General features: G+C 34.5%; 51 protein-coding genes and 1 pseudogene (1 of these 52 running past the window's edge). 28 read left to right on the top strand and 24 right to left on the bottom strand.

Features of this window, described 5'->3' with window-relative positions; all coding sequences use genetic code 11:
- On the top strand, positions 1 to 406 hold the 3' portion of the coding sequence (locus tag RMO83_RS09200) for a septal ring lytic transglycosylase RlpA family protein (RefSeq protein WP_310559386.1). It extends 176 nt beyond the left edge of the window; the window shows 406 of its 582 coding nt (coding positions 177-582); its start codon lies off the left edge, out of view; the stop codon is at positions 404 to 406.
- 3 nt (positions 407 to 409) lie between these two features.
- On the opposite strand, the gene RMO83_RS09195 is transcribed toward RMO83_RS09200, so the two are convergent.
- Complete coding sequence (locus RMO83_RS09195) at positions 410 to 877, bottom strand: CYTH domain-containing protein (RefSeq protein WP_310559385.1); 468 nt, start codon at positions 875 to 877, stop codon at positions 410 to 412.
- Positions 878 to 1,023: 146 nt separating this feature from the next.
- Between RMO83_RS09195 and dinB the strand changes: the two genes are divergently transcribed.
- Entirely contained in the window at positions 1,024 to 2,106 is a 1,083-nt protein-coding gene (dinB, locus tag RMO83_RS09190) for a DNA polymerase IV (RefSeq protein ID WP_310559384.1), read from the top strand.
- 53 nt (positions 2,107 to 2,159) lie between these two features.
- Here dinB and RMO83_RS09185 read toward each other — a convergent pair whose 3' ends face one another.
- From RMO83_RS09185 to RMO83_RS09160, 6 genes are all read right to left on the bottom strand, one after another.
- Positions 2,160 to 2,930, bottom strand: a complete 771-nt coding sequence (locus tag RMO83_RS09185) for a Bax inhibitor-1/YccA family protein (protein WP_310559383.1) — start codon at positions 2,928 to 2,930, stop codon at positions 2,160 to 2,162.
- Between the two features lie 115 nt (positions 2,931 to 3,045).
- A complete protein-coding gene (gene pyk / locus RMO83_RS09180) occupies positions 3,046 to 4,476 on the bottom strand; it encodes a pyruvate kinase (RefSeq protein ID WP_310559382.1) in 1,431 nt (476 codons plus the stop codon).
- A 5-nt stretch (positions 4,477 to 4,481) separates the two neighbouring features.
- The gene (locus RMO83_RS09175; protein ID WP_310559381.1) at positions 4,482 to 4,970 is read right to left on the bottom strand and encodes an IPExxxVDY family protein; all 489 of its coding nucleotides are present in this window, start codon (positions 4,968 to 4,970) and stop codon (positions 4,482 to 4,484) included.
- A gap of 113 nt (positions 4,971 to 5,083) precedes the next feature.
- Positions 5,084 to 5,824: a ribonuclease III gene (rnc, locus tag RMO83_RS09170; RefSeq protein WP_310559380.1), complete on the bottom strand. Its 741-nt coding sequence runs from the start codon at positions 5,822 to 5,824 to the stop codon at positions 5,084 to 5,086.
- Positions 5,825 to 5,832: 8 nt separating this feature from the next.
- Positions 5,833 to 7,086, bottom strand: coding sequence for a beta-ketoacyl-ACP synthase II (gene fabF, locus RMO83_RS09165; RefSeq protein ID WP_310559379.1), 1,254 nt, complete (start codon positions 7,084 to 7,086; stop codon positions 5,833 to 5,835).
- A gap of 241 nt (positions 7,087 to 7,327) precedes the next feature.
- Positions 7,328 to 7,564, bottom strand: a complete 237-nt coding sequence (locus tag RMO83_RS09160) for an acyl carrier protein (RefSeq protein ID WP_007137004.1) — start codon at positions 7,562 to 7,564, stop codon at positions 7,328 to 7,330.
- 175 nt (positions 7,565 to 7,739) lie between these two features.
- On the opposite strand from RMO83_RS09160, the gene purN reads away from it, so the two are divergent.
- From purN to RMO83_RS09135, 5 genes are read left to right on the top strand one after another with little or no spacing between them, the layout of a single operon-like run.
- Positions 7,740 to 8,306 carry a phosphoribosylglycinamide formyltransferase gene (gene purN, locus RMO83_RS09155; RefSeq protein WP_310559378.1) on the top strand — a complete coding sequence of 189 codons (567 nt, stop codon included), beginning with the start codon at positions 7,740 to 7,742 and terminating at the stop codon, positions 8,304 to 8,306.
- A gap of 8 nt (positions 8,307 to 8,314) precedes the next feature.
- On the top strand, positions 8,315 to 8,953 hold the full coding sequence (locus RMO83_RS09150) for a ribonuclease H family protein (protein ID WP_310559377.1): 639 nt from the start codon (positions 8,315 to 8,317) through the stop codon (positions 8,951 to 8,953).
- Positions 8,940 to 9,062, top strand: a complete 123-nt coding sequence (locus tag RMO83_RS09145) for a hypothetical protein (RefSeq protein WP_310559376.1) — start codon at positions 8,940 to 8,942, stop codon at positions 9,060 to 9,062. The genes RMO83_RS09150 and RMO83_RS09145 overlap by 14 nt, the downstream gene beginning before the upstream one ends.
- A 32-nt stretch (positions 9,063 to 9,094) precedes the next feature.
- A complete protein-coding gene (locus RMO83_RS09140; protein ID WP_310559375.1) occupies positions 9,095 to 9,343 on the top strand; it encodes a hypothetical protein in 249 nt (82 codons plus the stop codon).
- Positions 9,301 to 9,642 carry a type II toxin-antitoxin system RelE/ParE family toxin gene (locus RMO83_RS09135; RefSeq protein WP_310559374.1) on the top strand — a complete coding sequence of 114 codons (342 nt, stop codon included), beginning with the start codon at positions 9,301 to 9,303 and terminating at the stop codon, positions 9,640 to 9,642. The genes RMO83_RS09140 and RMO83_RS09135 overlap by 43 nt, the downstream gene beginning before the upstream one ends.
- An 84-nt stretch (positions 9,643 to 9,726) precedes the next feature.
- Here RMO83_RS09135 and RMO83_RS09130 read toward each other — a convergent pair whose 3' ends face one another.
- From RMO83_RS09130 to RMO83_RS09105, 6 genes are all read right to left on the bottom strand, one after another.
- The gene (locus RMO83_RS09130) at positions 9,727 to 10,290 is read right to left on the bottom strand and encodes a hypothetical protein (protein WP_310559373.1); all 564 of its coding nucleotides are present in this window, start codon (positions 10,288 to 10,290) and stop codon (positions 9,727 to 9,729) included.
- A gap of 52 nt (positions 10,291 to 10,342) precedes the next feature.
- A complete protein-coding gene (locus RMO83_RS09125) occupies positions 10,343 to 11,248 on the bottom strand; it encodes a WYL domain-containing protein (RefSeq protein WP_310559372.1) in 906 nt (301 codons plus the stop codon).
- A gap of 21 nt (positions 11,249 to 11,269) precedes the next feature.
- Positions 11,270 to 11,617, bottom strand: coding sequence for a hypothetical protein (locus RMO83_RS09120; RefSeq protein WP_310559371.1), 348 nt, complete (start codon positions 11,615 to 11,617; stop codon positions 11,270 to 11,272).
- A gap of 26 nt (positions 11,618 to 11,643) precedes the next feature.
- Positions 11,644 to 12,942 carry an MBL fold metallo-hydrolase gene (locus RMO83_RS09115; protein ID WP_310559370.1) on the bottom strand — a complete coding sequence of 433 codons (1,299 nt, stop codon included), beginning with the start codon at positions 12,940 to 12,942 and terminating at the stop codon, positions 11,644 to 11,646.
- A 3-nt stretch (positions 12,943 to 12,945) separates the two neighbouring features.
- Positions 12,946 to 13,932: a hypothetical protein gene (locus tag RMO83_RS09110; protein WP_310559369.1), complete on the bottom strand. Its 987-nt coding sequence runs from the start codon at positions 13,930 to 13,932 to the stop codon at positions 12,946 to 12,948.
- Positions 13,933 to 14,422: 490 nt separating this feature from the next.
- Positions 14,423 to 14,617, bottom strand: a complete 195-nt coding sequence (locus tag RMO83_RS09105) for a hypothetical protein (protein ID WP_310559368.1) — start codon at positions 14,615 to 14,617, stop codon at positions 14,423 to 14,425.
- Between the two features lie 351 nt (positions 14,618 to 14,968).
- On the opposite strand from RMO83_RS09105, the gene RMO83_RS09100 reads away from it, so the two are divergent.
- The gene (locus RMO83_RS09100) at positions 14,969 to 15,892 is read left to right on the top strand and encodes a PfkB family carbohydrate kinase (protein WP_310559367.1); all 924 of its coding nucleotides are present in this window, start codon (positions 14,969 to 14,971) and stop codon (positions 15,890 to 15,892) included.
- A 132-nt stretch (positions 15,893 to 16,024) separates the two neighbouring features.
- Positions 16,025 to 17,923 carry an amidophosphoribosyltransferase gene (locus RMO83_RS09095; protein ID WP_310559366.1) on the top strand — a complete coding sequence of 633 codons (1,899 nt, stop codon included), beginning with the start codon at positions 16,025 to 16,027 and terminating at the stop codon, positions 17,921 to 17,923.
- A 288-nt stretch (positions 17,924 to 18,211) separates the two neighbouring features.
- On the opposite strand, the gene nadD is transcribed toward RMO83_RS09095, so the two are convergent.
- The 5 genes from nadD to RMO83_RS09070 form a co-directional block, all read right to left on the bottom strand.
- Entirely contained in the window at positions 18,212 to 18,802 is a 591-nt protein-coding gene (nadD, locus tag RMO83_RS09090; protein ID WP_310559365.1) for a nicotinate (nicotinamide) nucleotide adenylyltransferase, read from the bottom strand.
- A 79-nt stretch (positions 18,803 to 18,881) separates the two neighbouring features.
- The gene (gene gmk, locus RMO83_RS09085; RefSeq protein ID WP_310559364.1) at positions 18,882 to 19,460 is read right to left on the bottom strand and encodes a guanylate kinase; all 579 of its coding nucleotides are present in this window, start codon (positions 19,458 to 19,460) and stop codon (positions 18,882 to 18,884) included.
- 96 nt (positions 19,461 to 19,556) lie between these two features.
- Complete coding sequence (locus RMO83_RS09080; protein ID WP_310559363.1) at positions 19,557 to 20,417, bottom strand: YicC/YloC family endoribonuclease; 861 nt, start codon at positions 20,415 to 20,417, stop codon at positions 19,557 to 19,559.
- 69 nt (positions 20,418 to 20,486) lie between these two features.
- A complete protein-coding gene (locus RMO83_RS09075; protein ID WP_310559362.1) occupies positions 20,487 to 21,407 on the bottom strand; it encodes a DMT family transporter in 921 nt (306 codons plus the stop codon).
- The gene (locus RMO83_RS09070) at positions 21,400 to 21,756 is read right to left on the bottom strand and encodes an ArsC/Spx/MgsR family protein (RefSeq protein WP_310559361.1); all 357 of its coding nucleotides are present in this window, start codon (positions 21,754 to 21,756) and stop codon (positions 21,400 to 21,402) included. The genes RMO83_RS09075 and RMO83_RS09070 overlap by 8 nt, the downstream gene beginning before the upstream one ends.
- 81 nt (positions 21,757 to 21,837) lie before the next feature.
- On the opposite strand from RMO83_RS09070, the gene RMO83_RS09065 reads away from it, so the two are divergent.
- A complete protein-coding gene (locus RMO83_RS09065) occupies positions 21,838 to 22,293 on the top strand; it encodes a DinB family protein (RefSeq protein ID WP_310559360.1) in 456 nt (151 codons plus the stop codon).
- Positions 22,294 to 22,357: 64 nt separating this feature from the next.
- On the opposite strand, the gene RMO83_RS09060 is transcribed toward RMO83_RS09065, so the two are convergent.
- Positions 22,358 to 23,164, bottom strand: coding sequence for a THC0290_0291 family protein (locus tag RMO83_RS09060; protein ID WP_310559359.1), 807 nt, complete (start codon positions 23,162 to 23,164; stop codon positions 22,358 to 22,360).
- Between the two features lie 287 nt (positions 23,165 to 23,451).
- Between RMO83_RS09060 and gdhA the strand changes: the two genes are divergently transcribed.
- From gdhA to RMO83_RS09030, 6 genes are all read left to right on the top strand, one after another.
- Entirely contained in the window at positions 23,452 to 24,795 is a 1,344-nt protein-coding gene (gdhA, locus tag RMO83_RS09055; protein WP_310559358.1) for an NADP-specific glutamate dehydrogenase, read from the top strand.
- A gap of 176 nt (positions 24,796 to 24,971) precedes the next feature.
- Positions 24,972 to 27,212 (top strand): T9SS type A sorting domain-containing protein, encoded by a 2,241-nt coding sequence (locus tag RMO83_RS09050; RefSeq protein ID WP_310559357.1) that lies wholly within the window; start codon positions 24,972 to 24,974, stop codon positions 27,210 to 27,212.
- A 69-nt stretch (positions 27,213 to 27,281) separates the two neighbouring features.
- Entirely contained in the window at positions 27,282 to 27,995 is a 714-nt protein-coding gene (recO, locus tag RMO83_RS09045; protein WP_310559356.1) for a DNA repair protein RecO, read from the top strand.
- Positions 27,996 to 28,267: 272 nt separating this feature from the next.
- Positions 28,268 to 31,741 carry an isoleucine--tRNA ligase gene (gene ileS, locus RMO83_RS09040; protein ID WP_310559355.1) on the top strand — a complete coding sequence of 1,158 codons (3,474 nt, stop codon included), beginning with the start codon at positions 28,268 to 28,270 and terminating at the stop codon, positions 31,739 to 31,741.
- A gap of 7 nt (positions 31,742 to 31,748) precedes the next feature.
- A complete protein-coding gene (locus tag RMO83_RS09035; RefSeq protein ID WP_310559354.1) occupies positions 31,749 to 32,129 on the top strand; it encodes a TraR/DksA C4-type zinc finger protein in 381 nt (126 codons plus the stop codon).
- 138 nt (positions 32,130 to 32,267) lie between these two features.
- On the top strand, positions 32,268 to 32,879 hold the full coding sequence (locus RMO83_RS09030) for a lipoprotein signal peptidase (protein WP_310559353.1): 612 nt from the start codon (positions 32,268 to 32,270) through the stop codon (positions 32,877 to 32,879).
- A 100-nt stretch (positions 32,880 to 32,979) separates the two neighbouring features.
- On the opposite strand, the gene RMO83_RS09025 is transcribed toward RMO83_RS09030, so the two are convergent.
- Positions 32,980 to 33,585, bottom strand: a complete 606-nt coding sequence (locus tag RMO83_RS09025) for a superoxide dismutase (RefSeq protein ID WP_310559352.1) — start codon at positions 33,583 to 33,585, stop codon at positions 32,980 to 32,982.
- 604 nt (positions 33,586 to 34,189) lie between these two features.
- Positions 34,190 to 34,408 (bottom strand): helix-turn-helix transcriptional regulator, encoded by a 219-nt coding sequence (locus tag RMO83_RS09020; RefSeq protein ID WP_310559351.1) that lies wholly within the window; start codon positions 34,406 to 34,408, stop codon positions 34,190 to 34,192.
- A 191-nt stretch (positions 34,409 to 34,599) separates the two neighbouring features.
- Between RMO83_RS09020 and RMO83_RS09015 the strand changes: the two genes are divergently transcribed.
- The 8 genes and pseudogenes from RMO83_RS09015 to RMO83_RS08980 all read left to right on the top strand — a co-directional run bounded on the left by RMO83_RS09015 (position 34,600) and on the right by RMO83_RS08980 (position 49,512).
- Positions 34,600 to 35,667, top strand: coding sequence for a type I restriction endonuclease (locus RMO83_RS09015; RefSeq protein ID WP_310559350.1), 1,068 nt, complete (start codon positions 34,600 to 34,602; stop codon positions 35,665 to 35,667).
- 155 nt (positions 35,668 to 35,822) lie between these two features.
- A pseudogene (locus tag RMO83_RS09010) lies at positions 35,823 to 36,005 on the top strand (UvrD-helicase domain-containing protein); the annotation flags it as partial.
- A gap of 76 nt (positions 36,006 to 36,081) precedes the next feature.
- Positions 36,082 to 38,796 (top strand): family 78 glycoside hydrolase catalytic domain, encoded by a 2,715-nt coding sequence (locus RMO83_RS09005; protein WP_310559348.1) that lies wholly within the window; start codon positions 36,082 to 36,084, stop codon positions 38,794 to 38,796.
- A gap of 99 nt (positions 38,797 to 38,895) precedes the next feature.
- Complete coding sequence (locus tag RMO83_RS09000; RefSeq protein WP_310559347.1) at positions 38,896 to 42,060, top strand: UvrD-helicase domain-containing protein; 3,165 nt, start codon at positions 38,896 to 38,898, stop codon at positions 42,058 to 42,060.
- A 32-nt stretch (positions 42,061 to 42,092) separates the two neighbouring features.
- A complete protein-coding gene (gene kbl / locus RMO83_RS08995; RefSeq protein ID WP_310559346.1) occupies positions 42,093 to 43,283 on the top strand; it encodes a glycine C-acetyltransferase in 1,191 nt (396 codons plus the stop codon).
- A gap of 103 nt (positions 43,284 to 43,386) precedes the next feature.
- Entirely contained in the window at positions 43,387 to 44,862 is a 1,476-nt protein-coding gene (locus RMO83_RS08990; protein WP_310559345.1) for an OmpA family protein, read from the top strand.
- Between the two features lie 349 nt (positions 44,863 to 45,211).
- Positions 45,212 to 46,666 carry an OmpA family protein gene (locus tag RMO83_RS08985; protein WP_310559344.1) on the top strand — a complete coding sequence of 485 codons (1,455 nt, stop codon included), beginning with the start codon at positions 45,212 to 45,214 and terminating at the stop codon, positions 46,664 to 46,666.
- Between the two features lie 83 nt (positions 46,667 to 46,749).
- Positions 46,750 to 49,512, top strand: coding sequence for a PD-(D/E)XK nuclease family protein (locus tag RMO83_RS08980; RefSeq protein ID WP_310559343.1), 2,763 nt, complete (start codon positions 46,750 to 46,752; stop codon positions 49,510 to 49,512).
- Between the two features lie 41 nt (positions 49,513 to 49,553).
- On the opposite strand, the gene RMO83_RS08975 is transcribed toward RMO83_RS08980, so the two are convergent.
- The 3 genes from RMO83_RS08975 to RMO83_RS08965 form a co-directional block, all read right to left on the bottom strand.
- Complete coding sequence (locus RMO83_RS08975; RefSeq protein ID WP_310559342.1) at positions 49,554 to 50,336, bottom strand: alpha/beta hydrolase; 783 nt, start codon at positions 50,334 to 50,336, stop codon at positions 49,554 to 49,556.
- Positions 50,337 to 50,472: 136 nt separating this feature from the next.
- Positions 50,473 to 51,273: a TIGR00266 family protein gene (locus tag RMO83_RS08970; RefSeq protein WP_310559341.1), complete on the bottom strand. Its 801-nt coding sequence runs from the start codon at positions 51,271 to 51,273 to the stop codon at positions 50,473 to 50,475.
- Positions 51,274 to 51,463: 190 nt separating this feature from the next.
- Positions 51,464 to 52,756 carry an aminopeptidase P family protein gene (locus RMO83_RS08965; protein WP_310559340.1) on the bottom strand — a complete coding sequence of 431 codons (1,293 nt, stop codon included), beginning with the start codon at positions 52,754 to 52,756 and terminating at the stop codon, positions 51,464 to 51,466.
- A 301-nt stretch (positions 52,757 to 53,057) separates the two neighbouring features.
- Here RMO83_RS08965 and RMO83_RS08960 point away from each other — a divergent pair, with 301 nt between their 5' ends.
- From RMO83_RS08960 to RMO83_RS08945, 4 genes are all read left to right on the top strand, one after another.
- Positions 53,058 to 53,726 carry a succinate dehydrogenase cytochrome b subunit gene (locus tag RMO83_RS08960; protein WP_310559339.1) on the top strand — a complete coding sequence of 223 codons (669 nt, stop codon included), beginning with the start codon at positions 53,058 to 53,060 and terminating at the stop codon, positions 53,724 to 53,726.
- 12 nt (positions 53,727 to 53,738) lie between these two features.
- The gene (locus tag RMO83_RS08955) at positions 53,739 to 55,739 is read left to right on the top strand and encodes a fumarate reductase/succinate dehydrogenase flavoprotein subunit (protein ID WP_310559338.1); all 2,001 of its coding nucleotides are present in this window, start codon (positions 53,739 to 53,741) and stop codon (positions 55,737 to 55,739) included.
- A gap of 52 nt (positions 55,740 to 55,791) precedes the next feature.
- Positions 55,792 to 56,538, top strand: coding sequence for a succinate dehydrogenase/fumarate reductase iron-sulfur subunit (locus tag RMO83_RS08950; RefSeq protein ID WP_310559337.1), 747 nt, complete (start codon positions 55,792 to 55,794; stop codon positions 56,536 to 56,538).
- A gap of 129 nt (positions 56,539 to 56,667) precedes the next feature.
- On the top strand, positions 56,668 to 57,435 hold the full coding sequence (locus tag RMO83_RS08945) for an amidohydrolase (RefSeq protein WP_310559336.1): 768 nt from the start codon (positions 56,668 to 56,670) through the stop codon (positions 57,433 to 57,435).
- Positions 57,436 to 57,671 lie beyond the last annotated feature (236 nt).

Here is a 57,671-nt window from a genome sequence, read left to right as displayed (position 1 = left end):
AACAGAAAAATTGCTGGCAATAGATACTGTCAAAAAAACAAAACCTTTATTTGATCAACAAGAAGTTATAGTAGACAGTTTGTTTATTGGAGCAGGAAAGTTTAAACTCTATAAAAAATCAGCTCACGCTTCCTATTATGCCGATAAATTCCACAATCATAAAACGGCAAGCGGAAAAAAATATGATAAAAATAAATTTTCTGCAGCACATAAAAAACTACCTTTTGGAACTATTGTAAAAGTCACCAATGAATCTAATGGGAAATCAGTAATTGTAGAAGTTAATGATAGAGGTCCATTCGTGAGATCAAGAGAGATTGATCTTTCGAGGCGAGCTTTTATGGAAATTACTGGAAATAAATCGTCTGGAAATATGACAGTAACTATGGAAGTACTTCAAAAATAAGCATCACCATTGTTTATAAGGATTCTGGCTCAAATACGAATTATAATACCGATTATCATTGGTCACTTCTGCACCAAGCCAGTTTGGTTTTTCGAAAGTTTCGGTTTCAGATTTCAATTCAATTTCGGCCATAATTAAGCCTTCATTTTCGCCATAAAATTCGTCAATTTCAAAAATGTGATTCCCCATTTTTACCTCAAATCTGGTTTTGTCGATTACCCCTTTTTCACATAATTTCAATAACACGTTAGCTTCATCAACAGGAATTTCTTTCTCCCATTCAAAACGAGATAAGCCCGACTCATTAGAGGCTCCTTTTATAGTCAAGAATCCCTTATTTCCTTTTATTCGAACACGAACCGTCCTTTCGGGAACAGAGCTCAAATAACCCTGCGAAATGCGATTTTGAGTAAATGCCTCAGTTTTGAAGGCATTCGAGGTGACGAGAAATTTTCTTTCTATTTCTAACATTTTGTCATTGCAAGGCACGAAGCAATCTTTTGAAGCTTCCGCCAGTTTTCATTTATTAATTTAATCCATTTCAAATTTACAAATTCTCTGCGAATCTCTGTTGTCTCTTTGTGAATCTCTGTGTAATAAATTTATAAATTTGCTTTATGCCAGAAACATTTCCAAATAGAAAAATCATACACATCGATATGGATGCTTTTTTTGCTTCGGTAGAGCAAATGGACAATCCCGAATTGCGCGGAAAACCCATTGCGGTTGGTGGTGCCGAAAATCGGGGAGTTGTTGCAGCAGCAAGTTATGAAGCTCGAAAATTTGGAGTCCGGAGTGCAATTAGTGGAGTTTTGGCCAAAAAAAATTGTCCCGATTTAATTTTTGTTCGACCAAGATTTGAACGCTACAAGGAAATATCTAATAAAATTCAAAAAATATTTTACGAATACACCGATTTGGTCGAGCCACTGTCACTTGACGAAGCCTATCTTGACGTTACAATAAACAAAAAAGGAAATCCAAGCGCCACTTTGTTGGCACAAGAAATACGATTACGCATTCTTAATGAAGTAGGTTTGACAGCTTCCGCTGGGATTTCAGTCAATAAATTTGTGGCCAAAATTGCTAGTGATTACAACAAACCCAACGGGCAAAAAACCGTTAATCCTGATGAGGTTATTTCTTTTTTAGAGGTATTGCCCATCCGAAAATTCTACGGTGTTGGAAAAGTGACCACCGAAAAAATGTATCAATTGGGCATTTTCACAGGCTTAGAATTAAAAAGCAAATCGTTGGAATTCCTTAAAAAAAATTTCGGGAAATCTGGAAGTTTTTACTATTATGTCGTGCGAGGCATTCATAATAGTGAGGTGAAATCAGATCGGATTACAAAATCTGTTGCTGCGGAACACACTTTTGATGTGAATTTATCCTCCGAAATTTTTATGATAGAACAGTTGGAAAACATTGCCAACTCATTAGAAAATAGATTAAAAAAACATCGAATTGCGGGAAAAACAGTTACACTTAAAATTAAATACAGTGATTTTACCCAACAAACTCGAAGTAAAACTTTGCCGTATTTTATCTCTGATAAAGGATTGATTTTGGAAGCGGTCAAAGAGCTTTTATATCAAGAAAGAATGAAAGATTCCGTTCGATTGCTTGGAATATCCTTAAGTAATTTGAATACCGAAGAAAAAAAGACAGTTGTAGTGCAGTTGAAATTTGATTTTTAACAAAAAAACCATCCGCGTTGGCAGATGGTTCTATATTTTGAAAAAAATAATTTTTATTTTCGATTCAGTTTAGAAAGTAATCTTAAGAACTCAATATACAACCACACCAAAGTGATAATTAAGCCCATTGCGGCAAACCATTCCATAAATTTTGGCATTTTTTGTTCTACTCCGTTTTCCATACGGTCAAAGTCTAAAAACAAATTCAATGCTGCAACGACAATAACAAAAACGCTAATGCCTATACTCATCATCGAGTTGCCGTAATGAATAGGGACAAAGCTAGTAAACATTGAAAACAACCACGAAATCAAATAATAAGTAGCGATAGCAAGTGTTCCAGCCACAACAACCGATTTGAATTGTTCGGTAACTTTTACAATTTTGAATTTGTACAATCCCAAACATGCTGCAAAAGTGACGAAAGTAGCACCTACGGCTTGTATCACAATTCCTGGATATCTAGCTTCAAAAATAGCTGAAACTCCACCAATAAACAAACCTTCAAATAAGGCATAACCAGGAGCTAAAACTGGCGAATACTGAGGTTTAAATGCGGCAATTACAACTAAAATTAATCCTATAATCGCACCACCAATAGTAGGTAACATTGGGTTCATCCCGTTAAAAGCCATCCACCAAACTACTATTGCGGATGCGGTAAGCAATAAAAACAGGATTAATGTTTTATTGATTGTTCCAGCCAAAGTCATATCTTGATTGTAATCAATAAGTGTAGCGTTATGCACTTTGCTATCAGATGATGCTGATGTCGCTGAAAATGATTTATTATTTAAAAACGGATTTTTCGATTCGAATGCCATACTATTTTAGTTTAATTTTTATCAAAGGTAACTTAAAAAATAAATTCAATCAAAAAATAATCCGCCTTCTTTATTGCTAAAACAGGCGGATTTGTTTGAATGTGAATTTTTGGAATTATAAAATTTCAGAAACTCTCAATGTATTAACCATTCCTTTATCTTTTAAAGGCATTGCGGCTAAATTGATAAGATATTCGCCTTTATTTACATAGCCTTTTTCTCTTGCTATTTCGTTTACATCTGCAATTGTATCGTCCGTACTTTTCATTTTGTCATAAAAGAAAGATTTTACACCCCACAACAAATTGAGTTGTGTTAGGATTCGTTTATTAGACGTAAAAACTAGAATATGAGCTGATGGTCTCCAAGCCGAAATTTGGAAAGCAGTATAACCACTATTTGTCAAGGTACAAATGGCTTTTGCCTCAATAATATTAGCGGTAAGTGCTGCGTGATGACAGATTGTTTTAGTAATAAAACGGTTGGTTCTTACTTGTGGCGTATTTTGTGGTACTTTGATAAGTGGAGAATCTTCAACGGCTTCGATAATTTGGGTCATTTTTTCGATTACCTGAACAGGATAAAGACCTGTTGCTGTTTCTCCTGAGAGCATAACTGCGTCAGCTCCATCCATAACGGAGTTAGCTACATCATTCACTTCGGCACGAGTTGGTGTCAAGCTGTTAATCATAGTTTCCATCATTTGGGTAGCCACAATGACAGGAATACGAGCGGTTTTGGCTCTGAGGATTAATTGCTTTTGTACCAATGGCACTTCTTGTGCTGGAAGTTCAACGCCTAAATCACCACGAGCTACCATCAATGCATCACAATAAGCAACGATTTTATCGATATTGACAAGCGCTTCGGGCATTTCTATTTTAGCAATAATAGGAATTTTTTCATCAGAATATTTTGCAATCAATTCTTGTAAGTCCTGAAGATCTCGAGGTGTTTTTACAAAGGATAGCGCAATCCAATCTACTTTTTGTTCAATAGCAAATATGGCATCGGCTATATCTTTTTCAGTTAATGCAGGAAGTGATATTTTTGTGTTTGGTAGATTTACCCCTTTTTTAGATTTCAGTTCTCCGCCTTGAATTACTTTGGCTATTACTTCCGTTTTTTTGTCGGTTTCAATAATTTCAAAAATAAGTTTACCATCATCAAGTAAAATACGTTCTCCAGGATTCACATCATTTGGAAAATTTTGGTACTTCATGAATACTTTTTTAGCAGTTCCAATAATATCTTCGGCAGTTGTAAACGTAATTAAATCGCCATCATTTACAACCACACCTTCTTCCATAATTCCTACGCGAAGCTTTGGCCCTTGTAAATCTCCTAAAATTGCTGTGGTGTAGCCAAACTCTTCGTTAAGCCCTCTAATTAGTGCAATCCTTTCCTTTACATCACTATAATCAGCATGCGAAAAATTAATTCTAAACACGTTTACACCTGCGTCAATCATATCCTTAATGATTTCTCTTGTACTACATGCAGGTCCAAGAGTGGCTACAATTTTTGTTTTTTTGTTTGTTGACATTGATATTAAAAAATTAAATTATTTTTTGATTTTATTTTAAGTGTATCAACTGAATAAGCTGTCGATATGTTTTCAATTGTATTTAATAGAAGCTGAATTGCTGCACTATCCATTACTTCTTCCGTGTTATCTATTTTTAAAAAATAATCTACTTTTTTAAACTCAGGAAGTAAAAACACTTTTGTTGACACTTCCATATTCAAATTTGAAAATAGATTTTGATTGTTATCCTTTTTGTTTTGAATTACTTCATTTTTGTTTTGAATCAAATTCCAAGAAATCTCCTTTTCCTTTTCATAATAATAAAATCTTGAGAATTTTGTCTCTCCCTCTTTGATATTGATATGAATTTCATTCTTGTTACTACTTAAATTTATCGTCAGTTTTTGATTAATAAAATAGGCTAATCTATAATCTTCTAATGAAGTATGTATAGCAACTAGTTGATAATTAATTTCATCAAAATCATCAAAATGTAATTTATGAACAGCCATTTGATTGAAAAAATAAGGTGTAAATATAGTATTTCTATTGCAGCATTGTCTTCAAAAAAAGCAAGTATTTTGTAATTCAAAAGCGAAAACGTTATAAATTAAAGAAATTTCGGCTATTTGGCATCAATTTTTTTTTGAAACGCAAAATAAGCTCTTTGCGATGCTTTTTCCTCTGCTTTCTTTTTTGAAGTAGCTCTAGCTTTTGCAATAACTTTATCATCTATGCTTAATTTTACACCAAAAAAACGTTGTCCATCAATTCCGTTATCGTCAAAAATATCATAGTGAAATTGTTTTTTTTCTTTCTGACACCATTCAATTAACAAGCTTTTATAACTAATTACTTTGCCTTCTAATCTTGCAATATCTACATAAGGAGTAACAACACTTTTTTGAATAAACTTTTCGCAATATTCATATCCTCGATCCAAATAAATGGCACCAACCAAAGATTCAAAAATATTACCGTGAATATTTTCTCCAAAATGGTGCACAGGAACTTTACTGTCTATAAAGCGAACAAGATTTAAGTCTTTCCCTAGTTCGTTTAAGTGTTCTCTACTCACAATTTTCGAACGCATTTTCGTTAAATAGCCTTCATCGCCAGCAGGTACTTTATTGAATAAGTGAGCGGCAATTACAGAACTTAACATGGCGTCTCCAAGAAATTCTAATCGTTCGTAACTAAAAGCATTTCCTGCTTCATCTTGTTTATTAGAGGAACGATGTGTGAATGCTTTTTTAAAATACTCCAAATTAATGGGTACAAATCCTAGAATTTCGCTTATAGAATCAAAAAAAATCCCGTCTTCAGGAGAACGGGATTTGGAAAATATTTTTCTAATAAGTTTCATTCTAAGAATTAGATGTCTAATTTTTTTACTAGAACGCAAGCATTGTGACCTCCAAAACCAAAAGTATTGCTCATTAAGACTTTTACATCCCTTTTTTGGGCTACATTAAAAGTAAAGTTCAATTTAGAATCAATACTTTCGTCATCGGTAAAATGATTTATGGTAGGTGGAACAATTCCGTGTTTTATGGAAAGGATAGAAGAAATCGTCTCTATTACGCCAGCCGCTCCAAGTAAATGACCTGTCATTGATTTTGTAGAATTCAAATTCATGGTATAAGCGTGTTCTCCAAAAACGTGCAAAATAGCTTTAGATTCGGCCATATCTCCCAGCGGGGTTGATGTTCCATGCATATTTACACCATCAACATCTGTAGGAGTTAAACCAGCATCTCTCAAACAATTTAACATTACATTTTTTGCGCCCAACCCTTCAGGATGTGGAGCTGTAATATGATACGCATCGGCAGACATTCCTCCTCCGCCAATTTCGCAATATATTTTAGCGCCACGAGCAACGGCGTGTTCGTATTCTTCAAGAATTAAAGTTCCTGCTCCTTCTCCAAGAACAAAACCATCGCGATCTTTGTCCATTGGTCTGGAAGCTGTTTTGGGATCGTCATTTCTGGTTGATAAAGCGTGCATGGCATTAAATCCTCCCATTCCAGCGATGGTTACTGCGGCTTCTGAACCGCCAGTTATCATTGCATCTGCCTGACCTAATCGAATGTAATTGAATGCGTCAATAATAGCATTTGTAGAGGAAGCGCAAGCCGAAACAGTTGTGAAATTCGGACCTCTGAATCCGTATTTTATAGAAATATGACCGCCAGCGATATCGGCAATCATTTTGGGTATGAAGAAGGGATTGAATCGGGGAGTTCCGTCTCCTTTGGCAAAATCAAGCATTTCATTTTGAAAAGTTTCCAATCCACCAATTCCTGAACCCCATATAACACCTACTCTGTCTTTGTCTAATTTTTCAAGATCGAAACCAGCATCTTTTACAGCTTCTTCAGCAGTAACGATAGCATATTGCGCATATCGATCCATCTTTCGAGCTTCTTTTCGGTCTATAAAATCTTCAACATTGAAGTTTTTTACTTCGCAAGCAAATTGGGTTTTGTGCTTTGAAGCATCATAATGAGTTATTGTTGCGGCTCCACTAACGCCATTAATAAGGCCATTCCAATACTCTTGTATATTATTCCCTATAGGAGTTAGCGCGCCTAGGCCAGTAACTACAACTCTTTTCAATACCATAACTTACGGTTTTTATCTATTTTCAACAAATAAAACCCACGCTTTCTTCTCTGTAATATTAGTACAAAAGAGACATGGGTAGTTTTATTTTAAATATTGTTTTGATTGAAATTCAATCGAAATTTAGTTTTAAAATAATAACACCCAATTTCTAGAAATTCCAAATTTTAAAATTCCAAATTTCAATATTTGAAATTTGTTTTTTGTTAATTGAAATTTATTAAAATTTGGGTGTTTTTTATTATTTCTTAGCTTCTTCGATATAAGAAATCGCTTGACCTACGGTAGCAATGTTTTCAGCTTGGTCGTCTGGAATTTGAATGTCAAATTCTTTTTCGAATTCCATGATAAGTTCTACTGTGTCTAATGAATCAGCTCCTAAATCATTAGTGAAGCTAGCTTCTGTTACAACTTCGTTTTCGTCAACGCCTAATTTGTCTACGATAATCGCTTTTACTCTTGATGCAATGTCTGACATAATCTTTAATTTTAAAATTTAATTTGTTGGCAAAAATAAAAAACTTTATTTTAAAACAACTATTTAGTTAATAAATGTGACAGCTAATTTATAAAATAAATTTCACAAACACTTCATAATGTTATTTATTATCAATATTTATTCTTTTTTTTGTATCCTTGAAATCACTTTAGATATGAAGAAAATAGTAATTTTCGCTTCCGGATCGGGTACTAATGCTGAAAACATTATAAAATACTTTAAAAATACAACTACAGCAAGTGTCGTTTCTGTGTTTACCAATAACCCAAATGCAAAAGTGATTGAAAGGGCCAAGAACTTTCAAATTCCGACTGAAATTTTCTCTAAAGAAGAATTATATTCAGGTAATGTCTTACAAAAATTAAATGCAATTCAGCCGGATTTGATAGTTCTCGCCGGATTTTTATTAAAATTCCCTGAATCAATCGTCGAATCCTACTCCAATTCTATAATAAATATACATCCAGCATTATTACCAAAATACGGCGGAAAAGGCATGTATGGAATGAACGTACATAAATCTGTTGTAGAAAACAAGGAAAAAGAAACGGGAATCTCTATTCATTACGTCAATGAAAATTATGACGAAGGAAGTATTATTTTTCAAAAAAAGGTGACGGTATTAATTACCGACACACCAGAAGTCGTAGCCGAAAAAATCCACGAATTGGAACAAAAATATTTTCCTAGTGTAGTTGAAGATATTTTAAATAAGAAATAAAATTTTATATGAGCAAAAAGGGGAAAAAAATTTTTGTTGTTTGGAATGGATTTAACCCTGGTATTTATGAAACTTGGAAAGAATGCCAACTTCAAATAAATGGTTATTCAAAAGCTAAATACAAAGGTTTTCCAACTTATAAGAAAGCGACGGAAGCTTTTGCAGAAGGCCCCGAAAATTATTGGGGAAAGGACACATTCTTTTCCTCTTTATCTGAAGAAGAATTAAAATTGATAGGTAAGCCAATTAAGAACTCTATGACTGTTGATGCTGCTTGTCAAGGTGTTCCTGGACCAATGGAATATCAGGGTGTAGACTTTTTTACAGGTAAAATTATATTCCGAAAAGGTCCATTTTTAGATTCCACAAATAATATAGGAGAATATTTAGCTTTAGTTCATGCCCTTGCTTTAATGAAATCAAATGGAGATAAAAGACCTATATATTCAGATAGTAAAATAGCTGTAGGATGGATTAAAAGTAAGCGCCACGCAACTAATCATAAGGAGTCAGAACTAAACAAAGATTCTTTTGAATTGTTGAGAAGAGCTGATAAATGGTTAAAAGAAAACAGCTTTGAAAACAAGATAATAAAATGGGAAACTAAAGCATGGGGTGAAATCCCCGCTGATTTTGGAAGAAAGTAACCCTCAAAACGAACGTTGCGATGAATTGGCGGTTTTTGCCTCTAGTCAAAACGAGCTTTCCGGATATGTTTTTTATGAGAAAGAAGATGAGAAGTTGTTGTACCGATGATTTAATTTGTAAATTTGTTTAAATTCCATATTATGATAGAGCAAACTGTAACCCCAAAAAACAACATTGTGAATCTATCTTTTGAGATTCCAAATAACCTTGTTGGCAAACCCTTAAAAGTTTTTATTGATTTCGAAAATGACAACGACGAGCAAGAAATGACTCAAGAAGAATTTTTGCAATGGATTGACGAAGCCGAAAAATCGCCAACAATGTCATTAGAAACTTTCAATGAAAAATGGGAATTAGAAATTCAGAGAATCAAGAAGCTTATAATTTAATTGTTAAAGACAAATATTTCACTGATTTAAGGAAAATCCTTGATTATATTGCCATAAAACAAAAGCAACCATTAAATGCCATTAAAGTATCCATCGGCATAAATGCCACAATGAATAAAATCATTACGAATCCAACTATTTATGCCGAATGCGAAAATATCCCAACCAAATCTAAAATTTACAGAGAAGCACTTTATAAAACTTGGCAAATTGTTTTCAAACTTAAAGGAAACACGATCACAATTTTAGGTGTTTTGAGCGGAAAAAGAAAACCTTCGAGGTTCAGAAAAATTGAGTGATATTTGTTGTAAACTTAACGTCAATTCGAGTGTTTTTATGTAATTCAATGGAGTAAAAATGTATCAATAATCTCTCATTTATCGCTACAAAACTTCAAAACTATTTTGGTAAATCAGCAAGGTTTCCTTCTTTCTGAAAAGGAAATTTTTATTTTGATAGGTAGGTTTTTGCAATAATTGTTTGTCATTGAATTGCACTAAATGGAATTGTAAATCATCAATAGTAAAATCATCCACTTTTATTTCATAGCTGGCAATAAATCCAATCGCTTTTTGTTCAACATAAATTCCGGGACTGTATTTTTCTGTAATTTCAGTTTTATGAACATTGTATAGCGGAAAAAGCAATTGTTCTTGGTTTAAATCTTTGATGTGGAGTTTACTGATTTTCTTCCCATCCAATAAAATTTCAATTTGATTTTTAGGATTATCTAATAAACCACTAATTTTTATGCCGGGTAAATGCTCCACCGATGGAAAAGAAGGTCTTTTGAGGTAATAATAAAAAAAAGGATCTAATAGAGCCTTTACCAAGGGAAGTTTCATTTTAGACGCCACTTTCATACAGGCATTCAAATCCTCTTCGCTACACTCAACCTTTTTAAGAGTCCAACTTTCCCCGTGAAGATTGATTTTGACTGTTTGCATTGAAATTATGGACTTGGTAAAACTTTTACAATGAACTTTAAAAAGACGGATATTACTTATATCTTTTTAATGTCGCTTCCAGTTTTTCAATCATTTCCTTTTTTAGACTTTCGGGTTCCAATACTTTTACTTCCGCGCCGATTGACATTAATTCCATCACAAAATCGTAGGTTGGTTGCAGAAATAATTCAATCCGATATTCCTTTTCATTGTTTATTAATTCCTTTTGCGAATGGTGCAAAGCTAAAGATTTGATATAATTTTCTTGTTTTTTCGAAAAAGACAAAATTATTTTTTGAGGTTTTTTATTGTCTTCACTCATAATACCGAAACTATGACTAAACATATCTTCTGGATTAAAGTTTACAGGATACTCGAATGTTATGTTTTTGATTTCCAAATTTGAAATTCTATCCAAACCGAATGTTTTAGTACGATTGTCTTTTAAATCTTTAGCAATCAAATACCAACGATTTTTTGCTTCTTTCAAGCCTAAAGGCTGCACTTTTCTTTTAGAATCAGCGGATTCCTCTGACCAATAATTTATGTATGAAAAATGTATTTCGTTTCTGTTTTTAATTGCTTCCATCAGATAACTCAAAATATTGGTTTCCGATGTTTTTCTCTTTTCAAAAATAAGGCGATTCGATAAAGTACTCGAAATTTTTAGCGCTTCAATAATCTCTAAACTTTCCATCAAACGCTCGTTTCTTTCATCGTTGCAATCATCAATAATTTTATACACATTTTCAGATCGAAAATATTTTATTTCGATGTTATGAGTTGTAGCAATTTCTTTAATTTCTCTTTGAAACGTACGAATGGAAATCGCATAATTCTCCTCGTCATTGATGGATTGTTCTTCCAAATACTTTTGAATTTCTTCAAAAGAACTGGCACTTTTTCGCAGTTTGTTGATGATGAGTGAATATCGTTTTAGAAATTGTTTTTTGGACATAATTTATTTTGATTGATGAATTTAAGAATTAAAATCAAGTTGATTAATCTTATAATCAGACAGCATTTTATCAACGGTAGGAAATGTAAATTCCGAAATCATTTTCCATTCACATTCAATCGTACCATTGGCTTTAATTTCTAATAGGCACCAATTTTGGTCTTTTTTTACACATACGTAAGATATTCCAATAGTACTATTTAGTATAACCAAATTAGAGATTTCAAAATCAAAAACTTTTATTTTGTAATCGGCTGAACCCATTCCAAATATTTCTGATATTCTAAAAATATCCCAAGTGCCGTTTTTCTTTTGTTTTGCAAACATTGCGGCTAAACTTGCGTCTTGGCAGTAAATATTTCTTATCATAGCTGTTGTTTTTAAGATGTTTTTAATTAGATAGTATAGATTTGATTATCGTCAAGTTCTAAAATAGGTTGGTCGAAAATACTTTTATAGTCTTGCTTATTGTTGGTGTGTATCGGAATTATTAATTTAGGATTTATGGCGTTAGCATATTCTCTTAATGTTTCTACGTCAGCGTGTCCGCTGGTGTGCATATCAATTACAGTACAATTATTCCCTTCAAAAAAATCAATAAATTCTTTGGTTTTAGATTGGTCTTTGTATCCTGACCACATCGAATAAATAAGATTTCCATCCTTAACATTCATTCTTTTTAAATCCCAAATCATTGATGTCCTGACCAAAAGAACATAATCCGAAGGATTGCTTATAATATCGTCTTTCTTAATTTTCTTGGGAATGTATTTATAAGCCATCTTTTCAAATCCGTAATGCATCAATTTTGTTGTTAGCTTCCAATAAAAGTAAACGCCCATATTTGGATAGCCTTTTAATAGCGAAGGAAGTTTTGCAAATTCGGAAAGTTTTTCTAAAAGTTGTGCTCCGTAAACATCTACTACAAAAGTTTTTCCTGCTTTCAGACAGGCTTTATAAATCGAAACCAATCTATCAATATTTTGTGTTGAAGTAAACACATAATTTATGGAAGTTGAGTTTTTGAAACATTCAAAAAAATCATTTTCTATGTCCTCTTCTGTTTTTGATTTTATTGTATTTCTACCAATTGTAGTACCTTCCATTATCAAACAATCAACATCTTTTGGAGGGTTTTCAATAAAATTCTTATACACTTCTTTCTTGCGTCCGTGCGACCTGAAATCTCCGGAATAGAATAGTTTTTTACCGTTTGCTTCAATTAAAAAAGAATACGCATCAAAAGCAGAATGGTCGTTCCAATAGGGAGTAATCGTAAAATCACCGATTTGAAATTGTCTCCATCTTTCAAAATAATTAGGATTTTCAATATTGTTTTCCTGACTCAGAAAGATATTATTCAATTTCAAAATTTCGTGAGTAGCTTTCCCAATCCAAACAGGAATATCCTTATCCAAGTAGTGCATTAATCCGTAATGATCGGCGTGAGAATGTGAAATAATCAAACCATCTATTTTTGAGTTTTCAGAATAGGCTTCTTTAACATCCGGCAAAATACTTTTACTAATGAGTTCGTTTACCGATAAATTCTCGTATTCTCTAAAGTTGAAAGGCTTGCCACTAGCATTTAGTAAAGGCATACCAAAATCAAGCAATATTCGACTGTTTCCGGATTGAACTTCAATGCAAGAACCACCGATTTCATTAGTTCCTCTGTGGATGGTTAGGTTCATAAATTACCAATTTGATAAGCCGTTTTTAACGGTATAATTAAATGTTTGAAGATTATTTAAAAAACTTGCACCAAGTTGCTTCCTTGAAAATTGCAAAATTTCATCAAATTTTGTCTTCGCTGAACTTTTGTAATTGAATTCTGAAACAATTAAAACAGGAATTATTTCTTTAATTGAATTTGGTTTTTTCCATTTCGGATTTATTAAACCTATTTTTTGTTTTTGCTCTAACATTTCAAAAACCGCCGTTTCTAATTCAATTTTTGGAAAATTTGTGAAAATATCGTAGTACATTCCTATTTGCAGAGGGCCGAGGTATATGCCTTTAGTGTTGCCACTACCGTGCTTATATTCAATTAATAAGATATTACCATCTTTATCTAATGCTAAAAAATCAAGTTCGTCCCCAATTGTTTTTTTTTCTAAATCCTTTCCGTAACGCTTAGCGTCGAGGATTGATATATCTCTTTGCAAGCATTTATATTTTTTTTTAATGTTTTTAAATAGATTATTCTTTTCTATTGTGCTAGAATGTCCAATCACGGCTTCTTTATCAATAATTACAAAATCTGTATCAGTATTTCCACGAATACCAAATTTTCTTGATAATTCATTCTGAAAATATCCTTCTTTCTTGTTTTTATAATATCTGTTAAAATTAATATTGCTATCAATTTGAGTAATTAAATTTACGATTTCATTTTGGAAGTTCTCATTAATGTTTTTAAAGCCATAAAGGCTTGGTACTAATTTTTTATATGTATTGGTTGAATCTATAAAAATAGTTGTATTATTTTTTTGTGAGATAGATATAATTTTTGTAAGCCCTCGATAAATTGATATGCATTCTTTTGATTTATTTTTAACTATTAAAAAATCTAATTCATTATGGTTTTTGACAAAATCAAATAGCCACCTTAATTCACCTTTATCTTCAATTAAATTTGATAAAGAGTTGCAAATTTTTCTGTTATAATACATACTATTCATTGTTTATTTTTTTGTTAAAGTTAAATATTTTTTATCAGAATTTCGATTAAATATTAATTCCCAAAACCCACCGATTTTCGCAATTTAGGTTCATAATTATTGCTAATTTCAAAGTTAAAAATATCAGCAACCGAAAGTGGCTGAGATACTTCTATAGAATGTCAGAGTTTATTCAATAAAGAAATACTTCTATCAAAAGCAATCGGTATAAATTCATAAATAATCAAAAGCTTTTGTAGCATTTCCAATAATAATCGTTTTTAAATTTAGGACAAAACTAATTGCACTTAACGCTAAGGCGTGACGTTTAAATAATTATTTCAACAAATTTTTACTAGGATAAAATTATAGTTACACCGCTATTATTAGAAAAGAATTTGAACGAAATTCACATTTACCCTCGTTTCGGCTATACAAAAAGAATACTATTGGCTATCGAACAAGCGCATAAGCCCACTGAAACTGTCTTTTTCTCAATCAACAAAAATAATTAAACCACTCTCGAACTTTCGCTGTAAACCGATAGTGTGGGAATGGTCATTAACAAAATCCCTTTGATAATTAGTAAGGTACTTTTCAAAAAAAGCAGTGTCCATTGGCATATTTCAGAGTCCTTTTCAAAAAAAACAACGTCCGTTTCATCATTTACACCGTCCATTTCAAAAATAACAGCGTCCGTTTGCATATTTCGTCCTCCATTAGCATATTTCAGCGTCCAAGCCAGTATTTACAAGCATTTCTAATTTTGAGTTATCATAAAAACCACATCCAAAACAAGCTTTTTGAGTACTTAAATGAATCAATTGGTATTAGTCAATCCCAAACGCACTACCAACTAATACCGCAACCAAAAATAAATGCAAAGTCTAGCTCTATGCCAATGTCACTAAGTTAAGTATACAAGACAAGTTCATATACTCTATGTATTTCGGTGCAACCAAAAATTTCTTTTTTATGAAAACTTTTAAACCCTTAAAACCATTTTAAACTTCTAAACTAAAAATGTATCTTTGCCGCTTAATTCGAATTTTACAATATGAACAAATTACTTATTGTTGGAACCGTTGCTTTCGACGCTATTGAAACGCCTTTTGGCAAAACAGATAAAATATTAGGTGGCGCTGGAACTTATATCGGACTTTCGGCTTCTAATTTTAATCTTCAATCTGCTATTGTTTCTGTAGTTGGCGATGATTTTCCACAAGAATATTTAGATTTATTGACTAATAAAAACATAGATATTTCAGGTATTGAAGTGGTCAAAGGTGGAAAAACCTTCTTTTGGAGTGGTTTGTATCACAACGATTTGAATACCAGAGATACATTGGCAACTGAGTTGAATGTATTGGCTGATTTTCAACCAAAAGTACCAAAGAATTTCAAAAATGCCGATGTCGTGATGTTAGGAAACTTGCATCCACTAGTACAAAGTAGCGTTCTAGACCAAATGGATGTGAAACCTAAATTAGTAGTGCTGGACACTATGAATTTTTGGATGGATTGTGCTTTACCAGAATTATTGAATGTGATAAAACGCATAGACGTTATTACCATTAACGATGAAGAAGCCAGACAATTATCAGGAGAATATTCATTAGTAAAAGCAGCCGCAAAAATCCACTCAATGGGGCCAAAATATGTAGTGATTAAAAAAGGAGAACACGGCGCTTTGTTGTTTCACGATCATAAAATTTTCTTTGCACCTGCTTTGCCATTAGAAGAAGTTTTTGACCCAACAGGAGCTGGAGACACATTTGCAGGAGGATTTGCAGGATATATTACACAAAGCGAAAACGCATCTTTCGAAAATATGAAAAGCGCCATAATCTATGGATCTAATTTGGCTTCCTTTTGTGTAGAGAAATTTGGAACGGAAAGGATGGTGCATTTAGAAAAAGATGAAGTGATTGCTAGATTGCAACAATTCAAATCCTTAACTCAATTTGATATAGAAATATAAAAACTTGCCTCGATATTTCGGGGCTTTTTTTATTTTGAAAACCCAAATTCGCAAATTTTATTTCGAAACAAATCAAAATTAATTTACGAATTTTCGGTAATTACAACAACACAACTAAATTACAACAACACAATGAGCGACGCAATTAAACACGAATGTGGCATTGCCCTTTTAAGATTAAAAAAACCGTTGGAATTCTACAAAGAAAAATACGGAACGGCTTTTTATGGAATACAAAAAATGTATCTCTTGATGGAAAAGCAGCACAATCGAGGTCAAGATGGTGCAGGTTTTGCCAGTATCAAACTCGATGTAGAACCAGGAGAACGTTATATTAGTAGAGTCCGTTCGAATGCCGCACAGCCTATTCAAGATGTTTTTGCTCAAATAAATGAAAGGGTTAATGACGAATTGGCATCGCATCCTGAATATGCAGATGATGTAGCCTTGCAAAAAAAGAATATTCCTTACATAGGTGAATTGTTCTTAGGTCATGTTCGCTACGGAACTTTCGGGAAAAATAGTATTGAAAATGTTCATCCCTTTTTACGTCAAAATAACTGGATGCACCGAAATCTAATCTTGGCAGGAAATTTCAATATGACCAATGTAACCGAACTTTTTCAAAACCTTATCGATTTAGGACAGCATCCAAAAGAAATGAGGGATACGGTGACAGTTATGGAAAAAATAGGTCATTTTTTAGACAATGCCGTTACTGATTTGTATCAAGAATGCAAAAATAACGGTTTGAACAAAAGAGAGGCATCGCCAGTAATCGCCGAAAAATTAGACATTGCTAGAATTTTAAAAAGAGCTTCTAAAAATTTAGATGGGGGTTACGCTATGGCAGGACTTTTAGGTCACGGCGACGCCTTTGTTTTTCGAGATCCAGCAGGAATTCGTCCGGCTTATTTTTATGAAGATGACGAAATTGTAGTAGTTGCTTCTGAAAGACCTGTGATTCAAACGGTTTTCAATATAGATTTCGATAGAGTACAGGAACTTCAGCCGGGAAACGCATTAATCATCAAGAAAAACGGAAAAGTAACCCAAGAAGAAATTCTTACACCTACTATAAAAAAAGCGTGTTCTTTCGAGAGAATATATTTCTCGAGAGGAAGTGATGCCGAAATTTATCAGGAACGAAAGAAATTAGGAAAATTAATACTTCCTGCAGTTCTCGAAGCTATTGATGATGATACAGACAACACCGTTTTCTCCTATATTCCAAATACTGCCGAAACTTCTTTCTACGGAATGATTGAAGCCGCTCAGGATTTCCTGAATCAAAGGAAAAACAACTATATTCTTGAAAATAGAAAAAAATTAACCCGAGAAAAACTCGAAGAAATACTAGCTGTAAAGATTCGTACCGAAAAAGTAGCTATCAAAGATGCTAAATTGAGAACTTTTATTACTGAAGACAGTAGTCGTGATGATTTAGTTGCTCACGTTTATGATGTAACTTATGGTGTGATAAAACCAACCGATAATTTGGTAATTATAGACGATAGTATTGTTCGAGGAACTACGTTAAAAATGAGTATCATCAAAATGATGGATCGTTTGAAACCCAAAAGTATCGTTGTCGTTTCATCGGCACCACAAATTCGGTATCCTGATTGTTATGGAATTGATATGGCTAAATTAGAAGGACTAGTTGCTTTTAGAGCCGCTTTAGAACTTTTGAAAGACAAAAACTTATATCATATCGTTGATGAAGTATATGCCAAATGTAAGCAACAAGAATTCCTTCAAGATTCCGAAGTCGTAAATTTTGTCACCGAAATCTATGCGCCATTCCAACCACAAGAAATTTCTAATAAAATCGCAGAACTTTTAAGTTCGCCAGAAATTAATGCCGAAGTTAAAATTATTTTCCAAACGGTTGAGAATTTACATATCGCGTGCCCTAAGAATTTAGGCGATTGGTACTTTACCGGAGATTATCCAACACCTGGAGGGAATCGGGTTGTAAACAAGGCGTTTATGAATTTTTATGAGGGAAAAGATGCCAGAGCGTATTAATATGTTGGTGTTTTAGTATTTAATCGGGTATTTTAGTATTTCATCTAAAAAAATTGTTTAAAATAGTAAATGAATATATATTTGATTTACCATAATTTTAGTAGGTTAAGTTTATGGTAGATTTGGGGCAAAAAAGGTGAAAGAAATTTCACCTTTTTTATTGGAATAAAGTTAGGAAATTATACCAATTTTATAATGGTTAATTCCGATAAACAATATATGGAGTACAATGAATTGGACTTTTTTTAATTGCTAATCGGTATTACTACTTTGATTTCTCAAATTTTATTACTTCTTGTATAAATTATTGTGGTCAATATATTCCCAGACCTTTTCAGGTAAAAGCGGCCGAACATTTTTATTTTTTTTGATGTTTTCTCGAATAAAGGTCGATGATATTTCTACAATTGGAGCAGCAATATTATGAATTTTCGGGTGGTTTTGAAAGGCTAAATTTTGGTTTGTGTCTGTTTCCAATGAAATGCGTGGATACACATAAACATCATGGTTTTCTAATATAATCTCATAATTTTTCCATTTATGAAAAGACTTTAGATTGTCTTCGCCCATAATCAATGAAAATTCGTGTTCCGGATATTTGTCTTGTAAATGAGCCAAAGTATTCACAGTATAATTGGGCTGTGATAATTTAAACTCAATATCCGAGGGCTTGATTTTTGGATACTCTTCGGTTGCCAAGAAAACCAATTGTAGTCTTTGATAATCGTCTAGCAAAGTTTGCTTGTTTTTTAGCGGATTGTGAGGGGTTACAACCATCCAAATTTGGTCTAATCCAGAATATTCAGCTAGGTGATTGGCAATAATCATGTGCCCAATATGAATGGGGTTGAATGTTCCGAAATACAAACCTATTTTCATATTTTTTAAATCTAAAAAATCTAAAATAGTAAAAAATCTAAAAAATATTCTTTTGCTTTTTTAGATCTTTTTGCTTTTCTTAGATTGAATTATTCACAAATTCTTTTACCAATTGATACGCATCTTCTTTGGCGGTATTTAAATCATAATTCTTGATAATTTTATCAAATTGCGGAGCTGTCGCCAATTCTACGTGGGCTTTTGCAATGCGCATATTGATTTTCTCGTCACTTTCGGTCGAGCGTTCTTTGAGTCTTCTTTTGAGTTCGTCCACACTTGGAGGTTTTACGAAAACGGCCAAAGTTTCTTCTGGGAATTTATGTTTGATGCGCAAACCTCCGGCAACATCAATGTCGAAAATAACATTTTTTCCTAGCGCCCAAATACGTTCGACTTCACTCTTTAAAGTGCCGTAAAAATTATCTCGATACACTTCTTCCCATTCTACAAAATCTTCGTTTTTGATGTGAGTTTTGAATTCGGAAAGTGATATAAAATAATAATCTTTTCCATTTACTTCTTCACCGCGAGCTGGCCGTGTTGCCGCAGAAATCGAAAACTCTAAGTTCAAGTCTCCTTGCTTTAATAAATGCCTAACGATAGTGGTTTTCCCTGAACCTGATGGTGCCGAAAACACTATTAATTTTCCTTTTTTCATTTTATGCTGAATTTATTTCAGTATCTTTTTTTAACCACGAATTACAAGAATTTACACTAATCAATTTGTTATAATTAGTGTGATTTGCTGTTGAATTTACAACACATTCAAAACCTGTTCCTTAATTTTTTCCAATTCGTCCTTCATCATCACGACTAATTTTTGCATTTGCGCGTGATTCGATTTGGAACCCATTGTGTTGATTTCGCGTCCCATTTCTTGAGTAATGAAACCTAGTTTTCGACCATTAGCTTCTTTTCCATTGATGGTTTCCAAGAAATAATCCAGGTGATTGGTCAAACGCACTTTTTCTTCGGTGATGTCTAATTTTTCAAGGTAATAAATCAATTCTTGTTCAAAACGGTTTTCATCGACATTGACTTTCAACTCTGAAATCGCAGTTTGTAAACGGTCTTTTATCGCCTGAACACGCTCTGGATCAAGCGCCAAAGCGTCGTTCATATATTGCCGAATGTTGCCAATTCTCAGTTGAAATTCCTTTTCTAAAGATTCGCCTTCGTCTTTGCGGAAATTCAAAATATTTTGCAACGATTCTTCAATAACTTTTCGAATTTCAGACCAATCATTTTCATCTATTTCTTCCCGTTCCGTTTTCATTGTGTCTGGCATTCTGATGGCCATTTTCATTAATTCAGTTTCATCGGCATCAGGATTTACTTCGCGTAATTGACTGATATAGGCTTTCACAATCGGAACATTTACTTTCGTGGAAGTTTGCTCGGCAGTACTTTCGATAAAAACCGAAAAATCTATTTTTCCTCTTTCGAGTTTCAAGGCGATTTGGTTGCGTAAACCCAGTTCCATTTCGCGATAAGACGATGGCATTCGCACGCTTAAATCTAAACCTTTACTGTTTAAGGATTTTACTTCTACTGTAATTTTTTTGGTTGGCAATTGCAAGCTTGCTTTGCCGAATCCAGTCATTGATTGTATCATATCATTTTCTAAAAGAATTCAAAGATAAGAAAAAAAGCCCCCTAACCCCAAAGGGGGAATAGCTGTACATTATTTATTCCCCCTTTGGGGGTTAGGGGGCCTCTGCGTTACCAAATATACGCCCGTAAATATCAAAATTGCTGAAACAATTTTTACCAAAGTAAGGTCATCTTTTCCTAAACTAATGGCAAAAATCGTGGCGAAAAACGGTTGTAAATAAACAAAAACTGCGACAGTAGTGGGTTTCAATTCTCGCATCGAAAGTAAATTCAGCATATAAGTTCCGAAGGTTGAAAAAACGATCACAAAACCTATTTTCCAATACATTTCCGGTGGCATTAAAGCCCAATTAATAGCTTCAAATTCTCCCCAACCAAAAGGCAAAACCATAATAAAACCAATCAAATATATCCATTTTGCAAAGTTGAAAGGGTTGTATTTTTGCATCAATTTTTTGACCATTACCAAGTATAGTCCGTAGGAGGTTGCATTAATGAAAACCAGAAAATTACCCAAATTTGGATTACTGGCGTTTGCCGATGATTTTCCATAAAGTATCAAAAAAGCAGTGCCAATTAATCCCAAAATAATCCCAAAAACCATTCGTTTTTGCATTCGTTCTTTGAGAATTATAGCCGAAAGAACAAGAACAATTATGGGCGTTGAAACCATAAGCACCGACGCTGAAATTGGCGAAGTTAAACTCAATCCTTTGAAAAAAGAAAGCATATTTAAAGCCACACCAAAAAAGGCTGCCCAAATTATTCTGGGATAATCGGCACGGTCAATTTGCTCTTCCCGAATTGCAGCCGAATTTCTGCTGAAAAGCCAAGACAACCAAAATAAAATTGTGGCTCCACCGACGCGCATTATTATAAACCCGTATGCATCAACATATTTTGGCATCACGTCTTTCGCAATGGTGAAAGTCAGGCCGTAAATGATGGAAACAATTGTTGCGGCAATTAGCGCAAGGGTTCTTTTAGACATTCGATAGTGCTTTCATCACTTGTAGCATGTTTTGCTGGGTATTACCAATGTAAATTTTGCCGTCAATAATAAAAACGGGACGACTCAAAAACGTATAATGTTCCAAAATGTGTTTTTTAAAATCGGCTTCCGTCAAGGATTTATTCTTTAAATCCATTGATTTGTAAAGTTGTGCTTTTTTGCTAAAAAGAGCTTCGTAGCTGCCGGAAAGTAGATACATTTCTTCCAATTCTTCTGTTGTAATTGGGTTTTGTTTGATATCGTGAAATGTCAAATTATGGTTTTGTGGCAAAGATTTGATGATTTTTCGACAAGTATCGCAGGACGCGAGATAGTATATTTTGTTCATAATAATAAGTGCAATTTCTTTTTGCAAAGAAAAATCATTTACAACGGAAAATGATTATTTTTATCGAAAATTTAAATAAACATGGATCAACTATTTACCATTTCAGAAACAAGTAGAAATTTGGTTTCGAAAATTCTAGAAAACCATTCATTAGAACAACTCAACAAAATCCCAGAAAGTTTTAGCAATAATTTGATTTGGAATATTGCTCACGTTGTGGTGACACAACAATTATTGGTTTACAAATTGTCGGGATTGCAGATGATTGTTTCGGATGAAATGATAGAAAAATACAAAAAAGGGACTAGGCCAGAACACAAGGTTACTCAGACCGAAGTCGATGAAATTAAGTCTTTGTTGTTTACTACTATCGAAAAGACCAAAGAGGATTATGACAATCGAATTTTGAAAAACTTTCAAGAATATCCAACTTCTACAGGTTTTGTTTTAAGAAACGTTGAAGATGCGATGGTCTTTAATAATTTTCACGAAGGACTTCATATTGGAATTATAATGAGTTTAAAAAAGTTTCTTTAAGCAATTCTTCATCCTAAAAAAATCCCAGTGCTTACAATTTCAGCGTTGGGATTTTTAGTTTTGCTTAAGGTAAGTAATAAATATATCCTACATTAAACCAAACCAACCAGTCATTGGCTTTATTTTCTTTATAAAGATCTGGATTGGGTTTTAAACCATCAACCCAGTCAGAAAAATAATACTGCAATCTCAAATCGACCATTAAATCGGATAAAGGAGCAAGTTTGTAACGGGTTCCTAAACTTGTAACTACTGAAAAAACTGAACTGGATTCCGAAGAAAACCCGTAAGGGCGGTCGTCCGTTGGAGTTAAGTATTTAGGAAAAGTTGTCAAAGGTGTTCCAAGCGGTCCCAAAGCAGACTGCGCTTTTGTATTATAAAAACTATATTGAGCTCCAAGACTAACAAATGGTCCCCAGCTTTCAATAGTTTCTGTAAAGTCACGAATACTTAAAGGAAAAAATTCTAACTGCATACCAATATTGGTTACGGCACTACTCCCGTTCATCGCTTTTAATTTTTCTTTACCTTCTGAAGGCTTGCCTTCAACCCACTGTCCAAAATGATTTAGTTTGGTTTTATTGTATGACAATTCACTTCTTATTTTAAAATGGTCATTAAAATAAGTTTCGGGAGAATAACAATTACAGTCAGCGGTGTAGGAGAAATTCATGTAGTGAACTATTCCAATTCCAAATCCTGAATTACCAGTGTTTGTTGATAAATCGTGTCTTTCGCCATAGTCAGACTGAAAGGCAACTGGTCCTACAATAGCTCCGATTTCGTGTGAAAACCCAAATTGAGCCTGAGCTATATTAGAAACGCTTAAAAGAATCACTAAGGAGAAAAACGCAATACATTTTGGTATCATTCTAAAAATTACTTTTTGACAAATATATAAAAACATAAATTACTTTTTATATTATAAATGTAAATATAATAAAACGTTTGACATTCTATTTATTATTTAAACAAAACATACGATTTTTTGTATTTTTTTAGCAATAGTTTTGATTTTAAATAAAATCATTCCAACATCAATAAAAACAACTTTCTGGTGTTAAGAAAACTCAAATTGAGACGAAAATAGTCGCATAAAATGTATATTTGTCATTACTAACGAAAACGTTTTCTTAAAGCGTTATTAATTTAAAAATTATGTCACAAAGTATTGATTCATTTATCGAATTGGTTGCAAAAAAAAATCCAAACGAACCCGAATTTATGCAAGCCGTTATGGAAGTTGCTGAAACCGTTATCCCATTTATTGAAGAAAATAAAAAATATCAAAACAAAATGCTTTTGGAAAGGATGGTCGAGTCCGATCGAATTATTATTTTTAGAGTAGTTTGGATTGATGACAAAGGCGAAACTCAGGTAAATAGAGGGTATCGAATCCAGATGAATTCAGCAATTGGTCCTTATAAAGGAGGTATTCGATTTCATCCTTCCGTAAATTTAAGTATTTTAAAGTTTCTTGCTTTTGAGCAAACTTTCAAAAACAGTTTAACGACTTTGCCAATGGGCGGTGGAAAAGGTGGGGCAGATTTCGACCCAAAAGGCAAGTCAGATAACGAAGTGATGCGTTTTTGCCAAGCTTTTATGACGGAATTATCCAAACACATTGGTTCAAATACCGATGTTCCAGCTGGAGACATTGGTGTTGGGGGAAGAGAAGTAGGATATATGTTCGGTCAATACAAAAGACTTAGAAATGAATTTACAGGAGTTTTAACCGGAAAGGGAATTTCATTTGGAGGGTCTTTAGTTCGCCCGGAAGCAACAGGATATGGTAATGTGTATTTTGCCAACAGTATGTTGCTAACAAAAGGAGATAGTTTTTCAGGTAAAACAGTTGTTGTTTCTGGTTCTGGGAACGTAGCTCAATACGCTGTAGAAAAAGCAACTCAATTAGGAGGTAAAGTGGTCACAATGTCAGATTCTGCGGGGTATGTTTATGACGCCGAAGGGATTGACAAGGCTAAATTAGCCTACATAATGGAAATAAAAAACGAGTTAAGAGGAAGAATTAGTGACTATTTAAATAAATATCCTAATGCTAAATATGTGGCAGGAAAACGTCCTTGGGAAGTGAAATGCGATATTGCATTGCCTTGTGCTACACAAAATGAATTAAACGAAGAAGAAGCCAAGATGCTTGTTGCCAATGGTTGTATTTGTATTTCAGAAGGAGCAAATATGCCAACGACACCAGAAGCAGTGCATGTTTTCCAAAAAGCCAAAATATTATTTGCGCCAGGAAAAGCATCAAATGCTGGTGGAGTTGCCACTTCAGGACTCGAAATGTCTCAAAATTCTTTAAGATTAAGTTGGTCGGCCGAAGAAGTTGACGAAAAATTAAAAGGAATTATGTTGGCAATTCATGCCTCGTGTGTGAAATATGGCACAGATCAAACGGGCTATGTTGATTACGTAAAAGGAGCCAACATTGCTGGATTTGTAAAAGTTGCCGATGCTATGCTAGCTCAAGGAGTCGTTTAGAACTTTTATAAATTTAATACGACCTTCATTTCTAATCTGAATTATAGTTTAGAAATGAAGGTTTTTTTGTGTAACAAAATCCATTTACTTTCGTTTGTATTATATTTGTCAATGAAATATGTATTCAAATGATTAAAAACGGGTTTCTATATCTTGTATTTCTTCTCTTTTTGCAAATGGGTTTCGCACAAAACAGTATGTTATGGCAAGGTTATTTCTCTTATAACGATATTAGAGATGTGTCTCAATCGACAGTGAGCATTTTTGGCGCCTCCGAAAACGCTTTGTTTTCAAAAAATAGCAACACAAATGAAATTAAAACCACAACCACCATCGATGGACTTTCAGGGCAGATTATAGCGTCTTTATATTACAGTCCAACATCTAATAAAACTCTTGTAGGCTACGAAAATGGCTTAATGACAGTGATTAACGAAGCCGATGGAAGTATGCTTAATGTAGTTGACATAATCAACAAACAACTTCCTGCGAACATAAAAAGAATTAATCATTTTATGGAATATAATGGGATTGTATATGTTTCTTGTGATTTTGGAATTGTACAATTCAACTTAACAACCAATCTTTTTGGAGATACTTATTTTATTGGCAACAATGGAGCAGAAATAAGCGTTTCTCAAACAGCCGTATTTAATGGTTCTATCTACGCATCAACAACAGATGGTATTAGAAAAGCAGACGTTGCGAATAAAAATCTAATTGATTTCAACCAATGGACACAAATTGCTAAAGGTAGTTGGTTAAGTATAGAAACTTTTGACAAAGAACTTTTTGCAATTAATAGTGGTGGATTAATCCATAAATACGATGTTGTGTCAAACGTTTTTGCAGGTTTTATACAACTTGTGCAACCTGCTGTCGACATGAGGACTTCAGGAAATTATTTATTAATTACTACACCAAAAAGTGTTTCTATTTACAACAAACAAATGATTCTTGTTCGCCAAATAAATAGCAGTCAAATTATTGATACTTTGATAAATTTTACTTGCGCCACCAGCATTGAAGATAAAATTTATATCGGAACGAAAGAAAACGGAATTTATACAACTACAATTTCAGCTTCATCTAATTTTGAAAACACAATGCCATCAGGGCCAAGTCGGAATAATATTTTTGCACTTCAAATAACTTCTACTTCGCTTTGGGCAGTTTATGGTGATTATGATTTATTTTACGTTCCCAATCCAGTAGAGCGTTATGGGTTAAGTAAATATAGCGAAACAGGATGGTTGAATATTCCAGATTCTGAAGTTTTAGGGGCAAGATGTCTCGTTAGAGTTACTGTAAATCCAACAAATGAAAATGAGGTTTATGCTAGTTCTTTTTTCTATGGCTTATTAAAAATTGTAGATGACAAACCTGTGACTTTATATGATGACACTAACAGTGGATTAGAAACATTAACATTTCTTCCAAATTATATTAGTGTGAGGATAAATGGTGCTGCATTTGACAAGTCTGGAAATCTTTGGGTTACTAATAGTTTGGTAAAAAACGGCTTAAAATCTTTGAGTCCTGGTGGACAGTGGAAAAGTTATGCTATGGATAAAATTATAGATGATATCAACAAAAGCAATTTTAGTAGGTTGACTATTGATAAAAATAGCACAAAATGGATCACAACCAATGAAAGCGGATTGATTGGGTTTAACGAAAAAAATAATGTTTTCAAAAAAATCACAATGGGGACAGATACAGGAAATTTGCCAACACCAGATGTAAGAGTTGCATCCATAGACAACAACAACCAACTCTGGATTGGAACCACAAAGGGATTAAGGGTTTTATCTAACGTCAACAATTATTTGTCTGAAGAACAAATGACTACAAAACCAATCATTATACTCGAAGATGGCTTAGCACAAGAATTAATGTATGAACAATTTATTACAGATATTGTAGTCGATGGCGCTAATAATAAATGGATTGGCACAGCTGATTCGGGTGTATTTTTGGTTTCTCCGAACGGTCAGGAAACCAAGTATCATTTTACAGAAACCAATTCGCCATTGCCTAGCAACATCATTAATGACATTGAGATAAACAGTATTACAGGCGAGGTTTTTATTGCTACTAACAAGGGGTTAGTTTCTTTCAAAGGAATTGCAACAGGTGCCAACGAAGATTTAAACAATGTATTTGTTTATCCAAATCCAGTGCGGCCAGAATACGAAGGAACAGTAAAAATATCAGGATTATTAAACAAAGCAACTATTAAAATCACCGATATCGAAGGGAATTTAGTTTACGAAACCACTTCTGAAGGAGGAACAATAGAATGGAATACCACCGCTTTTGGCAAATACAAAGTCGCTTCGGGTGTTTATATGATTTTTATTTCAGCTCAAGATGGTATAGAAACTAAAGTAAAAAAAGTAATGATAATTAGATAGGTTCTGGGTTCTAGGTCTTGGGTTTTAGAAAATTCAAAACCTACACCCAAGACCCAAGACCCAAGACCTATGCAAGTCAAAACCAAAGCTATCGTCATTTCTTCCCTCAAATACCAAGATAAAAGCTTGATTGTAAAATGCTTTACTGAATCACACGGTTTGAAAACCTATTTTGTTCGGGATGCTTTTTCTTCGCGAAAATCCAACCAGAAAATCGCCTATTTTCAGCCGCTGACTATTCTCGAAATCGAAGCGGTTCATAAAAACAAAGGGACTTTAGAAAACTTCAAGGAAATCAAAATTGCAATACCTTTTCAAACCATACATTCGGATATTTTCAAGAGTACAATTGTGATGTTTATTTCTGAAATCCTACACCATTCCATTCACGAAGAAGAAAAAAACGAACACCTATTTGCTTTTTTGGAAACTGCCTTGTTTTGGCTCGACACTCACGACGAGACGGCTAATTTTCATCTAATTTTAATGCTCGAAACAACGAAATATCTTGGTTTTTATCCCGATATTTCAGAAATAGAATTTCCTTTTTTCGACACCAATGAAGGTGTTTTTACACCATTTCACGGGATAAATTCATTAACGGAACACGAAACCAATCTCTTCAAAAAACTCATTATTTTAAAATTCGACAACGACCAGAAAATCTTTCACGTAATCGAAAGGCAAATCGTTTTAAAAATCCTGATTGATTATTACGCTTTCCATCTCGATGGTTTCCGAAAACCAAAATCTTTGGACGTATTGAAAGAGATTTTTTCTTAAGTATTGATCGTGACCCGCCGTAAAAACTTCGGGTCGGGCTTTACACTATATCTTTTGTTCTGTTACCACTCCACAAAAGGATGCCGTTCCAATCCCTCACGCAAAAAAATCAATGACAATAGCAATTTCAAAAATCAATTTCAAAAGTCAAAAACCAACTCCAACCAAATCTGAAATCAAGAGTCGTTAATCAACAATCAAAAATCATAACTCATAACTCATAATTCATAACTATTTATTACTTTCGCACCACGATTTAAGAAAAGGATAAAATGAGCATAAAATTTACTGAATACAAAGGACTTAACTTGCCAACAGTGGCGTCGGAAGTACTTGATTTTTGGAAAAAAGAAAACATATTCGAGAAAAGTGTGACCACTCGCGAAGGCAACCCACCATTCGTATTTTTTGAAGGACCACCTTCAGCAAACGGATTACCAGGAATCCATCACGTGATGGCTCGCGCGATTAAAGATATTTTTTGCCGATATAAAACTCAAAAAGGATTCCAAGTAAAGCGTAAAGCAGGTTGGGATACGCACGGATTACCCGTAGAATTAGGCACCGAAGCAGCATTAGGTATTATCAAAGAAGATATTGGAAAAACTATTTCTATAGAAGAATACAACGAAGCTTGCAAAAAAACCGTGATGCGTTACACCGATGTGTGGAACGATTTAACCGAAAAAATGGGATATTGGGTCGATATGGAAAATCCATATATCACCTACAAATCCAAGTATATGGAAACCGTTTGGTGGATTTTAAAACAAATCTACAAAAAGGATTTGATTTACAAAGGCTACACCATTCAGCCGTATTCGCCAAAAGCAGGAACTGGACTATCTTCGCACGAAGTGAATCAACCAGGAAGTTACCGTGATGTAACTGATACCACAATAGTTGCTCAATTCAAATCATTAAACGAAACTTTACCGAGTTTTCTTCAAGGTTTAGGAGATATTCATATTTTGGCTTGGACGACAACGCCCTGGACCTTACCTTCAAACACTGCTTTGACTGTTGGGCCAAAAATAGATTATGTTTTAGTCCAAACTTTCAACCAATATACGTTCCGTCCATCGAATGTGATATTAGCAAAAAATTTAGTTGGAAAACAATTTTCGAAAGGATTTTTTGCAAGTACCGAAGCTTCTGATTTTGAAAACTTCAAAGAAGGCGACATCCTGCCTGCCGGCAAGGCGGGAAAAATTCCTTATCAAATCTTGACAGAATGCAAAGGCGCTGATCTAGTTGGAATTCGCTACGAGCAATTAATGAAATTCACTTTGCCGTATCAAAATCCAGAAAATGCTTTCCGAGTAATTTTAGGAGATTTTGTTACCACCGAAGACGGAACAGGAATCGTACACACCGCCCCAACATTTGGTGCCGATGATGCAAAAGTGGCCAAGGAAGCAATTCCAGAAGTTCCGCCAATGTTAGTTTTAGACGAAAACGGAAACCCGGTTCCATTGGTAAATTTGCAAGGAAAGTTCATCGATGGTTTAGGAAGTTATTCAGGGAAATACGTAAAAAACGAATATTACACCGAAGGTGATGTTCCAGAACGCTCGATGGATGTGGAAATTGCAATCCAGTTAAAAGAAGAAAATAAAGCGTTCAAAGTAGAGAAATACGTGCACAGTTACCCACATTGTTGGAGAACTGACACGCCAATTTTATATTATCCGCTGGATTCTTGGTTTATTGAAATCACCAAAGTTCGAGATAGAATGTTCGACCTGAACGGAACTATCAATTGGAAACCAAAGTCAACAGGCGAAGGTCGTTTCGGGAATTGGCTTAAAAATGCCAACGACTGGAACTTGTCACGTTCTCGTTTTTGGGGAATTCCGTTGCCAATTTGGAGAACTGAAGCTGGCCCCGACGATTCGGGAGAAGAAATTCTAGTTGGTTCTGTTGAAGAATTATACAACGAAATCGAAAAATCTATTGCGGCAGGTTTCCAGGCAGCAAATCCTTTCAAAGGTTTTGAAATTGGAAATATGGACGAAGCCAATTATGATTTGGTTGATTTACACAAAAATGTAGTCGATGAAATCACCTTGGTTTCTGCTTCTGGAAAACCTATGAAACGCGAATCCGATTTGATTGACGTTTGGTTTGATTCGGGTTCAATGCCTTATGCACAATGGCATTATCCTTTTGAAAACAAAGATAAAATTGATGGTAACAAAGATTTTCCTGCTGATTTTATTGCCGAAGGCGTCGATCAAACCCGTGGTTGGTTTTATACTTTGCACGCTATAGCCACTTTGGTTTTTGATAAAGTTGCGTATAAAAATGTGGTTTCTAATGGTTTGGTTTTGGACAAAAATGGACAAAAAATGTCCAAACGTCTAGGAAATGCAGCCGATCCATTCGAAACATTAAATGAATATGGTCCTGATGCCACACGTTGGTATATGATTTCGAATGCAAATCCTTGGGACAATTTAAAATTCGACTTGGAAGGAATTGCTGAGGTTCGACGAAAATTCTTTGGAACCTTGTACAACACGTATTCTTTCTTTGCATTGTACGCCAATATTGACAATTTCACTTATGCTGAGAATGAAATTCCAATTAACGAAAGGCCAGAAATTGACCAATGGATAATATCAGAATTAAACACTCTAATTAAAGTGGTTGATGAAGCGTATGCGGATTATGAACCTACGAAAGCAGCTCGCGCGATTTCAGAATTTGTGAGTGAAAACTTGAGTAACTGGTACGTTCGTTTGTGTCGTCGTCGTTTCTGGAAAGGCGAATATGCACAAGATAAAATAGCAGCTTATCAAACTTTATACACCTGTTTATTGACCATAAGCAAACTCGGTGCGCCAATCGCTCCGTTCTTTATGGACAAGCTTTACCGAGATTTAACTTTGGCTACAATCCCGACGCTTGGGGACGAAAAATTTGACTCTGTACATTTGGCGGAATTTCCAAAATACGTTGAAAACTTTGTTGATAAATCGTTAGAGAGCAAAATGCAGAAAGCACAGACGGTTTCATCACTCGTTTTATCCCTTCGAAAAAAGGAAATGATTAAGGTGCGTCAACCCTTGCAAAAGGTAATGATTCCGGTGCTTGACGAGCGATTTAGAGCTGAAATTGAGGCGGTTTCTGACCTCATAAAAGCCGAAGTTAACGTCAAAGAAATTGTGCTTTTAGACGATGCTTCGGGGATTTTGGTAAAGCAAATTAAACCTAATTTCAAGGCTCTTGGACCACGTTTTGGAAAAGATATGGGTTTGATTGCCAAAGAGATACAAAGTTTTTCGTCAGCTCAAATTAACCAATTGGACAAGGAAGGTAGTATAAGCATTGTTATTTCAGGAAATAGTGTAATTTTATCCCTACAAGATGTGGAGATTTTTTCTCAAGATATTGAGGGTTGGCTGGTTGCTAACTCAAACGGGATAACGGTTGCACTGGACATCACTATTTCTGAGGAATTAAAACAGGAAGGAATTGCCAGAGAATTGGTCAATAGAATTCAGAACTTAAGAAAAGATTCAGGATTTGAGGTTACAGATAAAATTAAAGTATATTTGCAAAAAAATCCAGACCCGATCCAAAGCGAACAGGCGAAGCAATTGGAAAATGCTGTAAAAGCAAATGAAACCTATATTAAATCAGAAACATTAACAGAGATTTTGATTTTTGAAGAAAATATAGACAACGGTATAGAAATAGAATTTGACGAGATAAAAACAAAAATATCAATTACAAAATAATTTGAATATGCTAGATGAAATTGCAAGATACTCAGACGCTGATTTAGCGGAGTTTAAAGAGCTTATTATAAAAAAAATACACAAAGCACAAGCCGATTTAGACTTAATAAAAAGTGCTTATATGAACGATTTGAATAACGGAACAGATGACACTTCGCCTACATTCAAAGCATTTGAAGAAGGAAGTGAAACCATGTCAAAAGAAGCGAATTCACAGTTGGCCATCCGTCAAGAGAAGTTCATTCGCGACCTGAAAAACGCGCTTTTCCGTGTAGAAAACAAAACCTACGGAACTTGTAAAGTAACAGGAAAACTAATCAGCAAAGAACGATTATTGATTGTTCCCCACGCAACAATGAGTATCGAAGCAAAAAACATGCAACGATAATTATTACAAATTCCAATGTCGAAAACCCAAATCCCAATCCTAGCTTTTGGAATTTGGGTTTTTAAATTTGGAATTTCTTCTTGATTTGGATTTTACTTTTTAGAATTTACCTATTTTTGCGCCATTAAAATTCACAAAATGTCTTTACGAAAAGCTTACCTGATCGTTTTTATCATATTACTAGTTGATCAACTTTCTAAAATTTACATCAAAACCAATTTTATTTACGGTGAAATCGGGCAAATTGATGTTACCGGTTGGTTCAAAATCCTATTGATAGAAAACGAAGGAATGGCATGGGGAACAGTAATTCCAGGTACTTACGGAAAATTGTTTCTTACTGTTTTTCGTCTGGTTGCCGTTACAGGAATTGGCTATTGGTTATGGGATTCTGTCGAAAGAAAACACAGTTCAAATTATTTGATTGTCGCAATTTCTCTCATTCTGGCAGGAGCTTTTGGCAATATTATTGACTCTGTTTTTTACGGCGTAATTTTCGATGACAGTTACGGTCATTTAGCCACTTTATTTACAGATAAGCCTTATGGAACGTGGTTTCACGGAAAAGTGGTTGATATGTTGTACTTTCCATTATTCGAAGGAAATTGGCCTGAATGGATACCCCTGATTGGTGGACAACACTTTAAATTTTTCAATGCGATTTTCAACATTGCCGATACTGCAATTTCTACAGGTGTTGGGATTTTGATCGTTTTCAACAAAAAAGCATTTCATCATCACGAACATTAAACACATTCCCTAATAGAACGGTATTTGTAAACAAAAAATAGACGAACAAACTTTTCAGTCTATTCGTCTATCGTCTAAACGTCTATTTTCTTAAAAAAGACTATTTTGCCGCAGCATATCTTCTAGCCACTTCATCCCAGTTAATTACATTGAAGAAAGCTTCGATATAATCAGGTCTTCTGTTTTGATAGTTCAAATAGTAAGCGTGTTCCCAAACATCCATTCCTAAAATTGGAGTTCCACCACAACCTACACCGGGCATCAAAGTGTTGTCTTGATTTGGCGTTCCGCAAACTTCTAATTTACCGTCTTTCACACACAACCAAGCCCATCCTGAACCAAATTGGGTTGCTCCCGCTTTGGCGAAAGCCGCTTTAAAAGCATCAAAAGAACCTAAATCGCTATCGATAGCAGCAGCTAATTCACCTGCTGGCAAACCGCCGCCGTTTGGTGACATCACTGTCCAGAATAAATTGTGATTAAAAAAACCACCGCCGTTGTTACGAACAGCGCCATTTTTCAAATCAAGATTTTCTAAAATTTCTTCAATGCTTTTACCTTCTAATTCCGTTCCTGCAATCGCAGCATTCAAATTAGTAGTATAAGCATTATGATGTTTTGTGTGATGGATTTCCATCGTACGAGCATCAATATGAGGTTCTAATGCGTCATACGCATAAGGTAATTGTGGTAATTCAAAAGCCATACTATTGTTGTTTAAATGATTTAAAAATATTTTATTCAAAATTAAACAATTAACTTTGAAAAGGAAATTCTATTTAGTTATAGTTTTATTAAATTAATTGATAGTGGGGTTTTTAGGAGCTATTTCCAGCTATTCGTTGCAATCTCCCGAAGAAAAATCGGGAGGATTTCCACTGCTATCTGGGCTAGGGTATTCGGGATATAAAAAATTTGTCATTTAAAACAAACCTATAAGGTTGGGTGTCAAATCTGAATAGATTCGTAAAAAATTGTTCGTACTTTTTTATTGGATGAAATTGAATTTATCGCTCATTATCCAACGGATTAAAATCCGTTGCTACAATATGTCCCGTTCCTATGGAACTTTCACAAAGTGTAACAGAGCCTTGGGCTCGGAATATTTTGTAAGGCCGGACTTTAGTCCGGTTTACATCGTCAATCATTGAAGAGAGAGCCGTAGGCTCGGTTCATTTTTTGTTTTTTGTCCATGAATTACAATATCTGCTAATTAAAAAAAGAACGAAGCTTTAAAAATTTGACCGTTCAAATTTGACACCCCACCTATTAGTTTTTTAAAATCTTATAGGTTTAATTTTCAAAAACATCTAATCGGTAAACTTGAATAATTCAATTGTATTTATTTCCAATGCTTTTGACACTATCTCTAGGGTTGAAAGTGTTGCATTTGCTCTGCCAGCTTCTAATCTGGACATATTACTTTTCTCAAAATTACATTTGGCAGCCAAATCCTGTTGAGATATATTTTTCTCTTTTCGGATCTTCTGAATTCGTTTGCCAACTTGTATTTGTATTGATTCTTTCAAACTTTAATTATCATTTACGACAAGTCAAAATTTGTTATATATTTGCTTAATGTGGTTATCGCAAATGATAACTATAAATTATTTTGCCCAAATGTGGAAAACCGTAAAGGGATAGGCTTTCAACTTGATAAATTTGAGTAAAGATTAGAAATAGGGACGAATCAATTAACAAACAACTAAAAAGTATAATTATGGATTTGAAAGACCAACTTAAATTAATTGCTGACCGAACAAAGCACAAAGACAACATTCAAACCGAAGAAGCTACCAAGAATGCATTTGTAATGCCTTTTTTGCAAAGCTTAGGTTACGATGTTTTTAATCCATTGGAAGTTGTTCCTGAATTTATTGCCGACATTGGAATTAAAAAAGGAGAGAAAATTGATTACGCCATTTTTAAAGATGGAAATCCAACGATTTTGGTTGAATGTAAAGATTGGCGAGAAAATTTAAATATTCACGATGGACAGCTTTTGAGATATTTTCATGTTTCAAAAGCAAAGTTCGGATTGTTGACCAACGGAATCGTTTATCGATTTTATTCCGATTTAGTGATGCCTAATAAAATGGACGAAAAACCATTTTTAGAATTTAATATTACCGATATAAAAGATAACCAAATTGAGGAATTAAAGAAATTTCATAAAGCCAATTTCGATGCAGAAAGCATTGTTAATACTGCAAGTGAAATGAAATTTATGAATGAACTCAAACATTTGCTAAACAAAGAACTTACAGAACCAACTCCTGAATTTGTAAAGTATTTTGCTAAACAAGTTTATCCGAGCGTTGTAACTGCAAGGGTTTTGGAACAATTCACCGAGTTGACCAAAAAATCTATTCAGCAATATATAAGTGATTTAATTACCGAAAGATTGAAAAATGCTTTGTCCAAAGAGGACGAGAAAAATAAGCTCGAAAATTCAAATGAAATTTCAGCAGAACAAAATCTGGAAGATATTAGTAAAGTAAACACAACCGAAGAAGAATTGGAAGGATTTTTGATTGTGAAAACTATTTTAAGACAAAAAATTCCAGCACCAAGAGTTACTTATCGAGATGCACAATCTTATTTTGCAATTTTTCTAGATGATAATAATCGAAAAGTGGTTTGCCGATTATACTTAAATGGAGGAAAAAAATTCATTGGATTATTCGATGAAAACAAAAAAGAAACAAAAAATGAAATAGAATCTTTAGACGATATTTTTAAATATTCAGCAGCACTTTTGAAGACTATTGAAATTTACGAAAAGTAAAAACGATATTTTTTGTTTCTTAAGTTTGAATTGCCTTTGGTTTTAGCCAAAGGTTTTTTTGTGGATTTTATTGGCTTCAATGATTAAGATTATAAAAACAATAGAAAGTTAGAAATCTTTGTACTACTTTTAATCCTGATTAATCAAAAATCTAAATGCAAAGACCCTCATTCTCCATATACGACGCATCGGCAGGTTCCGGAAAGACTTATGCACTTGTCAAAGAATACCTAAAAATCATTCTCGTTGCTAATAAAAATGATGCCTATCGCAACATTCTCGCCATTACTTTTACCAATAAAGCGGTTCACGAAATGAAATCCAAAATCGTGGGCAGTTTTCTTGTTTAAGGATACGGTAAAATTGCTGAAAATGAATTTAAAAAAATGTATTAGCTCTAAAAATAATAAGTCCGTGAAAATTATAAATGTTGTAAAAGTATTCATTATCGGGTCAATATTAACCCTAGTTAGCATTAGTTCTAGCTATTCGCAACAGATTTCAACTATTTCTATAGATGAAACATTATTAAACAACGAAATTAATCCAATTGGCATTGACGATGTGCAACCAAATTTCTCTTGGAAACTAAAATCCGCTGCTCGGAAAAAGTATCAAAAAGCATATCAAATTGTAGTTTGGGTTGAAAACACCACTGACACTTGCTGGAATAGTGGCAAGGTTAGGTCAGACAACACTATTCAAATAAAATATGCTGGGAAACCTCTGAAAACAGTACATAATTATAACTGGAAAGTCCGAATTTGGGACAATGATGGCAAAAGAAGTTCTTGGTCGAAGGAAAGTCACTTTTCGATGGGCTTATTTAGTGAAAGTGACTGGAAAGCAAAATGGATAAGCTCCCCTGATTCCTTTTATTCTCCTGTTTTTGAAAAGAAATTCAACGTAGACAAGGTTGCCGATTTTGCAAACGTATTTGTAAATTGTCAGGGCTATTTCGAGTTGTACATAAATGGAAAGAAAGTTGGTAAGGACGTTCTGTCGCCAGCTGTCAGTGATTTTCAATCGGAGAATTACTATATTACATATGACATTAGGGATTACCTTAAAATTGGAGAAAACACTATTAATTTGTGGACTGGTCGTGGCTGGTACTCAAAAGGATTGCCGAGTGTTACTCATCATTCACCCGTTTTTCGGCTTCAGGCACATTTATCAAGCAAACAAAGTTCAACAGTAATAGTGTCCGACACCACTTGGACCACAAGCAATAGCAACATCAGTCAAATTGGCAAATGGCGTTGGAATAATATGGGTGGAGAAATAATAGATTATAGAATTATAATGACTGATTTTAACAGCAATAAAACCCAGAAAAATGTAATCCAAATTGCTAACCCAAAAGCTATTACAAAATCTCAAATCTGCAGGCCAAATGTTATTTCTGATACAATTTTAGTCAAAAATATTTCTCAAATAGATGAAGATGTCTGGCTGGTTGATTTTGGAAAAAATTTTACAGGCTGGATGAAAATGGAAATAAAAAACAAAAAAGAAGGAGATACGATAGACTTTATTTATTCTGATTTTTGCAATAAGAAACCTGGCAAAATATCAAAATATAAATGGGATTTTGGGAATAATTATATTAATCAAAGGGACGCTTATATATCATCTAAAGCAGAAAGTGGAACTTTTTGTCCGAAATTTAATTTCCACGCTTTTCGTTATGTTATTATCCAAGGGTTAAAATATGAGCCAAAAGTTCAAGACATTAAAGGCTATATGATAGAATCGAATCTTACCGAAGCCGGAAAATTTTCGAGTTCTGACGAAGATTTAAATGCTATTTATGAATTAAATCGATTCACTTTTCGGTGCTTGGATATTGGCGGCTATTATGTAGATTGTCCACACCGTGAGCGGCTGGGTTATGGAGACGGACAGGTGGCAGTAGAAACGGGTATCTATAGTTTTGATCTCGCTAATTTTTACAAAAAATGGTCGCTCAATTGGAAGGCTGCACAAAAAGACGATGGTGAAATACCCAATACCGCTCCATCTCCTTATGGTGCAGGTGGCGGACCTGGCTGGGGAGGCACAGGAGTTGTACTGCCGTGGAAAATATATAAGTACTACGGAGATATAAAACTTTTGAGCGACTCTTATACTTCAATGGTGCATTACGTCGATTTTTTGGAGACAAAAAGCAAAGATGGAATTCTAATTCATTATGGCGATGAGAAGTGGGGCTTTATTGGAGATTGGGTACCGCCAGGGAAGGGAATGGATTCGAACGACAAGGTGGGTAAATTCGAAAAAGAAGTATTTAACAATTGCTACAAAATATACTTATACAATATTCTGGCAGAATGTGCCAACGTACTTGGCAAACCTAATGATAGTAAAAAGTATAAGAGGCAATCTGAAATGTTACAAAATAAAATTCACGAAACATATTATAATAAAGAAAAAGGAATTTATGCCAATGGAGAACAAGCCTATCTTTCTTTTCCTTTGCTGATGAATGTACCGGTAAAAGATGAAATAGATCGTGTTATGGCAAATCTAGAAAATACAATAAAAATAACGGATAATGGGCATTTGAATACAGGTATGTTAGGCACCTATTTTATGTTGCAGTACCTTACCAACATTGGGCGCTCAGATCTTGTTTATTTAATGATGAAACAAAAAACATATCCGGGCTGGGGTTATATGATTTCGCAAGGGGCAAATACAGCTTGGGAGCAATGGAATGGTTATTGGTCTAATATTCACTCTTGTTTTACTTCGGGAGGTGGATGGTTTTATACTGGGCTAGCTGGTATCCGTCAAACGGAAAAATCGGTAGCTTTTAAGCACTTGCTTATTGTCCCTCAATTAACGGACATAATTAATGAACAAAAGACAGAATTCAATTCACCTTACGGTAAAGTTGTTGTATCTTGGAATCACGACGCTGATAAAAATTTGCAAATGGAAATTGAAATTCCTGTAAATACAAACGCAGCTATAATTTTGCCGGTTTTAGATAATCAAATTGTATTTGAATCCGGTAAGAAAATTAGAGTGAATGATGATGTTAAAATATTGTCAAAGGAATCAGGGAAATTGCGTTTACTGGTTGAGTCTGGAAAATATGTTTTTGAAATAAGAAATAATTAGAAAATAGCAGGTTTGTTAAAAGTTCCGAAGGAACGGGACATATTGTAGCAACGGATTTTAATCCGTTAAATAGTTAAGTAAAAAATCATTCTTATTAAAATGCAAAGACCTTCATTCTCCATATACGACGCATCGGCAGGTTCTGGAAAAACTTATGCGCTTGTCAAAGAGTACCTAAAAATTATTCTCGTTGCGCCAAAAAATGATGCCTATCGCAACATTCTCGCCATTACGTTTACCAACAAAGCGGTTCACGAAATGAAAAGCAGAATTGTCGGCAATTTATCTGAATTTGCCAAAGACGAACCCAGCCAAAAAGCACAGGATTTAATACACCATTTGGCAATAGAAACCGAACTTTCAATCATCCAAATCAAAACCAAATCGCAGCAAATCATCAAGCATATCATTCACAATTATGCCGCTTTTGATATTTCTACCATCGATAAATTTACGCACAAAGTGATTCGTGCTTTTGCTCACGATTTGGGTTTACCAATGACTTTTGAAGTGACTTTGGATACTGAAAATTTACTAGTTGAAGCTGTTGACGCTATAATTGCGCAAGCTGGCGAGGACGAAACTTTGACCAAATTGCTCATCGATTTCACAATGGAAAAAACCGATGACGATAAATCTTGGGATATTTCACGCGAAATCTTAGAAACGGGTCGTTTGGTGCTCAATGAAAACAACCGAAATGAAATCACTCATTTTCAAGACAAAACCATCACCGAATTTGTCGAAATAAAAAACAAACTTGCGGAAGTCTGTAAGGTTTTGGAAGACGAAAACACAGCAATTGCTGAAAGTGCTTTATTGTTAATTGAAAAAAACGGAATTGACACCAAATCCTTTTCAGGATCCTATTTTCCTAAACATTTGCAAAGCATTCAAGAGGGGAAATTCAATCCAAAAAACAAAACCTACCACGAAATTGATGATATAAAAATCAATAAAACCGCTAAAGACGGTGCTTTAATAGAGAATATAATCCCGGAATTATTGCAAATTCTTGGCAAAATTTACAAAAATTTCGAAAAGCGAGATTTTTATAAAGCCTTCCTGAAAAATATAACGCCATTATCGTTGCTAAATACTGTTAGTAATGAATTGACTAAAATTCAGGAAGAACAAAATGTGCTTTCTATTTCTGAATTTAATGCCATTATTCACCGTGAAATTCAAAACCAGCCGGCTCCTTTTATTTATGAACGACTCGGCGAGCGTTACCGTCATTTTTTTATCGATGAATTTCAAGATACTTCCGAAATGCAATGGCAAAATCTGATTCCGCTTATTGACAATGCAACTTCCAGCGAAATTGATGGCGAAAAAGGAACTTTGATGATTGTGGGTGACCCAAAACAATCTATTTACCGCTGGCGTGGCGGAAAAGCCGAGCAATTTATCAAATTAAGTAAAAACCTTAATCCTTTTAATAATCCCGAAAAAGTTTTAGAACATTTAGATAAAAATTACCGTTCGTATTCCCAAATAATCGAATTCAATAACGAGTTTTTTCAGTTGTTGTCCAACGAATTTGAGCACGAAGATTACAAAGATTTATACGAAAATCACAGTCATCAAAAAAGTAATGACAAAACAGGCGGTTATGTAAATATTTCTTTCATTCCAAAAGTGGAAAACGCAGAAGACGAAGAAGCACTAGATAAAGCCGAATTGTATTTAGTGGCGACTTTAAACACTATTCAAAAAGCACAAAAGCAAGGTTTTGAACTCAAAGATATTGTTATTTTGACCCGAAAACGCAGTCACGGAATTGCCGTTGCAAATTATTTGACGGAGCAAGGAATTCCGCTTTTGTCTTCAGAAACCTTGATGATTAAAAATGCCACCGAAGTTCGATTTATTATCGATTTACTAAAGTACTTAAAAAACAGTTCGGATAAAGAATCAAAAGCCTATTTCTTGCATTATTTAGCACAAAACAGCCAAGACAAATTGCCTATTCACAATAAATTGCCCACGCACGATTTTATAGCACAAGGAATGGCTAATGTAAATGAAATGGATTTCGAGAACTGGCTTGAGAGTTTTGATGTTAGCCTATCTTTTCAAAACATCAGAAAAAAATCTTTGTATGAAGCAGTGGAACATATTGTTTCTAAATTTCTTAATCCCAAAAGAAGCAATGCTTACGTTCAGTATTTTATGGATATCGTTCTTGAAAGAGATATTCGTAATCAAGCTGGAATATCAGACTTTTTGAATTTTTGGGACAAAAATTCAGAGAAATTCAGCATTCCTTCGCCTGAAGGAAACAATGCAGTTCGAATAATGACCATTCATACCTCAAAAGGATTGGAATTCCCGGTTGTGATTATGCCGTTTGCCGATGAAGATTATAGTCGCAGTCCAAAAAATAAATTATGGATTGACACAGAAGTAGGAGATTTTGGACTGCCGAAAGTTTTAATAGATAATAGCAAGGCGGTAGAAGGTTTTGGAGAAACGGCAAAAGCTGTTTATAGTCAAAAATCACAGGAAGAATTATTAGATAATATTAATATTTTATACGTGGCTTTGACTAGAGCCGAAGAACAATTGTATGTGATTTCGAATATGAATTTGGATTCTAAAGCTGTTGTGAAAATGAATAATATGTCCGCTTTTTTTGTTAATTATTTAATTAAAAAAGGGCAATTTGAAGAAGAAAAATTTGAATATGAATTTGGAAACCCCACCAAACTGTCAGACGAGAAAAAACACGTCGATACATTGAAAACGATTCCTCTAATTTCTGAAATTATGAATCCAAAAAGCATCAAAATTGCCCAGCGAGAAGCCTTAATGTGGGGAACGCACCAGCAAGAAGCTATAGAATATGGAAATGTAGTTCACGAAATTTTGGCTTTTGTGAAAACTAAAACGGATGTTGATTTAGCCATAACAAAAGCTTTTGAAAGCGGATTAATTAACTTCAATCAAAAGGATTTAGTTTACAAAACGATTCAAGAAATTGTCAATCATACAGAACTTTCAAACTATTTTGCCGAAGGGAATGAAGTGCTAAACGAGCAAGCAATTATTCAAAAATTGGGAAAAACTATCAAACCTGACCGAATGGTTTTGAACAAGAATAAGGAAGTTTTTTTGTTGGATTATAAAACAGGAACTCACAATCCTAAATATCAATTACAATTGGAGAATTATCAAAATGCGATTGAGTTGATGGGTTATAAAGTTGTAAAAAAATCGCTTATATATATAGGACAAGAAATCAATGTGGTAAATTTGTAGAAAACCTATATCCTTAAATGTAAGAAAAAAATATGTACGGAAAAATACAAGAATATCTGCAAAATGAGCTTCAAACTATTGAAGACAACGGAATTTTCAAAATAGAACGAATCATCACTTCACCGCAAGGAGCTGAAATCTTAGTTAATGGGATAACAGTTCTAAATTTTTGTTCCAATAATTATCTTGGACTTTCTTCGCATCCCGAAGTAACTCAAGCAGCTAAAGATGCAATGGATTCGCACGGGTTTGGAATGTCATCGGTTCGTTTCATTTGTGGGACTCAGGATATTCACAAAACTTTGGAAAAAAAGATTTCGGAATTCTATGGAACTGAAGACACCATTTTATATGCGGCGGCTTTTGATGCCAATGGAGGGGTTTTCGAGCCTTTGTTAGATGAAAATGATGCTATAATTTCGGATAGTTTGAATCACGCTTCTATTATTGACGGTGTTCGTTTGTGCAAAGCGGCGCGTTATCGCTATGAAAATAGCAATATGGAAGACTTGGAACAACAATTAATAAAAGCCAATGAAGCCGGAGCCCGTTTCAAATTGATTGTTACCGATGGTGTTTTTTCTATGGATGGTGTTGTTGCGCCATTGAATAAAATTTGTGATTTGGCTGATAAATATGATGCTATGGTTATGGTTGACGAATGTCATGCTGCAGGATTTATAGGTGCAACTGGAAAAGGAACGATTGAAGCCAAAGGCGTAATGGGACGAGTGGACATAATTACAGGAACATTAGGTAAAGCACTTGGTGGTGCAATGGGAGGTTACACTACTGCCAAAAAAGAAATAATTGAATTGTTGCGTCAACGTTCCAGACCTTATTTGTTTTCGAATTCATTGGCACCTGCAATTATTGGAGCTTCCATCAAAGTTTTTGAATTATTAGAAAAAGACACGATGCTTAGAGATCAACTGGAATGGAATACTAATTATTTCAAAGCAGAAATGAAGAAAGTTGGCTTTGATATTATTGATGGTGATTCTGCCATTGTTCCCGTAATGCTATATGATGCAAAATTGGCTCAGATTATGGCAAATGAACTTTTAAAGAAAGGAATTTATGTCATTGGCTTCTTTTTTCCAGTAGTTCCCAAAAACAAAGCAAGAATTAGAGTACAATTATCAGCTTCTCACACAAAAGAGCACCTAGACAAAGCAATACAAGCTTTTATTGAAGTTGGAATAAGTCTAAATGTGGTCTAATTGTTTTTTTTTATTACTTTTTATTGCCTTTTATTTTGTAGTTAAAAAATTACTTATTACTTTTGCATTACAATTAACTTAACTGTAACTAAACTATCTTAGTATGAAACATCTTAACAAACTTTTATTTACTGTAATGATGCTGTTGGCTGTTAGCTTACAAGCACAAAATAGTAACAATCCTTGGGCAATTTCATTTGGTGTAAACGCAGTTGACACTCGAGCAAGTGCAGGTGGCGGAAAAAACCAATTTGACTCTCACTTCTCACAATTATTAAATGTAAGTGAATATTGGAATATCCTTCCTTCTATATCGTATCTTGGCGTAGATAAATCAGTTGGTAAAAATTTTTCTATTGGACTTCGAGGGTCTATTAATAAAATAGATAAATTTGTTGTATATGATCGTAGCAATGCGAATAGCAACTCTTCGGGTTATGTAGTAACAAATCCCGGCGATTTAATGTATTATAGTGTTGACGCTAATGTAAAGTATAGCTTTATGTCAATGATTAAATCAAAAGTAATCGACCCATCCGTACGTTTAGGTGGTGGATGGAATTTTTTGGGGAAAACTAGCTACGGAAGTATAAATCCAGGAGCTGGTGTAACTTTGTGGTTTACTGAAAACATTGGTTTAGCTTTAGAAAGCACTTACAAGATAAGTGAACTTATTACGGATACTCGTAATGCGACTGGTGATAGATTTATGCCTGATGCACCTTCTCATTTTCAACATTCAGTTGGTATTACATTCCAATTTGGAGGGAAAGATACTGATGGAGATGGAATTTACGATAAAGATGATGCTTGTCCAGAAATTGCTGGTCTAAAACAATTTAACGGTTGTCCTGATACTGACGGAGATGGAATCATCGACGGAAGTGATGCTTGTCCAACAGAATTTGGTTTAGCTGCATTAAACGGATGTCCTGATAAAGATGGAGATGGAATTGCGGATAAAGATGATGCTTGTCCTGATTCCTCAGGTCTAGCAGCTTTCCAAGGTTGTCCCGATACTGATGGAGATGGCTTAGCTGATAAAGATGACAAATGTCCTACTGTTGCTGGTCCTAAATCTAATGGTGGTTGTCCAATATTGGATGCTGACAAAGATGGTGTTCCAGATTTGCAAGATGATTGTCCTACTGTAGCTGGTCCAGCTAGCAATAGAGGTTGTCCTGAGGTAACTCCTGAAGTGATTGAAAAACTTAAAATCCAAGCTAGATCAGTATTCTTTAATTCAGGTAAATCTACTTTTAAAGTTGGAGATGCTGCAACTATAGCAAGTTTAGATGCAATGAAAGAAATCCTTACTAATTATCCAAATGCTAAATTTAGCATCGAAGGGCATACAGATAGCGACGGTTCTGATGTATTGAATCAAAAACTTTCAGAGGACAGAGCTAACGCAGTTAGAAATGTCTTAATCGAAAAAGGAATTAAACCTGGCAACCTTACTGCTGTTGGATTTGGAGAATCTAAACCAATAGGTTCAAACAAAACTAAAGCAGGTAAAGCTCAAAACAGAAGAACTGAAGTTAGACACGTAGGTTCTATATACGAAGGTAAATTGTAATTTACTTTTAAATAAATATATTTTTGAAAAGCCGTTCTTAATTGAACGGCTTTTTTATTTCTAGTGAGCAAATTAAACTTTGTTATTTACACATAGCTATCTTGTTATTATAACAGAATAAGTTATAATTTTTGGTTTTTATAACATTTTTATTGCAAATCTAAGACTACACTTTTTTTAGTTAATAAAATGTATTACTTTTGCATTAAATAAGATTCAAATTGAGGTTTGAATATGTAAATGATGATTGAATAGTATTCTTTCGGAAAGTCAGGGTGACATGCATAACTTATCTCATTAGATTTTTTTTAAACTCAAAAAATAATAGTAACAATTAATAAAGTAAATTATGAAACATCTTGACAAACTTTTATTTGCTGTAATGATGCTGATGGCTGTTGGCTTACGAGCACAAAACAGCGACAATCCTTGGGCAATTTCATTTGGAATAAACGCAGTTGACACTAAAGCTAGTGCTGCTGGTGGAAAAAATGTATTTGACGAACACATATCGCAGCCATTCAATGTAAGTGAATACTGGAATATTCTTCCTTCAGTATCTTATATTAGTGTTGCAAAGTCGATTGGAAACAATTTCTCAGTTGGAATTCAAGGGTCAGTAAATAAAATTAGCAAATTTGTTGTTTATGATCCTCGTAATCCAAATCATAATTCTACAGGTCACATTGTTGTTAATCCAGGAAATTTAATGTACTATGCTGTAGATGTTAGCGCTAAATACAGCTTTATGTCCTTGGTTAAGTCTAAAGTAATTGAGCCTTCTTTAAGTTTAGGAGGAGGGTATAATTGGTTAGGAGACAATAATTTCGCAAGTCTTAACCCTGGTGCCGGACTAACTTTTTGGTTTACTGAAAATGTTGGTTTGGCTTTAGCAAGCTCATACAAAATCAATTCAATTTTTTCTGGCGACCGTAGTGCTCCTGGTGACAAATATACTCCTAACAAAGTTTCTCATTTTCAACATACAGCTGGTATTACTTTTCAATTTGGAGGTAAAGATACAGATGGAGATGGCGTTTATGACAAAGATGATGCCTGTCCAGAAGTTGCTGGTCTAAAACAATTCAACGGTTGTCCTGATACTGACGGAGATGGAATCATCGACGGAAGTGATGCTTGTCCAACAGAATTTGGTTTGGCCGCATTAAATGGATGTCCCGACACAGATGGAGACGGAGTTGCTGATAAAGATGATGCTTGTCCTGACACCGCAGGTTTAGCTATTTTCAAAGGTTGCCCAGATACTGATGGAGATGGTTTAGCAGACAAAGATGACAAATGCCCAACTGTAGCTGGTCCTAAAGCTAACGGTGGTTGTCCAGTATTAGATTCTGATAAAGATGGCGTAGCTGACAAAGATGACGACTGTCCTACTGTAGCTGGTCCGGCTAGCAATAAAGGTTGTCCAGAAGTTACTAGAGAAGTGGATGAGAATCTAAAAACGATTTCTAAATTAGTTTACTTTGAGCCAGGTACTGCCACTTTAAAAAAGAAAGGTACTCCTGTTAGTTTAGAGGAGATGAACGCAATTATTAAAAATTATCCTAATGCTAAATTTAGTGTCGAAGGACACACTGATAGTGATGGTTCTAATGCATATAATCAAAAACTTTCTGAAGATAGAGCTAATGCTGTTAAAAATGCTTTAGTGGCGAAAGGTGTTAATTCAAATAATTTGATTACTGCAGGCTTTGGTGAAACCAAACCAGTTGCTACTAACAAAACTAAAGCTGGAAAAGCTAAAAATAGAAGAACTGAATTAAAACACGTAAGTTCTAAATAAATACTTAGTTTGATGTTTACTTGTAAATAAATATATTTTTAAAAAGCCGTTCTTAATTGAACGGCTTTTTTTATATTTATAGGATGACAAATACTTCTTTTTTAGATAGAATTGCACAAGTTTTAATTAAAGACTATTCGGGAAAACTAGCCAATACAACTGTAGTTTTGCCAAACAAGCGCGCCAAAATATTTCTGATAGAAGCATTAAAAGACCAAGTTGCAAGCAATATTCTTTCTCCACAGATTATTAGCATTGAGGATTTTATTCAAGATATTGCAAGTGTTCGTGCTATAGACCCAATTGAATTATTGTTTGAATTCTACGAAGTTTATTTATCCATTACCGAAAAAGTGAATCAACAATCCTTTGAGCTATTTGCTAATTGGGCTAAAACATTATTACAAGACTTCAACGAAATTGATCGCTACTTATTAGATCCATTTCACGTTCTTTCGTACTTAAAAGATATTGAAGACATTAAAAAATGGGGAGTTGAAGTCGAAAACAAAACATCGTTACTCGAGAAATACATTGATTTCTGGAAATTATTACCCAATTACTACCAATCACTTTACAATCATTTGCTTGATAAAGGAATTGGTTACCAAGGATTAATTTATCGGGAAGCGGTTAATAGTCTCAATCATTTTTCGAACACCATAAAAGAAAAGCAATTTGTATTTGCAGGTTTCAATGCTTTGAATGCTGCCGAAGAAAGAATTATCCAACATTTAATAGCTTCTGATCAAGCTAATATTTATTGGGATGTTGATCAAACTTTTCTAAACGATCCCTATCACGATGCGGGATTGTTCGTAAGACGTTTTAAATCGAGTTGGAAACATTATAAATCCTATCCTTTCGAATGGATTGTAGATGATTTTTCACAGTCGAAAAATATTCAGGTTATTGGTACCCCAAAAACAATTGGTCAAGCCAAAATCGCAGGAAGTATTATAGAAAATATCATCAATACTAATCCGAATACAACTTTAGATAAAGTTGCTGTTGTACTTGGAGAGGAAAATTTGTTGGTTCCGCTTTTGTATTCTTTGCCTTCAACAGTAGGTGCTTTAAATATCACGATGGGCTATTCGAGTAAGAACAATCCAGCGCAGATTTTGATTGCTAAATTATTCAAAATGCACACCAATGCTTTGTCTCGAAATGCCAAAAGTTATGTGTTCTATTACAAAGACGTTTTGGATATTTTGACGCATCCATTAGTCGAACCTTTTGCAAAAACCAGCGCTTTGGTTGGCGTTATTAATCAAAATAATTACACCTTTATTACGCATCATAAATTGATGGATTTGAATCCAAATCCGAGTGATTTATTTCTTTTGTTATTCCAAAAATGGGAAAGTGGTTCGATGGCAGTTTTGGAAACGATTTCCAATTTGTTGCAAACCATTAAATCGAATTTGAGTAACGACAATGAAGAAGAAAAAATCACCAAAGCCTTTGTTTATGCAATTTTTAAAACCGTAAACAAACTGATTAATTACTATTCTCAACATTCGCATATTGATAAAATTGAAACACTGCACGCTATTTATAAACAAGTAATTGATTTAGCCGAAGTTTCTTTTGAAGGAGAACCATTAAACGGATTGCAAATTATGGGCGTTTTAGAGAGTCGCGTTTTAGATTTCGAAACCGTGATTGTCACTTCGATGAATGAAGGGAAATTTCCAGCGGGAAAATCGATGAATTCCTTTATTCCTTATGATGTGAAACGGGAGTTAGGTTTGCCCACCTTCAAAGAAAAAGATGCAATTTATACCTATCATTTCTATCATTTATTGCAGCGCGCCAAGAATATTTACCTGATTTACAACACGGAAAGCGAAGGTTTGGATGCTGGCGAAAAAAGCCGATTCATCACCCAATTGGAAGTGGAGAAACAACCAAAACACACATTAACTCAAGAAATTTACAATGCGGTTCTGCCCGAATCGGCGTATCAACCTATTATGGTTTCTAAATCGGAATTGGTGATGGTGCGTTTACAAGAAATTGCCGAAAAAGGATTTTCTCCTTCGGCATTGACGAGTTATATCCGAAATCCGATTGATTTTTATTTCCAGAAGATTTTGCGCATTAGTGAAGTCGAGGAAGTCGAGGAAAACATCGCCCTGAATACTTTGGGAACGATTATTCACGAAACCTTGGAAGCTTTATATATTCCATTTATTGGGAAATTTTTATCCGAAAATGATGTTTTAGGTTGCTTCAAATTGTTGGATGCTGAAGTATTGAAACAATTTAAATTGGTTTATAAGGAAGGTGAAATCAAGAAAGGAAGAAATCTATTAGCTTTTGAAGTCGCCAAACGCAATGTTTCGAATTTTCTAAAAGTGGAGTTGGAAAGTATAAAAAACGGCGAAGCGATAAAAATACTGCATTTGGAAAAAGGGTGCAAAAGAATTTTAGAACATCCGAGTTTGCCGTTTCCGATTAAAATTGCTGGAAAAGTAGATCGAATTGAAGAACGTAACGGAATTATACGAATTATAGATTACAAAACGGGAAAAGTTGAAAAGACAAACGTTACCCTGAAATCTTGGAAAGGATTAACAGAAGAAATCAAAAACGACAAAATTATTCAAGTTTTGGCCTATGCTTTTATGTATGAAAATGAAGCCAATGGCAAACCTATTGAAGCCGGAATTATTTCTTTCAAAAATTTAAAATCTGGATTCTTACCTTTTAATTTTAAAGAAGGAAAAGAAGAAACTACCGAAATTAATTCGTCAATTTTAAATAATTATTTGGAACAAATGGTTGTGTTGCTGAATGAAATTTTGGATGAGACAAAACCTTTTGAGGAGAAAGTTTAAACATAAAGACCGCTAAGGTTTCTCAAAGAATATACAGAGATTTAAATACTTTTGAAAAAATTCTGTAAAACGGTTGTCAATTCTTCTTTATTTTCTATATGGCTCATATGACCGTCGGGGAAAGTAACAAGTTGAACAGCGGCATTTTCAATCTGTTTCAGATTGTCGTGATAGTTCAAAACGGGGTCTTTTTGTCCAAGAATCAGCATTTTTGGATAAGGCGCGAGGCGCAATACAACTTCGCGGTCTTTTCGGATTTTCATTCCTTCGAGTGAAGCGACAACTCCCTGCAAAGGAGTTTTCAAGGCTTCAAGTTTTACTTTTTCGATTTCGCCAGTTAATCGTTCGCGATTGTCTGGACTAAAAAGATTAGCAATCGAAAGTCTGATAAAATTGGCATAATCTTTCTTCACCGCTTTAATGGCGCGATTCCGATTGGCTTTTCGTTCTTCGCTGTCCGCTTTGGAAGTCGAATTTAATAAAACTAAACCTTTTACAATTGAAGGATACAATTCGGCGAAAGCCAAGGCCACATAACCACCCATAGAATGCCCAACAAAAATAGCTTTTCGGAATCGTAATTTTGATAAAACGGCGCGAACTACTTCAGCGTTTTCTTCCATAGTATGGACGTAACCCAAACATTCAGACTCGCCGTGACCCAATAAATCGATGGTGATAACACGATATTTTTTGCTCAATTCTGGAACTAATTCCTGCCACATTGTTTGGTTTTCCAAAAATCCGTGAATCAACACAACAACATTGCCTTTTCCAGTATCGGAATAGGAGATTTTCGTGTTTTTGTAGAGGATTTGATTCATTGTTTTAAACTTGAAGCAAAAATAAGGCTAAATTTTTAAACCATATAAGTCACATAAGAAAAACTTAAATGACTTATATGGTAAAATAAAACGGCTCACATTCCTGCAAGCCGTTTATGATTGTCTTCTAAAGTTTTTAAAATTTATTATCCCCATCCAATAAATTACCTAATCCGCCAAGTAAACTACCTTCCTCACGATTAGTTCCACCTGCTCTTGGTGCTGAAGCAATAATTCTATCGGCAAGACGACTAAAAGGCAACGATTGAATGTAAACAGTTCCGGGACCACGAAGCGTTGCATAGAATAAACCTTCGCCTCCAAAAATGGAATTTTTTATTCCGCCAATAAATTCAATATCATAATCGACATCTTTGGTGAATCCAACAAGGCAACCCGTATCTACTTTTAGAATTTCGCCATCTCTAAGTTCCTTTTTCGCCAAAGTTCCTCCAGAATGTACAAATGCCATTCCGTCTCCTTCGATTTTCTGCATAATGAAACCTTCTCCGCCAAAGAAACCGCGACCTAATTTTTTAGAAAATTCGATTCCTACTGATACGCCTTTGGCCGCACATAAAAAGGAGCTTTTTTGGCAGATGAATTTCCCTTCGAATTGTGTCAAATCAATAGGAAGGATTTTTCCAGGATATGGCGAAGCAAACGAAACTTTGCTTTTGTAATTATTTTGATTGATAAATGCGGTCATAAACAAGCTTTCGCCAGTAAGGACCCGTTTTCCTGCGCTGAGAAGTTTGTCAAAGATTCCTCCTTGTTGTTGGGAACCATCGCCAAAAATGGTTTGCATTTGCACATTATTGTCCATCATCATAAAGCTGCCTGCTTCCGCAATGACAATTTCTTGTGGGTCTAATTCGATTTCTACATATTGCATTTCTTCTCCAAAAATTTGGAAATCTATTTCGTGTGCTTTCATTTGTGTCTTTTTTTGAATTTAACTATTGGTCTAAAAAAGCATACAAAAGTTACTGTTTTTTTATGGATTTTGAAAGTAATCAAGTGGTTGCAATAAATTAAGTTTTTCTTATGTGACTTATATGGTAAATAAAAAACGGTTCACTTTCATAAACCGTCTATTTTCTATATTCTATTCTCTTTTCTCTACATCAAGAATTCATAAGTGTTTCAATTTCCTCAATTTCAATTGGAATATTTCGCATCAAGTTAAAAGGTTCTCCAGTTTTTTGAATTACTACATTATCTTCTAATCGAATTCCGAAACCTTCGGCAGGAATGTAGATTCCGGGTTCTACGGTGAAAACCATATTGGCTTGCATCGGCTCGGTTAGTTTTCCGTAATCGTGGGTGTCCAATCCCATATGGTGTGAAGTTCCGTGCATAAAATATTTTTTGTAGGCTGGCCAATCCGGGTTTTCATTTTGCACATCGGCTTTGTCGATAAGTCCTAAACCAAGCAATTCGGAACTCATTATTTTGCCCACTTCAAATTGGTATTCTTTCCAAAGTGTTCCTGGAGTCAGCATTTTGGTTGCTTCATTTTTTACTCGCAAAACGGCATTGTAAACTGCTTTTTGTCTATCATTATAACGACCAGAAACAGGAATAGTTCGAGTTAAATCGCTAGAATAATTGGCGTATTCGGCCGCAACGTCCAGTAAGATTAAATCTCCGGCTTTGCATTGTTGGTTGTTTTCGATATAATGCAAAACATTGGCATTATTTCCCGAAGCGATAATGGGTGTATAGGCAAATCCTTTGGAACGATTGCGAATGAATTCGTGAATCAATTCAGCTTCTATTTCGTATTCCATTACATTTGGTTTTACGAAAGACAATAATCTTCTGAACCCTTTTTCGGTAATATCGCAGGCATTTTGGATTAAATCCAATTCTTCAGTTTCTTTCACAGAACGAATACGTTGCAAAATAGGATTGCTTTTGGCCACTTGATGCGCTGGATAGTTGCCTTTCCACCATTTCACAAAACGTGCTTCGCGGGTTTCTGTTTCTACCGTAGCACGATAATGCTCGTTGGTATTGATGTAAATCGTGTCGCAATGGGTCATCATTTCGAATAAAATCTTCTCGAAATCGGGCAACCAATGCACCGTTTTGATTCCAGAAACTTCAAAAGCGCGGTCTTTGCTTAGTTTTTCACCTTCCCAAATGGCGATGTGTTCGCTAGTTTCTTTGAGGAACAACATTTCGCGTTGGCTTTCATACGGAGCATCAGGAAAAAGTAACAATAAGCTTTCTTCTTGGTCAACACCTGACAAATATAGAATATCTCGGTGCTGTGCAAAAGGCAAAGTACTATCGGCAGAAACGGGATAAATGTCATTTGAATTGAAAACCGCGATACTATTTGGTTTCATTTGAGCCTTGAATTTGGTGCGATTTTTTATAAATAGTTGACGGTCGATTTGATGGTATTTCATAAAACATTTTTTAAATTTTGAATACTCAAAAGTAGAAACTTTGGAAGCAAAAATGGAAGTTTATACAAATATTTTTGATATTTAGTACGGAATTTTATTTCAACACAAATATATTTTTTGATTAGTGATTTTTTTGATTGTAAAAAATGGTAATATCGTAAAAAACAGTGCGCTTAAAAGGGTAAGATTATTTATTGAATAATTAAAATAAGAATTGTTCTAAATAACCACGAAAAGGTTGTAGTTCATATCTATTTGCTTTATTTTTGCATAAATTTTATAAATTATATTCAAATTTCATATGGCTCAATCTACGTTTTTGAAGTCGTCAATTGCTAAAAAAGTGGCAATGGCGCTTTCAGGTCTTTTTTTGATTTCGTTTCTATCGCTTCACTTTTTCATTAATATGGTTTCAGTGTTTAGCGCTGACGCATTTAATGCGATGTCTCATTTTATGGGTTACAATCCGTTAATTCAATTTGTAATGCAACCAGTTTTAATTGCTGGAGTTGTTTTTCACTTTGTAATGGGGTTTGTTTTAGATTTGAAAAACAGAAGTGCTAGACCTATTAAGTATGCAAATTACAACGGCGCAGCAAATGCTTCTTGGACTTCAAGAAATATGATTATTTCTGGAGTAGTAGTTTTGGCTTTTTTAGGATTGCACATGTATGATTTTTGGTTTGCTGAAATGAACTATAAATATATTGCTGTAAATGTTATCGATGAAAACAGATATTATGAAGAGTTAGTACATAAATTTGAAAGTCCAGTTCGTACAGGGTTGTATGCTATTGCTTTCGTTTTACTTTCGTTACACCTGTGGCACGGTTTTAATTCGTCGTTTCAATCGGTGGGGTTCAACAATAAGTATTCGAGATCATTACATAAATTAGGATATGCTTTTGCAATTGTAGTTCCTTTTGGTTTTATTTTTATTGCTTTATTTCATCATTTTAATCATATTTAATAGTTAATTATAATGGCATTAGACTCAAAAGTTCCAAGTGGTCCAATTTCGGACAAATGGATAAATTATAAAAATCATATTAATTTAGTAAATCCCGCGAACAAACGTAATATCGATATTATTGTTGTGGGAACTGGACTTGCAGGAAGTTCTGCAGCTGCAACTTTGGCAGAATTAGGGTATAATGTTAAAACATTTTGCTTTCAAGATTCTCCACGTCGCGCACACTCGATTGCTGCACAAGGAGGAATCAACGCTGCAAAAAATTATCAAGGCGATGGAGACTCTACTTTCCGTTTGTTTTATGATACTATTAAAGGAGGCGATTATCGGTCTCGCGAAGCAAACGTTCACCGTTTAGCTGAAGTTTCAACTAATATTATCGACCAATGTGTAATGCAAGGCGTTCCATTGGCTAGAGAATATGGCGGATTATTAGACAATCGTTCTTTTGGTGGGACATTGGTAGCCAGAACATTTTATGCCAAAGGACAAACAGGACAGCAATTGTTATTAGGAGCTTATTCTGCAATGAATCGTCAAATCGGTCGTGGAAAAATAAAATCGCACGCACGTCACGAAATGTTAGATTTAGTAGTAGTGGACGGAAAAGCGCGTGGAATTATTGCACGTGATTTAGTTTCTGGAGAAATCGAAAGACATTCTGCTCACGCTGTAGTTATAGCCTCTGGTGGTTACGGAAACGTGTTTTTCCTTTCGACTTATGCAATGGGAAGTAACGCGACTGCAGCTTGGAAAATCCATAAAAAAGGAGCATATTTTGCTAATCCTTGTTACACACAAATTCACCCAACTTGTATTCCTGTTTCGGGAGATCACCAATCGAAATTGACTTTGATGTCAGAATCATTGCGTAATGACGGTCGTATTTGGGTTCCTGCAAAACTTGAAGATGCAAAAGCAATTCGTGAAGGAAAGAAAAAACCAACAGATTTATCTGAATCAGAAAGAGATTATTATTTAGAAAGAAGATACCCTTCTTTTGGAAATCTTGCTCCTCGTGATATTTCGTCGAGAGCTGCAAAAGAGCGTTGCGATGCCGGTTTTGGCGTTAACAAAACAGGTGAAGCCGTTTATTTGGATTTTGCAGATGCCATTCAACGTTACGGCAAAGAACAAGCTTTTGTAAAAGGTTTAGATGCCAATGATAAAGCGTTGATCATAAAACTTGGAAGAGCCGTTGTTGCCAGTAAATACGGAAACTTATTTCAAATGTATGAAAAAATTGTCGACGAAGATCCATACACTTCTCCAATGATGATTTATCCAGCGGTGCATTATACAATGGGTGGAACTTGGGTTGATTATAATTTGCAAACGACAATTCCAGGTTGTTTCTCTATTGGAGAATCTAATTTTTCTGATCACGGAGCCAATAGATTAGGAGCTTCGGCGTTGATGCAAGGTTTAGCCGATGGTTACTTTGTCTTGCCTTACACCATTGGAGATTATTTGGCTCCAGAAATTAAAACAGGACCAATTTCTACCGATTTGCCTGAATTTGTGGAAGCTGAGAAAAAAGTTAAAGAACAAATAGAAAAATTCATAAACAATAAAGGAACAAAATCCGTTGATTATTTTCATAAGAAACTAGGGAAAATAATGTGGAATAACGTTGGTATGGCCAGAAACGCCAAAGGACTTACCGAAGCTATCGAAGAAATTGCTGCTTTACGCGAAGAATTTTATAAAGAAGTTATAGTACCTGGAACTGCAGATAGTTTTAATCCAGAATTAGCAAAAGCAGGACGAGTAGCTGATTTCCTTGAATTAGGCGAATTGTTTGCAAAAGACGCACTACATCGTAACGAATCTTGTGGAGGACACTTCCGTGAAGAATACCAAACCGAAGATGGAGAAGCACAACGTGACGATGAAAACTTTGCTTATGTTGCTGCTTGGGAATACAAAGGAAAACCAAGTGATGCTGTTTTACACAAAGAACCATTGATTTACGAAAATATTAAATTAGCTACTCGTAGTTATAAATAGAAGTTTGAATAAGTCTTAATACTTAATTCATAATACTTAATACATTCTAAAAATGAAACTGAAATTAAAAATATGGCGTCAGCCAAATGCCAAATCTACCGGAAAAATTGTTGACTATTTTGTTGATGGTATCGAAAGCGATATGTCTTTTCTAGAAATGTTAGACATTCTAAACGAAGATTTAATTCAAAAAGGCGAAGATACGGTTGCTTTTGACCACGATTGTCGTGAGGGAATTTGCGGAAGTTGTTCTCTTTTTATCAATGGTGAAGCGCACGGACCAGATAGAGGAATACCAACTTGTCAATTGCATATGCGAATGTTCAAAGACGGAGATGAGATCTATATCGAACCTTTTAGAGCAAAAGCATTTCCAATTATAAAAGATCTTGTAGTAGATAGAAGTTCGTTTGATAGAATCCAACAAGCAGGTGGTTTCGTGTCTATAAATACATCTGGAAATCCAGTGGATGCTAATACCATTCCAATTCCAAAAAAAGATGCAGACAGAGCATTTGATGCAGCAACTTGCATTGGTTGTGGTGCTTGTGTTGCTACTTGTAAAAACTCATCGGCGATGTTATTTGTAGCTGCAAAAGTTTCTCAGTACGCATTATTGCCACAAGGAAGAGTAGAAGCAACTGACCGAGTTCTAAATATGGTAGCTCAAATGGATGCTGAAGGTTTTGGTAACTGTACCAATACTGGAGCTTGTGAAGTGGAATGCCCAAAAGGAATTTCCCTTGACTATATTGCACAAATGAATAGAGAATATCTATCAGCTAGTTTGCAAGGATAAAAACATAAACCTATATGGTGTCTATAGATAAAAACGCATTCATTGATTTGAGTGCGTTTTTTTGTTGTAAAAACTTTCTGTTTCTCTGTGTGTTCTTTGTGTATCTTTGCGAAATAACTCTTCTTTTATATGAAAATCGCACTTATTCAATCCTCTTTATTTTGGGAAAACCCAAAAGCGAACCGAAACCTTTTCGAAGAAAAAATCAATGCTATTAATGAAAAAGTAGATTTGATTGTTCTGCCTGAAATGTTTACGACGGGCTTTACAATGAATCCAGAACTTGTTTTTGAAACAATGCAAGGAGAAACTATAATGTGGTTGCAATCATTGGCGAAAGTAAAGAGCAGCGCCATCACGGGAAGTTTGGTCATCAAGGAAAATGGTAATTTCTACAATAGATTGGTTTTTGTTTTTCCTTCGGGTGAAATACAATTTTACGATAAACGACATTTATTTACCTTGGCTGGCGAAGACAAAGTGTATACTTCTGGAAATCAAAAATTGATTGTAGAGTATAAAGGCTGGAAGATTTGTCCGCTAATTTGCTATGATTTGCGTTTTCCCGTTTTTGCAAGGAACACTGAAGATTATGATCTGTTGATTTATGTTGCCAATTGGCCAAAACCACGCATCAATGCTTGGGATATTTTGCTCAAAGCGCGCTCGGTCGAGAATTTGTGTTATACCATTGGCGTAAACAGAATTGGTCTTGATGACAATAATTTCGAATACGTTGGTCATTCGCAAGCCGCTGATTTTCTTGGGAATTATGTGCTAGAACCGCAAGAAACCGAAGGTGTTTTCATAGTAGAGTTAAACAAGGAAAAACTACTAGAAACCAGAAGTAAACTAGGATTTTTTAACGACAGAGATTCTTTTGAACTAAAACCTTGAATTGGCTTTAAGTTAACCGATACATTTTCTCTTGCAACATTAGCACACAGCTAAGATTTAACATATAAGTCATTTAAGTTTTAAGTACTTTATGCGTAAATAGTCAACCCTTAAAAAGAGCTATTTTTAATTTCCACAAAAATAGGAATATTATTTTCAGGATAGAAGTTGAACAAATAATTAAGCCAAAAAACAATTTGTTCCTTGATTTGGTTGAATCGGAGCTTAAAATTGTA

The organism is Flavobacterium sp., assembly GCF_031423415.1.
GTDB lineage: Bacteria > Bacteroidota > Bacteroidia > Flavobacteriales > Flavobacteriaceae > Flavobacterium.
This window is presented reverse-complemented; position numbering and strand designations above follow the sequence as displayed.

Coding starts and splice junctions, on each gene's coding strand:
- RMO83_RS09195 (WP_310559385.1), bottom strand. CDS start 877: ATGTTAGAAATAGAAAGAAAATTTCTCGTCACCTCGAATGCCTTCAAA.
- dinB (WP_310559384.1), top strand. CDS start 1,024: ATGCCAGAAACATTTCCAAATAGAAAAATCATACACATCGATATGGAT.
- RMO83_RS09185 (WP_310559383.1), bottom strand. CDS start 2,930: ATGGCATTCGAATCGAAAAATCCGTTTTTAAATAATAAATCATTTTCA.
- pyk (WP_310559382.1), bottom strand. CDS start 4,476: ATGTCAACAAACAAAAAAACAAAAATTGTAGCCACTCTTGGACCTGCA.
- RMO83_RS09175 (WP_310559381.1), bottom strand. CDS start 4,970: ATGGCTGTTCATAAATTACATTTTGATGATTTTGATGAAATTAATTAT.
- rnc (WP_310559380.1), bottom strand. CDS start 5,824: ATGAAACTTATTAGAAAAATATTTTCCAAATCCCGTTCTCCTGAAGAC.
- fabF (WP_310559379.1), bottom strand. CDS start 7,086: ATGGTATTGAAAAGAGTTGTAGTTACTGGCCTAGGCGCGCTAACTCCT.
- RMO83_RS09160 (WP_007137004.1), bottom strand. CDS start 7,564: ATGTCAGACATTGCATCAAGAGTAAAAGCGATTATCGTAGACAAATTA.
- purN (WP_310559378.1), top strand. CDS start 7,740: ATGAAGAAAATAGTAATTTTCGCTTCCGGATCGGGTACTAATGCTGAA.
- RMO83_RS09150 (WP_310559377.1), top strand. CDS start 8,315: ATGAGCAAAAAGGGGAAAAAAATTTTTGTTGTTTGGAATGGATTTAAC.
- RMO83_RS09140 (WP_310559375.1), top strand. CDS start 9,095: ATGATAGAGCAAACTGTAACCCCAAAAAACAACATTGTGAATCTATCT.
- RMO83_RS09135 (WP_310559374.1), top strand. CDS start 9,301: ATGGGAATTAGAAATTCAGAGAATCAAGAAGCTTATAATTTAATTGTT.
- RMO83_RS09130 (WP_310559373.1), bottom strand. CDS start 10,290: ATGCAAACAGTCAAAATCAATCTTCACGGGGAAAGTTGGACTCTTAAA.
- RMO83_RS09125 (WP_310559372.1), bottom strand. CDS start 11,248: ATGTCCAAAAAACAATTTCTAAAACGATATTCACTCATCATCAACAAA.
- RMO83_RS09120 (WP_310559371.1), bottom strand. CDS start 11,617: ATGATAAGAAATATTTACTGCCAAGACGCAAGTTTAGCCGCAATGTTT.
- RMO83_RS09115 (WP_310559370.1), bottom strand. CDS start 12,942: ATGAACCTAACCATCCACAGAGGAACTAATGAAATCGGTGGTTCTTGC.
- RMO83_RS09110 (WP_310559369.1), bottom strand. CDS start 13,932: ATGAATAGTATGTATTATAACAGAAAAATTTGCAACTCTTTATCAAAT.
- RMO83_RS09105 (WP_310559368.1), bottom strand. CDS start 14,617: ATGCAAACGGACGCTGTTATTTTTGAAATGGACGGTGTAAATGATGAA.
- RMO83_RS09100 (WP_310559367.1), top strand. CDS start 14,969: ATGAACAAATTACTTATTGTTGGAACCGTTGCTTTCGACGCTATTGAA.
- RMO83_RS09095 (WP_310559366.1), top strand. CDS start 16,025: ATGAGCGACGCAATTAAACACGAATGTGGCATTGCCCTTTTAAGATTA.
- nadD (WP_310559365.1), bottom strand. CDS start 18,802: ATGAAAATAGGTTTGTATTTCGGAACATTCAACCCCATTCATATTGGG.
- gmk (WP_310559364.1), bottom strand. CDS start 19,460: ATGAAAAAAGGAAAATTAATAGTGTTTTCGGCACCATCAGGTTCAGGG.
- RMO83_RS09080 (WP_310559363.1), bottom strand. CDS start 20,417: ATGATACAATCAATGACTGGATTCGGCAAAGCAAGCTTGCAATTGCCA.
- RMO83_RS09075 (WP_310559362.1), bottom strand. CDS start 21,407: ATGTCTAAAAGAACCCTTGCGCTAATTGCCGCAACAATTGTTTCCATC.
- RMO83_RS09070 (WP_310559361.1), bottom strand. CDS start 21,756: ATGAACAAAATATACTATCTCGCGTCCTGCGATACTTGTCGAAAAATC.
- RMO83_RS09065 (WP_310559360.1), top strand. CDS start 21,838: ATGGATCAACTATTTACCATTTCAGAAACAAGTAGAAATTTGGTTTCG.
- RMO83_RS09060 (WP_310559359.1), bottom strand. CDS start 23,164: ATGATACCAAAATGTATTGCGTTTTTCTCCTTAGTGATTCTTTTAAGC.
- gdhA (WP_310559358.1), top strand. CDS start 23,452: ATGTCACAAAGTATTGATTCATTTATCGAATTGGTTGCAAAAAAAAAT.
- RMO83_RS09050 (WP_310559357.1), top strand. CDS start 24,972: ATGGGTTTCGCACAAAACAGTATGTTATGGCAAGGTTATTTCTCTTAT.
- recO (WP_310559356.1), top strand. CDS start 27,282: ATGCAAGTCAAAACCAAAGCTATCGTCATTTCTTCCCTCAAATACCAA.
- ileS (WP_310559355.1), top strand. CDS start 28,268: ATGAGCATAAAATTTACTGAATACAAAGGACTTAACTTGCCAACAGTG.
- RMO83_RS09035 (WP_310559354.1), top strand. CDS start 31,749: ATGCTAGATGAAATTGCAAGATACTCAGACGCTGATTTAGCGGAGTTT.
- RMO83_RS09030 (WP_310559353.1), top strand. CDS start 32,268: ATGTCTTTACGAAAAGCTTACCTGATCGTTTTTATCATATTACTAGTT.
- RMO83_RS09025 (WP_310559352.1), bottom strand. CDS start 33,585: ATGGCTTTTGAATTACCACAATTACCTTATGCGTATGACGCATTAGAA.
- RMO83_RS09015 (WP_310559350.1), top strand. CDS start 34,600: ATGGATTTGAAAGACCAACTTAAATTAATTGCTGACCGAACAAAGCAC.
- RMO83_RS09000 (WP_310559347.1), top strand. CDS start 38,896: ATGCAAAGACCTTCATTCTCCATATACGACGCATCGGCAGGTTCTGGA.
- kbl (WP_310559346.1), top strand. CDS start 42,093: ATGTACGGAAAAATACAAGAATATCTGCAAAATGAGCTTCAAACTATT.
- RMO83_RS08990 (WP_310559345.1), top strand. CDS start 43,387: ATGAAACATCTTAACAAACTTTTATTTACTGTAATGATGCTGTTGGCT.
- RMO83_RS08985 (WP_310559344.1), top strand. CDS start 45,212: ATGAAACATCTTGACAAACTTTTATTTGCTGTAATGATGCTGATGGCT.
- RMO83_RS08980 (WP_310559343.1), top strand. CDS start 46,750: ATGACAAATACTTCTTTTTTAGATAGAATTGCACAAGTTTTAATTAAA.
- RMO83_RS08975 (WP_310559342.1), bottom strand. CDS start 50,336: ATGAATCAAATCCTCTACAAAAACACGAAAATCTCCTATTCCGATACT.
- RMO83_RS08970 (WP_310559341.1), bottom strand. CDS start 51,273: ATGAAAGCACACGAAATAGATTTCCAAATTTTTGGAGAAGAAATGCAA.
- RMO83_RS08965 (WP_310559340.1), bottom strand. CDS start 52,756: ATGAAATACCATCAAATCGACCGTCAACTATTTATAAAAAATCGCACC.
- RMO83_RS08960 (WP_310559339.1), top strand. CDS start 53,058: ATGGCTCAATCTACGTTTTTGAAGTCGTCAATTGCTAAAAAAGTGGCA.
- RMO83_RS08955 (WP_310559338.1), top strand. CDS start 53,739: ATGGCATTAGACTCAAAAGTTCCAAGTGGTCCAATTTCGGACAAATGG.
- RMO83_RS08950 (WP_310559337.1), top strand. CDS start 55,792: ATGAAACTGAAATTAAAAATATGGCGTCAGCCAAATGCCAAATCTACC.
- RMO83_RS08945 (WP_310559336.1), top strand. CDS start 56,668: ATGAAAATCGCACTTATTCAATCCTCTTTATTTTGGGAAAACCCAAAA.